This is a genomic window from Mycobacterium sp. Root135 (assembly GCF_001426545.1).
Classification (GTDB): domain Bacteria; phylum Actinomycetota; class Actinomycetes; order Mycobacteriales; family Mycobacteriaceae; genus Mycobacterium.
The window spans coordinates 628268-683450 of record NZ_LMEZ01000007.1; the positions used below are offsets into that span (position 1 = coordinate 628268).

Annotated in this window: 62 protein-coding genes (2 of these 62 cut by a window edge); 23 read left to right on the top strand and 39 right to left on the bottom strand. The window is 68.0% G+C overall.

The features are described from left to right. The 6 genes from rplM to ASD37_RS32780 all read right to left on the bottom strand — a co-directional run. On the bottom strand, nt 1-392 hold the 5' portion of the coding sequence (rplM, locus tag ASD37_RS23175; protein WP_056557059.1) for a 50S ribosomal protein L13. It extends 52 nt beyond the left edge of the window; the window shows 392 of its 444 coding nt (coding positions 1-392); the start codon lies at nt 390-392; the stop codon falls past the left edge of the window. A gap of 328 nt (nt 393-720) precedes the next feature. Further along, nucleotides 721-1017, bottom strand: coding sequence for a WXG100 family type VII secretion target (locus ASD37_RS23180; RefSeq protein ID WP_056557062.1), 297 nt, complete (start codon nt 1015-1017; stop codon nt 721-723). Between the two features lie 31 nt (nt 1018-1048). Next, nucleotides 1049-1366, bottom strand: a complete 318-nt coding sequence (locus ASD37_RS23185) for a WXG100 family type VII secretion target (RefSeq protein ID WP_056557066.1) — start codon at nt 1364-1366, stop codon at nt 1049-1051. 70 nt (nt 1367-1436) lie between these two features. Then, nucleotides 1437-2570, bottom strand: coding sequence for a type VII secretion-associated protein (locus tag ASD37_RS23190; protein WP_156721042.1), 1134 nt, complete (start codon nt 2568-2570; stop codon nt 1437-1439). Then, nucleotides 2567-5176, bottom strand: a complete 2610-nt coding sequence (gene eccCb, locus ASD37_RS23195; protein ID WP_370073088.1) for a type VII secretion protein EccCb — start codon at nt 5174-5176, stop codon at nt 2567-2569. Before eccCb ends, ASD37_RS23190 begins: the two co-directional genes overlap by 4 nt. A 2-nt stretch (nt 5177-5178) precedes the next feature. After that, on the bottom strand, nt 5179-6135 hold the full coding sequence (locus ASD37_RS32780) for a hypothetical protein (RefSeq protein ID WP_370073078.1): 957 nt from the start codon (nt 6133-6135) through the stop codon (nt 5179-5181). A gap of 97 nt (nt 6136-6232) precedes the next feature. Here ASD37_RS32780 and eccD point away from each other — a divergent pair, with 97 nt between their 5' ends. Both eccD and mycP read left to right on the top strand, forming a co-directional pair. Beyond that, entirely contained in the window at nt 6233-7486 is a 1254-nt protein-coding gene (eccD, locus tag ASD37_RS23200) for a type VII secretion integral membrane protein EccD (RefSeq protein WP_056557074.1), read from the top strand. Further along, nucleotides 7444-8841, top strand: a complete 1398-nt coding sequence (gene mycP, locus ASD37_RS23205) for a type VII secretion-associated serine protease mycosin (protein ID WP_082570349.1) — start codon at nt 7444-7446, stop codon at nt 8839-8841. Before eccD ends, mycP begins: the two co-directional genes overlap by 43 nt. Here the strand turns inward: mycP and eccB are convergent. Further along, nucleotides 8806-10191, bottom strand: a complete 1386-nt coding sequence (gene eccB, locus ASD37_RS23210; RefSeq protein WP_056557081.1) for a type VII secretion protein EccB — start codon at nt 10189-10191, stop codon at nt 8806-8808. The genes mycP and eccB overlap by 36 nt on opposite strands. Before the next feature lie 59 nt (nt 10192-10250). After that, a complete protein-coding gene (locus ASD37_RS23215; protein ID WP_056557566.1) occupies nt 10251-10811 on the bottom strand; it encodes a CGNR zinc finger domain-containing protein in 561 nt (186 codons plus the stop codon). Between the two features lie 75 nt (nt 10812-10886). Here ASD37_RS23215 and ASD37_RS23220 point away from each other — a divergent pair, with 75 nt between their 5' ends. From ASD37_RS23220 to ASD37_RS23235, 4 genes are read left to right on the top strand one after another with little or no spacing between them, the layout of a single operon-like run. Next, on the top strand, nt 10887-11867 hold the full coding sequence (locus ASD37_RS23220; RefSeq protein WP_056557084.1) for a DMT family transporter: 981 nt from the start codon (nt 10887-10889) through the stop codon (nt 11865-11867). Nucleotides 11868-11892: 25 nt separating this feature from the next. Then, complete coding sequence (locus ASD37_RS23225; protein ID WP_056557568.1) at nt 11893-12537, top strand: cutinase family protein; 645 nt, start codon at nt 11893-11895, stop codon at nt 12535-12537. A 24-nt stretch (nt 12538-12561) separates the two neighbouring features. Beyond that, a complete protein-coding gene (locus ASD37_RS23230) occupies nt 12562-13236 on the top strand; it encodes a cutinase family protein (RefSeq protein ID WP_056557087.1) in 675 nt (224 codons plus the stop codon). A gap of 56 nt (nt 13237-13292) precedes the next feature. Next, on the top strand, nt 13293-13970 hold the full coding sequence (locus ASD37_RS23235) for a cutinase family protein (protein ID WP_056557089.1): 678 nt from the start codon (nt 13293-13295) through the stop codon (nt 13968-13970). On the opposite strand, the gene truA is transcribed toward ASD37_RS23235, so the two are convergent. The 8 genes from truA to infA form a co-directional block, all read right to left on the bottom strand. Then, the gene (gene truA, locus ASD37_RS23240; RefSeq protein WP_056557092.1) at nt 13967-14884 is read right to left on the bottom strand and encodes a tRNA pseudouridine(38-40) synthase TruA; all 918 of its coding nucleotides are present in this window, start codon (nt 14882-14884) and stop codon (nt 13967-13969) included. The two genes, ASD37_RS23235 and truA, sit on opposite strands and share 4 nt — an antisense overlap. Before the next feature lie 7 nt (nt 14885-14891). Then, nucleotides 14892-15473 carry a 50S ribosomal protein L17 gene (gene rplQ, locus ASD37_RS23245; RefSeq protein WP_056557095.1) on the bottom strand — a complete coding sequence of 194 codons (582 nt, stop codon included), beginning with the start codon at nt 15471-15473 and terminating at the stop codon, nt 14892-14894. Between the two features lie 98 nt (nt 15474-15571). Continuing rightward, nucleotides 15572-16624 carry a DNA-directed RNA polymerase subunit alpha gene (locus ASD37_RS23250; RefSeq protein ID WP_056557098.1) on the bottom strand — a complete coding sequence of 351 codons (1053 nt, stop codon included), beginning with the start codon at nt 16622-16624 and terminating at the stop codon, nt 15572-15574. A 96-nt stretch (nt 16625-16720) separates the two neighbouring features. Then, a complete protein-coding gene (gene rpsD / locus ASD37_RS23255) occupies nt 16721-17326 on the bottom strand; it encodes a 30S ribosomal protein S4 (RefSeq protein ID WP_056557101.1) in 606 nt (201 codons plus the stop codon). Between the two features lie 14 nt (nt 17327-17340). Beyond that, entirely contained in the window at nt 17341-17760 is a 420-nt protein-coding gene (rpsK, locus tag ASD37_RS23260) for a 30S ribosomal protein S11 (protein WP_056557104.1), read from the bottom strand. Between the two features lie 4 nt (nt 17761-17764). Further along, nucleotides 17765-18145, bottom strand: coding sequence for a 30S ribosomal protein S13 (gene rpsM / locus ASD37_RS23265; protein WP_056557107.1), 381 nt, complete (start codon nt 18143-18145; stop codon nt 17765-17767). Nucleotides 18146-18328: 183 nt separating this feature from the next. Beyond that, nucleotides 18329-18442, bottom strand: coding sequence for a 50S ribosomal protein L36 (rpmJ, locus tag ASD37_RS31145; protein WP_079925868.1), 114 nt, complete (start codon nt 18440-18442; stop codon nt 18329-18331). 58 nt (nt 18443-18500) lie between these two features. After that, nucleotides 18501-18722, bottom strand: a complete 222-nt coding sequence (gene infA, locus ASD37_RS23270) for a translation initiation factor IF-1 (protein WP_005140011.1) — start codon at nt 18720-18722, stop codon at nt 18501-18503. A gap of 248 nt (nt 18723-18970) precedes the next feature. Here infA and ASD37_RS23275 point away from each other — a divergent pair, with 248 nt between their 5' ends. From ASD37_RS23275 to mmsB, 11 genes are all read left to right on the top strand, one after another. After that, nucleotides 18971-19477: a hypothetical protein gene (locus tag ASD37_RS23275; protein WP_056557110.1), complete on the top strand. Its 507-nt coding sequence runs from the start codon at nt 18971-18973 to the stop codon at nt 19475-19477. Nucleotides 19478-19531: 54 nt separating this feature from the next. Further along, complete coding sequence (locus tag ASD37_RS23280; protein ID WP_056557113.1) at nt 19532-21094, top strand: flotillin family protein; 1563 nt, start codon at nt 19532-19534, stop codon at nt 21092-21094. Nucleotides 21095-21189: 95 nt separating this feature from the next. Further along, nucleotides 21190-22887 carry a response regulator gene (locus tag ASD37_RS23285; protein ID WP_056557116.1) on the top strand — a complete coding sequence of 566 codons (1698 nt, stop codon included), beginning with the start codon at nt 21190-21192 and terminating at the stop codon, nt 22885-22887. Nucleotides 22888-22930: 43 nt separating this feature from the next. Beyond that, nucleotides 22931-24400, top strand: a complete 1470-nt coding sequence (locus ASD37_RS23290) for an ATP-binding protein (RefSeq protein ID WP_056557120.1) — start codon at nt 22931-22933, stop codon at nt 24398-24400. 29 nt (nt 24401-24429) lie between these two features. Further along, complete coding sequence (locus tag ASD37_RS23295) at nt 24430-25308, top strand: LLM class F420-dependent oxidoreductase (RefSeq protein WP_056557123.1); 879 nt, start codon at nt 24430-24432, stop codon at nt 25306-25308. Nucleotides 25309-25338: 30 nt separating this feature from the next. Beyond that, nucleotides 25339-26196, top strand: coding sequence for an LLM class F420-dependent oxidoreductase (locus ASD37_RS23300; protein WP_056557126.1), 858 nt, complete (start codon nt 25339-25341; stop codon nt 26194-26196). A gap of 28 nt (nt 26197-26224) precedes the next feature. Further along, the gene (gene rfbB, locus ASD37_RS23305) at nt 26225-27220 is read left to right on the top strand and encodes a dTDP-glucose 4,6-dehydratase (RefSeq protein WP_056557129.1); all 996 of its coding nucleotides are present in this window, start codon (nt 26225-26227) and stop codon (nt 27218-27220) included. Further along, nucleotides 27217-27828, top strand: coding sequence for a dTDP-4-dehydrorhamnose 3,5-epimerase (rfbC, locus tag ASD37_RS23310; RefSeq protein ID WP_056557132.1), 612 nt, complete (start codon nt 27217-27219; stop codon nt 27826-27828). The genes rfbB and rfbC overlap by 4 nt, the downstream gene beginning before the upstream one ends. 170 nt (nt 27829-27998) lie before the next feature. Next, nucleotides 27999-29519: a CoA-acylating methylmalonate-semialdehyde dehydrogenase gene (locus ASD37_RS23315; RefSeq protein ID WP_056557136.1), complete on the top strand. Its 1521-nt coding sequence runs from the start codon at nt 27999-28001 to the stop codon at nt 29517-29519. Nucleotides 29520-29528: 9 nt separating this feature from the next. Continuing rightward, on the top strand, nt 29529-30734 hold the full coding sequence (locus tag ASD37_RS23320) for an acyl-CoA dehydrogenase family protein (protein ID WP_056557139.1): 1206 nt from the start codon (nt 29529-29531) through the stop codon (nt 30732-30734). A 14-nt stretch (nt 30735-30748) separates the two neighbouring features. Then, nucleotides 30749-31624 (top strand): 3-hydroxyisobutyrate dehydrogenase, encoded by an 876-nt coding sequence (mmsB, locus tag ASD37_RS23325; RefSeq protein ID WP_056557143.1) that lies wholly within the window; start codon nt 30749-30751, stop codon nt 31622-31624. Here the strand turns inward: mmsB and ASD37_RS23330 are convergent. Continuing rightward, nucleotides 31610-32389, bottom strand: a complete 780-nt coding sequence (locus ASD37_RS23330; protein ID WP_082570352.1) for an HAD family hydrolase — start codon at nt 32387-32389, stop codon at nt 31610-31612. The two genes, mmsB and ASD37_RS23330, sit on opposite strands and share 15 nt — an antisense overlap. 104 nt (nt 32390-32493) lie before the next feature. Here ASD37_RS23330 and ASD37_RS23335 point away from each other — a divergent pair, with 104 nt between their 5' ends. Together ASD37_RS23335 and ASD37_RS23340 are read left to right on the top strand one after the other, a co-directional pair. Continuing rightward, the gene (locus ASD37_RS23335) at nt 32494-33162 is read left to right on the top strand and encodes a response regulator transcription factor (protein ID WP_056557149.1); all 669 of its coding nucleotides are present in this window, start codon (nt 32494-32496) and stop codon (nt 33160-33162) included. Further along, entirely contained in the window at nt 33159-34424 is a 1266-nt protein-coding gene (locus tag ASD37_RS23340; protein ID WP_056557152.1) for a GAF domain-containing sensor histidine kinase, read from the top strand. Before ASD37_RS23335 ends, ASD37_RS23340 begins: the two co-directional genes overlap by 4 nt. Here ASD37_RS23340 and ASD37_RS23345 read toward each other — a convergent pair. Continuing rightward, nucleotides 34421-34921: a MarR family winged helix-turn-helix transcriptional regulator gene (locus tag ASD37_RS23345; RefSeq protein ID WP_056557570.1), complete on the bottom strand. Its 501-nt coding sequence runs from the start codon at nt 34919-34921 to the stop codon at nt 34421-34423. The two genes, ASD37_RS23340 and ASD37_RS23345, sit on opposite strands and share 4 nt — an antisense overlap. Before the next feature lie 94 nt (nt 34922-35015). Between ASD37_RS23345 and ASD37_RS23350 the strand changes: the two genes are divergently transcribed. Next, the gene (locus ASD37_RS23350; protein WP_056557572.1) at nt 35016-35987 is read left to right on the top strand and encodes an NmrA/HSCARG family protein; all 972 of its coding nucleotides are present in this window, start codon (nt 35016-35018) and stop codon (nt 35985-35987) included. Nucleotide 35988: 1 nt separating this feature from the next. Here ASD37_RS23350 and ASD37_RS23355 read toward each other — a convergent pair whose 3' ends face one another. Genes ASD37_RS23355 through secY form a run of 6 tightly spaced genes read right to left on the bottom strand, consistent with a single transcriptional unit; the run spans nt 35989 to nt 40492 of the window. Beyond that, nucleotides 35989-36498 (bottom strand): MarR family transcriptional regulator, encoded by a 510-nt coding sequence (locus ASD37_RS23355; protein ID WP_156721044.1) that lies wholly within the window; start codon nt 36496-36498, stop codon nt 35989-35991. Nucleotides 36499-36522: 24 nt separating this feature from the next. Then, the gene (locus ASD37_RS23360) at nt 36523-37263 is read right to left on the bottom strand and encodes an anti-sigma factor (RefSeq protein WP_056557155.1); all 741 of its coding nucleotides are present in this window, start codon (nt 37261-37263) and stop codon (nt 36523-36525) included. Beyond that, nucleotides 37260-37775, bottom strand: a complete 516-nt coding sequence (locus tag ASD37_RS23365) for a sigma-70 family RNA polymerase sigma factor (protein ID WP_056557159.1) — start codon at nt 37773-37775, stop codon at nt 37260-37262. The genes ASD37_RS23360 and ASD37_RS23365 overlap by 4 nt, the downstream gene beginning before the upstream one ends. A 47-nt stretch (nt 37776-37822) precedes the next feature. Further along, nucleotides 37823-38620 (bottom strand): type I methionyl aminopeptidase, encoded by a 798-nt coding sequence (gene map / locus ASD37_RS23370; RefSeq protein WP_056557162.1) that lies wholly within the window; start codon nt 38618-38620, stop codon nt 37823-37825. A 4-nt stretch (nt 38621-38624) separates the two neighbouring features. After that, nucleotides 38625-39170: an adenylate kinase gene (locus ASD37_RS23375; RefSeq protein ID WP_056557165.1), complete on the bottom strand. Its 546-nt coding sequence runs from the start codon at nt 39168-39170 to the stop codon at nt 38625-38627. Then, entirely contained in the window at nt 39167-40492 is a 1326-nt protein-coding gene (gene secY / locus ASD37_RS23380; RefSeq protein ID WP_056557169.1) for a preprotein translocase subunit SecY, read from the bottom strand. Before secY ends, ASD37_RS23375 begins: the two co-directional genes overlap by 4 nt. 275 nt (nt 40493-40767) lie before the next feature. Here secY and ASD37_RS23385 point away from each other — a divergent pair, with 275 nt between their 5' ends. Genes ASD37_RS23385 through ASD37_RS23395 form a run of 3 tightly spaced genes read left to right on the top strand, consistent with a single transcriptional unit; the run spans nt 40768 to nt 43520 of the window. Beyond that, nucleotides 40768-41706 (top strand): class I SAM-dependent methyltransferase, encoded by a 939-nt coding sequence (locus ASD37_RS23385; RefSeq protein ID WP_056557171.1) that lies wholly within the window; start codon nt 40768-40770, stop codon nt 41704-41706. Further along, nucleotides 41703-42605 (top strand): class I SAM-dependent methyltransferase, encoded by a 903-nt coding sequence (locus tag ASD37_RS23390; RefSeq protein ID WP_056557174.1) that lies wholly within the window; start codon nt 41703-41705, stop codon nt 42603-42605. The genes ASD37_RS23385 and ASD37_RS23390 overlap by 4 nt, the downstream gene beginning before the upstream one ends. A 12-nt stretch (nt 42606-42617) precedes the next feature. Beyond that, nucleotides 42618-43520, top strand: a complete 903-nt coding sequence (locus tag ASD37_RS23395) for a class I SAM-dependent methyltransferase (RefSeq protein ID WP_056557177.1) — start codon at nt 42618-42620, stop codon at nt 43518-43520. A 9-nt stretch (nt 43521-43529) separates the two neighbouring features. On the opposite strand, the gene sppA is transcribed toward ASD37_RS23395, so the two are convergent. From sppA to ASD37_RS23470, 15 genes are all read right to left on the bottom strand, one after another. Beyond that, nucleotides 43530-45302: a signal peptide peptidase SppA gene (gene sppA, locus ASD37_RS23400; RefSeq protein ID WP_056557180.1), complete on the bottom strand. Its 1773-nt coding sequence runs from the start codon at nt 45300-45302 to the stop codon at nt 43530-43532. 185 nt (nt 45303-45487) lie between these two features. Next, nucleotides 45488-45928 carry a 50S ribosomal protein L15 gene (rplO, locus tag ASD37_RS23405; RefSeq protein ID WP_056557183.1) on the bottom strand — a complete coding sequence of 147 codons (441 nt, stop codon included), beginning with the start codon at nt 45926-45928 and terminating at the stop codon, nt 45488-45490. Further along, nucleotides 45928-46107, bottom strand: coding sequence for a 50S ribosomal protein L30 (rpmD, locus tag ASD37_RS23410; RefSeq protein WP_056557186.1), 180 nt, complete (start codon nt 46105-46107; stop codon nt 45928-45930). The genes rplO and rpmD overlap by 1 nt, the downstream gene beginning before the upstream one ends. Nucleotides 46108-46109: 2 nt before the next feature. Continuing rightward, entirely contained in the window at nt 46110-46805 is a 696-nt protein-coding gene (rpsE, locus tag ASD37_RS23415; protein WP_056557189.1) for a 30S ribosomal protein S5, read from the bottom strand. 28 nt (nt 46806-46833) lie between these two features. Next, on the bottom strand, nt 46834-47202 hold the full coding sequence (gene rplR / locus ASD37_RS23420; RefSeq protein ID WP_162253308.1) for a 50S ribosomal protein L18: 369 nt from the start codon (nt 47200-47202) through the stop codon (nt 46834-46836). Nucleotides 47203-47256: 54 nt separating this feature from the next. Continuing rightward, nucleotides 47257-47796 (bottom strand): 50S ribosomal protein L6, encoded by a 540-nt coding sequence (rplF, locus tag ASD37_RS23425; protein ID WP_056557196.1) that lies wholly within the window; start codon nt 47794-47796, stop codon nt 47257-47259. 11 nt (nt 47797-47807) lie between these two features. After that, on the bottom strand, nt 47808-48206 hold the full coding sequence (gene rpsH, locus ASD37_RS23430; protein ID WP_056557199.1) for a 30S ribosomal protein S8: 399 nt from the start codon (nt 48204-48206) through the stop codon (nt 47808-47810). Between the two features lie 89 nt (nt 48207-48295). Further along, entirely contained in the window at nt 48296-48481 is a 186-nt protein-coding gene (locus ASD37_RS23435; RefSeq protein WP_056557202.1) for a type Z 30S ribosomal protein S14, read from the bottom strand. 4 nt (nt 48482-48485) lie between these two features. Continuing rightward, nucleotides 48486-49058: a 50S ribosomal protein L5 gene (rplE, locus tag ASD37_RS23440; RefSeq protein WP_056557205.1), complete on the bottom strand. Its 573-nt coding sequence runs from the start codon at nt 49056-49058 to the stop codon at nt 48486-48488. A gap of 2 nt (nt 49059-49060) precedes the next feature. Beyond that, the gene (gene rplX, locus ASD37_RS23445; RefSeq protein ID WP_056557208.1) at nt 49061-49378 is read right to left on the bottom strand and encodes a 50S ribosomal protein L24; all 318 of its coding nucleotides are present in this window, start codon (nt 49376-49378) and stop codon (nt 49061-49063) included. After that, nucleotides 49379-49747 (bottom strand): 50S ribosomal protein L14, encoded by a 369-nt coding sequence (rplN, locus tag ASD37_RS23450; protein ID WP_056557578.1) that lies wholly within the window; start codon nt 49745-49747, stop codon nt 49379-49381. A gap of 197 nt (nt 49748-49944) precedes the next feature. Continuing rightward, nucleotides 49945-50637, bottom strand: coding sequence for a hypothetical protein (locus ASD37_RS23455; RefSeq protein ID WP_056557212.1), 693 nt, complete (start codon nt 50635-50637; stop codon nt 49945-49947). A gap of 18 nt (nt 50638-50655) precedes the next feature. Continuing rightward, nucleotides 50656-51612, bottom strand: coding sequence for a formylglycine-generating enzyme family protein (locus tag ASD37_RS23460; protein WP_056557215.1), 957 nt, complete (start codon nt 51610-51612; stop codon nt 50656-50658). A 22-nt stretch (nt 51613-51634) separates the two neighbouring features. Beyond that, on the bottom strand, nt 51635-53983 hold the full coding sequence (locus ASD37_RS23465; protein WP_056557218.1) for an arylsulfatase: 2349 nt from the start codon (nt 53981-53983) through the stop codon (nt 51635-51637). A gap of 139 nt (nt 53984-54122) precedes the next feature. Then, nucleotides 54123-55183, bottom strand: the 3' portion of a protein-coding gene (locus ASD37_RS23470; RefSeq protein WP_056557221.1) for a sensor domain-containing diguanylate cyclase. 607 nt of this gene lie beyond the right edge of the window; the window shows 1061 of its 1668 coding nt (coding positions 608-1668); the start codon falls outside the window, past its right edge; the stop codon is at nt 54123-54125.

Below are 55183 nucleotides of genomic sequence, written 5' to 3' on the forward strand. Positions count from 1 at the left end.
GGATGCTCGGCGCCGGCGTACACCTTGAGCTTCTTCTGAACCTGACGGCTCAGCTTGTTGTGGGGAAGCATCCCGATGATCGCGTTCTCCACGACCTTCTCGGGGTTCTTCGCCATCATTTCGCCGATGGTGCGCCTGCGCAGGCCGCCGGGGTAACCCGAGTGGCGGTAGGCGAACTTGTTGTTGAGCTTGTCGCCACTGATGGCGACCTTGTCTGCGTTGATGACGATGACGAAGTCGCCACCGTCGACATTCGGCGTGAACGTCGGCTTGTGCTTGCCGCGCAGCAGTGTTGCCACTGCGACGGCGAGCCGGCCGAGGACCACGTCGGTGGCGTCGATGACATGCCACGTGCGCGTGGTGTCACCCGCCTTCGGCGTGTACGTAGGCACAGCGCTACCTTCTCTTCTCTCGGGTTTCCCGGGGTTCCGGGTGTCGGTCGAGCGATGCGGCTGGAGTGCTCGGCGACCGACGTAGACCCGAGAACCCGCAGAGTCCTGAAGACTCACCGCGCGCCAACGGAGCAGCCTACCGGGCGTCGTCGTCGCAGGTCAAAACGCCCGTTCCGCATCCAGTGTGCGGCCAGATCGCGATTCGGCCGCCCGGGGCGATCTCACCGCACACTCGGCGGCGCCCGGACGGGGGTCCAGACGCGACTGTGCGGTCCCTCCCGGGCTCTCCTCCCGTTTGGGACCGCACAGGGTCTTCGCGCGCCGCGGTCTAGAAGCTCCAGGCCCCTGCCGCGCGCCGGTCGGTGTCGGCGACGTCGTCGGAACCGTCGCGCACCGCGTTGCCGAGGGAGACCAGGATGTCGTTCAGCGCGGCCGCCGACTGATCCCACCTCGCCTGCTCGACGCGATAGGCCTCCGCCGCCTCGCGGGTCCACACCGCCTGAAGGGGCGCTATCTGTGCGCGCAGATCGTCCAGCGCCGCGTTGAATCGCGCGGAGGTGCGGTGAATCTCCTGACGGACCGTGTACTCGATCTCGTTGAAGTCATATGACAAAACCGGTTCCATGGGTGCTCCATTCGAGTGGGTGGACGGATGCTCAGCGGACGTCGACCGACGCGATCCGGTGGGAATGCTGATCGGCCGCCTCGCGGAGGGTCCGCTCGTTGAACCGGATCGTCTCCGCGATGCGTTGCAACGACTGGTGCAAGGCAAGCAACTCGGTGTTCCACCGGTCGACGACGTCGCGGAAGCGGGCCGCCGCGGCACCGCCCCACACCGACGGTGGGACGGAGCTCATCTGCCCGATGAACGTCCGGAGCATCGCCCCGGTCTCCTCGTTGCGGCTGTCGATCTTGGCTGCCACGGTCGACATCAGACCGAAGTCGGTGTTCAGTGCGCCACTGCTCATCCACATCCCCTTTCCCTTTGCGGTCGTATACATGGTTGGACGCACCAACCGCTCATCCGGTTCCCTTGTCCGTGAATCACTTTCGGGTGACCACGTGTGCCGAGCGAATCGCCCTGTCGCACGCCGCTTCCGGCCCGGGCCCGTTGACCGGCCCCTGACAGCCGATCGCGATCCGCACTCCCCCGTCGAGCAGCACCGTCCAGTCGACGCTCCGGTCGGATCGCACCTCCCGGTAGGTGACGGCACTGCGGTTTGCGCGCTCACCGGCCGCAGTGAAGTCGACGAAGACCCCGCCTGGCTGATCGGCGAGCGCCGACGTCAACGCCTCGGCGGTCGACTCCAACGACTCGGTGTCGGACACTCGGGACTGCGTCACCTGGATCGCCTCCGTTCGACCGGCAGGCGAAATCACCTGCACGCGAGCCGAACCCGGCCCCACGGTGATCCTCTCGACGGTCCACCCGGCGGGAACCTCGACGGCGACGCGTCCTTCCACCAACCAGGCGACGTCGGCCCACTCCGCAGCGCGCCCGTCGAGGCCGATCCCCGCCACCGTCATCCCGCCAACCGTCAGGATCGCCGCGATCACCCCCGCCGTGCGTGGCGTCGGGCGCCACCTGTGCGCGGACACCGTCTCGGAACCGGGTGATCCGCGGACGGCGTCGGCAAGGGTCCGGTCGTCCTCGATCGTCACCTCGACACCCTGCAACCTAAGGGCCCGAACGAGATTGGCGCCGAGCAGCGTCGTACCCGACGGCACGTCGACGGTCACCGCAGGCAGCCCCTCGACGCACGCGACCACGGCGTCCACGACGTCGGCGGAGTGGCTCCATCGCGTGATCACGTTCCGTCGGCCGTCGGCGTGGACGACGACGAGCTCACTGCCGAGTTCGACGACCGTCGCCGCCGCCAGCACCTCGGAGCGAAGGTGCACGACGACGTCGTCGCACCAGTGCCGAGCTGCCGTCACGACGCGGGCCATGCGCGACGGGCCCCACCACGACGGACATATCAGCTCCATCCCGTCGCACGGACCGTCGACCGCGGTCTCGAGGACGTCCCGCCACAGGTCGTCGACGGACACGACGCGGTCGTCGACGAGAGCCAGCACGTCGTCGACCGACTCCAGCGCGATCGTCGCCGCGTCGGCGTCCACTGCGCGCCGGCCGACGATCGCCTTCGGCCCCACCACCACGACAACGTCGCTCACGGCGGCTCCGTCCACGACACCTGGACCAGGTGATCGGACTGTCCGCGCCGGATCAGCGTGCCGCGTCCCGGCGGCAGCGGCGCGCACCGCACGGAACCCAGCAGCACGCCTTCGTCGGGGCTGGCGCTCATCATCAGGCCCATCGCACCCAGATCCTTCGTCCGCGCCAGGATCGGGTCGAACATCGCCCGCGCGGCACCCCCGGAGCGGCGGGCGATCACCAGGTGCAGGCCCAGATCCCTGGCGTGCGGCAGCAGGTCGAGCAGTGGGAGCAGCGGGTTGCCGTTCGTGCAAGCCACCAGGTCATAGTCGTCGACGACCACGTACAGCTCCGGCCCGGACCACCACGACCGGTCTCGCAGTTGCTGCTGTGTCACGTGTTCGTCGGGCAACCTGCCGGTCAACAGATCCGTCACGGTGGCCACGTGGGCGTCGGCCGATGCCGCCGACATCGCGTAGCCGAGGAGGTGATCCGATTCGACGACCCCGAGCAGCGTCCGACGGACGTCGACGATGAGGATGCGGGCGGCGTCTGGTGGTGCGGTGCGCACGATCTCCCGGCACAGGGTCCGCAGCGCGGCGGTCTTCCCGCACTCCGTTGCGCCCAGGATCAGCAGATGCGGATGGGACGCGAAGTCGACTGTCGCAGGACGCATGTCGTCCTCCCCGAGGCCAACGGCGATCCCCCCGCCCGACGGGTCGACGACGTCGGCGTAGGCCACCCGCGACGGTAGGAGGAGGACGGCAGGCGCCGCCCGGTCAGGGAACCGCGCCGCCACCGCGGCCACGTCGGTGCCGTCGGCGCAGGGCACGGCGAGTACGAACTCCAGTCCTTCGCGGGTGAGTCCGTGCCCCGGCGGACGGGTGCCCAACAGGCGGGCCCGCTTCCTGTCCATCTCCGAATCCGCCGGGTCGCCGAGGCACAGTTCGATGCGGGTGCCGAGCTGATCCTTGAGTGCCGGCCGGATGTCTGCCCAGCGGGACGCGGTGACGACGACGTGGACCCCCAGCGAAAGACCTTGGGTGGCAATCGCGCAGACGGCTTCCTCCATGCCGTCGAACTCCTGGCGGGCCACCGCCCACCCGTCGACCACCAGGAACGCGTCGCCCTGGACTTCGTGTGTGCCTTCGCGGCGCCGCGTCTCGCGCTCTCGTACCAGTGCCTGTACGTGCCCGACAATCCTGCGGGCGAGATCGCGCTCCAGCCTGCCCGCGACTGCGCCGACGTGGGGCAGCGATCGCAGTGCGGACAACGATCCGCCACCGAAGTCGAGTCCGTAGATCTGCACCGCCTCGGGGTCGTGCGTCTGCGCCAATCCCACGACCACGGCGTGCAGCGCGGTGGTCTTGCCAGACCGTGGTCCGCCGACGATGGCCACGTTGCCCCCGGCGGACCGCAGGTCGACCGTCAACGTGTCCCGGCGCTGCGCAAAGGGATTGTCCACCAACCCGATCGGCAGCACCAGCGGCGGCTGCAGCAGCCCCATGCCGTCGAGCAATCCGCGCAGCGGCGGTGAGGTGTCCAGGGGTGGCAGCCACACCTGATGAGCCGGCTCGCCCCGATCGGCAAGGCCGCCGACCACGACGTCGAGCAATGCTTGGGACGTGCGCGTCGGGACCTCGGGAGTGGGCGGACGCTCGGCGTCACGCACCGTTAAGCGCCGAGCCGCCTGGCCGTGACGGGGCACTGACCCGGCGACCGGTCCGGACACATGGGCACTCCGGAACCGAACGAGGTCACCGGAGGCCGTCTTGAGGATCGCCGCACCCGGTGTGCCGGGGAGTTCGTAGGCGTCGGCCGTGCCGAGTACGGCGCGAGACTCACTCGCCGAGAACGTCTTCAGACAGATCCGGTACGAAAGGTGAGTCTCGAGGCCACGAAGCCGACCTTCGTCGAGTCGCTGGCTGGCCAGCAGAAGGTGCATGCCGAGGGATCGGCCGAGCCGACCGATGGCGACGAACAGCTCGGCGAAGTCGGGGTGCTGAGTGAGGAGTTCGGAGAACTCGTCGACGACGATGAACAGCGCGGGCAGCGGCGGAAGGTCGCGACCCCGGGCGCGAGCGGCGTCGTAGTCGGTGATGCCGGGGAATCCTCCGGCCGCCCGCAGCACTCGCTGCCGCCGTGTCATCTCCCCGGCAAGGGCGTCCCTCATGCGGGCGACCAAGTGGGCCTCCTCGGACAGGTTGGTCACCACGGCCGCGACGTGTCTGAGCCGCTCGAGGCCGAGAAACGTTGCCCCACCCTTGAAGTCGACGAGGACGACGTTGAGTGCCTCGGGCGGGTGGGTGGCCACCAGGCCGAGGACCAACGTACGAAGAAATTCGGACTTTCCAGAACCGGTGGCTCCCACGCACAGCCCGTGCGGGCCCATGCCGCCGCGGGCTGCCTCCTTCAGGTCGACTCGAACCGCGTCCCCCTGGTCCGTGAGGCCGATCGCGACCCGGAGGTGGTCGCTACCCACCCGCGGCCGCCAGGTGCGTCGGACGTCGAGGCGCGCCGGGTCGCCGACGCCGACCAGCTCCGACCAGTCCGCGCCGCGGTCTCGCGCGGCGGACTCTTCGGCGAATGGCGCAAGCGTTCTGGCGCAGACCACCGCCTGAGTCATCGTCAACGAGTCGGGACGTTCCACGGGTCCGGTGTCGTCCCCCAGACGCAGGCAGTCACCGGGCAATGGCCCGACCGCGATCGTCGTGGTGTCGGCGCCCGGCGTCGCCGTGGCCTGCCCGTCGACGACCACGATGTGGCGGGCCCGGCGGAAGCGTCCGAACACCCATGATGCGGAAGCCATTTCACCCAGTCCCAGTGCGCGTCCGCCGAGCTGCCGCTCACGGTCACCCGCACGACGTCCGGGCCGTGCAGGACGGCCAACTGGCAGATCAACGCCCGAATCACGCCGCGAGCCGCCTCCGGTGTCCCCAGCACGGCGATGCGCTGGTGCGCGCGGAGGTCCACCGTGACGGGGAGGTCGGGCACCGTCGACCGGTCGGCCAGCAATCGGTCGACGGCGTCGTCGACCATCGGGTCTCGCGAGTCCGACTCCGGGACCACCGGCACCACCACGGCGGTCGACAGCGGGAGCCGACCGGTGCCGACGCGCACGCGACAGAAGTCTTCGTCGTCGGGGCGGCGCTCCCACATGCGTTCGCCGCCGACCAGCGTCCACACCGCAGCGGGGTCCGGGTGACTCCAGTGCAGTGACTCGAGTTGGGCCTCTGCGGTTCTCACCAGCGACGCGTCGAGCCCGTCGAGGTAGCGGAGGTACGCGCGCCGATCGCCGTCGAGCTCCCCACCCCGGCGCGCTCCCCTGGACTGGTAGGCCACCGAGCCCAGCACCGACACCAGCATCATGACGGGCAGGAACAGGAACGCCGGGCTCCGTGACGACGCCGCTCCCGAGGTGAAGTACAGCACCGTCATCCCGCCCATGGCGAGCAACATCACCACCGGGAGCACCTTGCCGACGACGTTGGACGGCGGATCCTTCGGCACACCGGGCGGTTGCCGCATGACGAGCTCGCCGTCGTCGAACGGCGGCGGTTGCAGGCGGCGACGTGTTTGTCCCATCGTGTGAATGGACGCTGCCGAGGCCGGTTTGGTTCCATTCACGGTTAGACGAAATTGCCGCTGCGAGTGTGTCTCCGAGGCGGTTACGGTCAGTGAGGTGTCGGTGTCCAAGGTCTGCGTCCAGGCCGATCGCGATGGTAATCCGGTGGCGGTCGACCTCGTGCTGCCGTCGGGAACGCGACTGGCAGAGCTGCTCCCCACCATCGTCGGTCTGGTCGAAGCCCCCGCCCCAACGGGCGGCGTCGCCCGGCGCTGGCGACTGCAACGTGCCTCCGGTGCAAGGTTGGACGAATCGTTGTCGTTGAGTGCCAACGGTGTTCGTGACGGTGAGCTCGTCATCCTCGACTTCGATGCCACGCCGGCACTCGGACCGGTGCGGCACGCCGCGTATCAGCACGTTGCCGGAGCACCCCCGGTGACCCGGCGCGGCGACGCCTGGATACCCGGCGCGATGGGTCTGTTCGCCACGACGCTGGCCGCCCTGGTGCTCGCCAGGACCGCGGGATCGGACGGCGCGATCGTCAACGCGGTCGTCTGTGCCGCCGCTGCGGCAGCCGTCGCCGTTCTGACGGTCACCATCGGCTACCCGACGACCTCGAGCGTCGGGGTGGTGGCATTGGCCGGCGCCACGGGCTTCCTCGTCGTACCGTCCGGCCCCGCGGCGCCCAACGTCTTCCTGGCCGCGGCTGCCGCACTGTCGGCCTCGCTGCTGATGCTGCGTCTGTCGGGGCGAACGTCACCGGCTCTGGTTGCGGTCGCGGCACTTTCGCTGGTGACTGCCGTCGTCACGGTCGCGGCGCTGCCGCTGGCGGTCGTCGGTGCAGCGCTTTCGACGTCGGCTCTGGCCCTGCTCGGCATCGCCCCACGCGTGGCGATGCTGACCGCCGGACTCGGACCGGATCGTTGGCACGGTGATCTGGCGGGGTCCGCGGCGTCGGGGCACGCGATTCTCAGCGGGCTGGTCGCAGGCGCGGCTGCCGGAGCCGCGGCGGGTGCGGTGGCGGTCGCCGTCGCCGGCCACCCGGGTGCCGCCCCCTTCGCCGGGCTGGTCGCACTGGTGCTGGTGCTGCGCTGCCGAATCCATGCCGACGTCGACCGCCGAATCTCCCTCACCGCAGGCGGATTGGTCGCGTTCGTCGCCGGCGTCTGCACTCTGCTCTACACCCGACCGGGGAGCGTCGTCACGGTCGCCGCCGCACTGGTCGTCCTCGGGCTGACGGCCACGAGCCGTCCCATTGGTAGACCGGCGGTGGCACGAATGTTGGGGTACCTCGAGTACGCCGCCCTGGTCGCCGTGGTTCCCGTCGCATGCTGGGTCGGCGGCGCGTACACCGCACTCGGACTGCCGTGAGAGCGGCGGCCCGGACCGCAGCCGTGGCGGCCGTCGTCGGCACCGTGTGGGCGGCTCCCTTCGCCACTGCCGTGACCCCACCGCCGGTCGACGACGCGCAACTGCCACCGGCTCGACCGCCCGCACCACGCACACCGACCGAACAGACCGACGAGTGCCGAATCGGTGCGCCGGCAGCCGAGGCCGCGAAATCTCAGCCAAACTTCGCCGAACTTCAAGCGGTGTGGCGGCTGACGAGGGGCGCCGGCCAGACCGTTGCGGTGATCGACACCGGCGTCGCCAGGCATCGCCTGCTGCCCCACCTCCTCCCCGGCGGTGACTACGTGTCGACCGGCGACGGGACCCAGGACTGCGACGGGCACGGGACGATCGTCGCCGGCATCATCGGCGCCACACCGACCGACACCACCGCCGTGACGTTCAGCGGGGTTGCACCCGACGCGTCGATCCTCTCGATCCGGCAGTCGAGCAACGTCTTTCGCCCGAAGGACGGAGCCACCGGGCCCGGCGTCGGTGACGTCGAGACGTTGGCCGCCGCCGTTCGGCTGGCCGCGGACGCGGGTGCGACGGTGGTCAACATTTCGTCCGTCGCCTGCGCCGACACCGATCAGGCGCTCGGCGACCAGGCCCTCGGCGCCGCCCTCGCCTACGCGGTCGACGTCAAGAACGTCGTCGTCGTCACCGCCGCGGGCAACGTCGGCGGACCGGGTCAATGCCCACGGCAGAACCCACCGCCCGACCCGGCCCGGCCCGGTCAACCGAACTGGGACACCGTGGACGTCGTAGTGACCCCGGCCTGGTACGACGACTACGTGCTGACCGTCGGATCGGTCGACCGCACGGGCCGGCCGTCGGCGTTCACGCTGTCCGGGCCGTGGGTCGACGTCGCCGCGGTCGGCGAGGAGGTCGTCTCACTCAGCCCGGACGGCGACGGTGTCACCGACACCATCGTGGGTTCAACGGATGCACAGCAGATTTCGGGAACGAGCTATTCGGCGCCGGTCGTCGCAGGCATCGTCGCCTTGGTGCGATCCGTGGCGCCTCAGCTGACGGCGCGGCAGGTGATGCGCAGACTCACCGACACCGCCCACCACCCGGCCGCCGGGTGGGACCCCTGGGTGGGTCGTGGCGTCGTCGACGCATTGGCCGCGGTCACCGCCGACGGAGTCCCGCCGCGGTGGGTGCCGTCGCCTGACACAGTCACGCAGGCAGCCGATTCCACGTCTCCCCCGGACACTTCGTCCCGCCGCGTCTCACTGGTGGGCGGCGCGACCTGTGTGGCCGTGGCCACGGCGGCGCTGACCGTGTCCGCGGGGCGCCTACGACGGCGTCGGGAGGCCGTCGCGAACGACTGAGGCCGCGTCGACACCGAGCTCGGGCCCACGCGGCAGGTTCGCCAGGATGGGCCACGGCGCGATCTCCGCGACGTCGCTCAGCCCAAGGAACTTCGCGGCGTCGTCGTCGTGGACACCGAACACCACGCCCATGTCGGTGACGAGGAACCGGGCACCGCCGGCGCCGTCGTCGCCGAGGATGCGGGCCGACCGGACGTAGACGCTGGCACCGCCGGGGATCGCGACGCCGTCGACGGCAGGCCCTGCCCCGTCTGCTTGCGCGAGAACCGTGACCTGAATGCCGTTCCGATACGGTGACTCACCAACCGAGACAACGGTATTCGACGACGTCGGCCCCGAACCTCCTGGCCGCCAGCGGGCGCAGACGGCATGTCCGTCGGCGGCGCCGACGGGTGTGCCGGCATGCCGAGGGAAGGTGCCAACGGGTAGTACGTCGGCGACCGGCAGTGCCGCGACCGCGGTGGGCGCGATCGTCATCGGCGGCCGCCCGCCGGTGTCGTAGGTGTACCGGATGAGATCCGCCGCGACCTCCCCGACCCGTTGCAGCCCTTCCCGCAGCACCACGTAACGTTCGCCGCCAACCGATACGACGGCCCCGATCGTCGCCCCCGTGAGCGAGGCCGGGCCCGGCGTGCCCGCTCCGGCGATCGACGGCGGGGCGATCGCGGGAACCTCAGGCACGACGTCGAGCAATGTCCGCGAAACCGGCACGGGGACAATGCCGTCCAGGCGAAGTGCCCGTACCACGGCCACGTTCCTGAGGTCGACCGCGGACCGCTGCCCGTCGTACAGCAGGTAGGTCGTGGCGGCACCCTCACCGCGCGGGGTGACCAGGACGGGACGGCTCGAGTCGAGATGGTCGACGTCCGAGCGGCCGACGGCGACGACGGTGCGGTCGTCGTCGCACACCGTCCAGACCGGGTCGTGCAGCGGTACGCCGATCGATGTCGGGGCACCGGGAATTCCCATCAGCGGACCACGTTTCAGAGTTGCGATCGACGCCTGGTCCGCCGGAGCCGGGGCAGCCGCCGAGCGTGCGACGAGGCGGGCCGAGGCGAGATTCGGGACGGGATGCAGAGTGTCACCGACCCGCACGTAGAGCGCACCGGTCTCGCGGGCCATCACGATCGGCGCGGAGTCGGGAACGCCGGCGCCGCGTACCAGCCCGACGACGATCCCCGCGACGAGGACGAGCGCCGCGAGGACTCCACCGAGGACGAGTGAGATCGACTGCGCGCGTAGCGGATCGTCGAACATCGCGACGTCCCTGCGCACCAGCGCGTGCATCATGCGCCGCGCGAGAAGGCGCTGCCCGCTGAGCTGAAGTCGTGTTGCCGGTTGCCGAACCATGCTCCCCCCGCATTCGAGGGTAATCGCGTCGAGGTGGCCGCCGGATCACCGATTTCGGGTCAGTCGTGCTCCTCGCCGGCCCGGCGTTCCCGGTAGGCCGCCACGTGCTGACGGTTCCCGCAGTTCCCGGTGTCGCAGAACATTCGCGACCGGTTGCGCGAGAGGTCGACCAGCACCGCCTCGCAGTCCGGTGCCGCGCAAATCTTGAGCCTGCGCAGCTCGCCGGCGCGGATCAGGTCGGCCAGCGCCATCGCCATCTCGGCGCCCATCCGCTGCCACAGCGGGTCGTGGATCGACGCCAGGTGCAGATGCCACTCCGGCATTTCCTCGTGGCGGGTCAGCCACGGCGAGGCCCTGGTGTCGCTGAGCAGTGCGTTGACCTGACCGACGACGCGTTCCTCGTCGCCGGCGCAGGCCCAAATCTTGCCGACCCGCGTGCGCAGTTTGAAGACTGATTCGAGCTCAGCGTCGTCCCGGTCGCGGCGGCCCGTCCATCCGAACGCGTTCAGATATTCGTCGAGGGAGGCCATGCCGTCGAGCCGCTCGCCGTCGCCCCGATCGGTGTTGACGAGGACACATGCGGCACGGAGGGTGAGCTCTGTGTCATGACTGAAATTCAATTGACTCATGACTCCTCTCGGCGGTAGCGTCACGACCAATAGTCATTTTACTCATTACATGTCAGGAGGTGCCGCATGACTGCCGTAACCGACGTGCGACCCGCCGCCGATCATTTCCGAGTCGGCCTGCTGTTCGCCCTCTCGTCGGCCTTCGCGTTCGGTCTGTCGGGTCCCCTCGGCAAGTCCCTGATGGAAGCCGGTTGGAGTCCAACCGCCGCGGTCACCGCCCGACTGGCCGGCGGCGCCGTCGCCATGGCGGTCTTCGCCACCGTGATGAACCGGAACTGGCTGCGTGAGGCACTCGGACACTGGAAGACCGTCGTCGCCTACGGCGTCGTGCCGATCGCCGGAGCCCAACTCTGCTACTACAACGCCGTTTCGCATCTCTCCGTCGGCGTGGCACTGCTCATCGAGTACACCGCCCCCGTCCTGGTCGTGGGGTGGCTGTGGGCCACCACTCGCCGCAGGCCGACCAACCTGACGCTGGCCGGCGTGGTGCTCGCCGTCGCCGGAATCATGTTGGTGCTCGACGTCTTCTCCGACGCCCACATCAACCTGGTCGGCGTCGGATGGGCACTCGTCGCCGCCGTCTGCGCGGCCTGCTACTTCATGATGTCCGACGAAGTGAGCACCGACCCGTCCGAGGAAGGCGGCCTCAACCCCATCACGCTCGCGGCAGCAGGGTTGATCGTCGGCGCCGTCGCCGTGGCCCTGCTCGGAGCGTCGCATGTCCTGCCGATGACCTTCACCGCGAACGACACCGTGATCGCGGGCTTCACCACGTCGTGGATCGTGCCCGTCGCCGCGATGGCGTTGATCCCCACCGCGATCGCGTACACGCTGGGCATCATGGGCGTCGCCCGCCTACGTCCGCGGTTTGCCTCGCTGGTCGGACTCTCCGAAGTGATGTTTGCCGTGCTTGCCGCGTGGGTGCTGCTCGGCGAGGCCCTGGCCCCCATCCAGGTCGTCGGCGCCGCGGTGGTTCTCGCCGGGTTGGTGCTGGCCCGCCAGGGTGACCGGACCGAACGGTTGGCAGCAGCTAACCCAACTATGTGAAGATGAGCTAGTGACCTTGCTCAGGATGTCCGCCCGGCTGGCCGCGATCGCATCGGCCGTCGCCTGCACCGCGGCGACGTTGATCGTCGCCCCGCCGGCGTCGGCGGCTACCTGCCCCGACGTCCAGCTCGTCTTCGGGCGGGGCACCAGCGAATTGCCGGGTATCGGCCGCGTCGGCCAGGCCTTGGTCGACGCCCTCACACCGCAGCTCGGTGGCCGCACGATCGAGGCCTACGGCGTCAACTACCCGGCCACCTACGACTTCCTCGCGGCGGCCGACGGCGCCACCGACGCCACCAACTTCATCAGCTCGCTGGCAGCGCAATGCCCCAGCACGCGCGTAGTCCTCGGCGGATACTCCCAGGGTGCGGCCGTCATCGACATGCTCGCCGGCATCCCCCCGCTCGGGAACAAGATCGGCGAAGTCGGGTCGGCCCCGCCGCTGCCGGCCGCCCTCGACGCCAACGTGGCCGCGGTCGTCGTGTTCGGCAACCCGTCGGCGAAGTTCTCGATTCCGATCACCAACTCCATCTTCGGCGGACGCGCCCTCGACCTGTGCGCCGACGGCGACCCCATCTGTTCGGACGGCCGCAACCCGTTCGCCCACACGCACTACGAGTCGTCGGAGTTCATCCCGCAGGCCGCGAATTTCGTCGCAGGACTTGTTTAGCCGGTTTAGGCGTTACCATTCGGCGTGGCCTTCGATCTTGTTAGACGGACGACTCTCGCCGTTGCTGCGGCTTGCCTTGCCGTCATCGCTCCCGTCCTGTCGACCGTCCCCACCGCGGGTCTCGGTCTCGGTCTCGCTCCGGCGTCCGCCGAAGGCTGCCCCGACATCGAGGTCGTCTTCGCTCGCGGCACCAGCGAAGCACCCGGGCTGGGATTGCCCGGCGGATCCTTCGTCGACGCGTTGCGGTCCAAGGTCGGCGGCCGGTCCGTCGGCAGCTACGCCGTCGCCTACCCGGCCGACTACGACTTCCTCGCCGCGGCGGCGGGCGCCAACGACGCAAGCGCCCACATTCAGTACATGATGGGCGCCTGCCCCAACACCCGCCTGGTTCTCGGCGGCTACTCCCAGGGCGCAGCCGTCATCGACGTCATCGCCGCAGTGCCGTTCCCGGCCATCGGCTTCACCAATCCGTTGCCGCCCAACACCCCAGACTTCGTCGCGGCGCTCGTCGCCTTCGGCAACCCGTCGGCCAAGTTGGGCCTGCCGCTGACTTCGAGTCCGGTCTGGGGAGGCCGTTCCATCGACCTCTGCAACGCGGGTGATCCCGTGTGCACCAGCGGCGAGGACGTCGCCGCCCACCGCGCCTACGCAGGCGGCCCGGCCAACGACGCAGCGAACTTCGTCGCCGGTCTCCTGTAACCCGGTCGCCACGCGACGCCGACGGCACGTCCTCGACGTCGGCTAGCATCGCCTGGGTGACCCCACAGCTGATTCGCAGGCTCGTCGTCGCAACGTTCGTCACCGCGCTTACCGCCACCGCCCTGCTGGTGACGCCGGCCGTCACGGCGATCGGCATTCCGACCGCGTCCGCCGCCTGCCCAGCGGTTGAGGTCATCTTTGCGCGCGGCCGGTTCGAGCCCGCCGGCCCCGGCCAAATCGGCAACACCTTCGTCAGTGCGCTCCGCAAGAAGAGCGGCAAGAACGTCAACCTGTACGCGGTGCGCTACCCGGCCGACACCCAGGTCGACCTCGGCGCCAACGACATGAGCGCACGCGTGCAGAGCACGATTGCCAGCTGCCCGGACACCAAGATCGTGCTGGGCGGCTACTCCCTCGGCGCCGCGGTGACCGACGTGGCGCTGGCCGTGCCCTTCGCCTTCTTCGGCTTCGACAATCCGCTGCCGCCCGGCGCAGATCAACACATCGCGGCCGTCACCCTGTTCGGCAACGGCAGCGTGTGGGCGGGACCCATCGGGGCGATCAGCCCGCTGTACCGCGAGCGGACGATCGACTTGTGTCACGGCGCCGACCCCATCTGCAACCCGGCCGACCCGAACACGTGGGAGCAGAACTGGACCGACCACGCGGCGCGGGCGTACATCGACGCGGGCATGGTCAACGAGGCCGCCGACTTCGCCGCCGCGCGGGTCTAACCCTCGATCCGCCCCACCTCGTCGGGCGTTCGCCGGTCACGGGTCACCAGGATTCGGGCCTCGAGTTCTGCGTCGGCCGGATAGTCGACGCCGACCAGCGTCAGGCCGCGGGCCGGGGCGGTGGCGAAGTCACTCGACCGCCGCGTGGACGTCAACAGCTCAGCGCACCAACGCGGTTCGCGACGACCCTCCCCCACGGCCAGCAGCGCACCGACCAGCGAGCGCACCATCGACCAGCAGAAGGCATCCGCGGCGACGTAGCCGACGATCGAATCGCCGTCGCGCACCCAGTCAAGCCGCTGCAGATTACGAATCGTGGTCGCGCCGTCACGGGCCCGACAGAACGCCGCAAAGTCGTTGAGACCCTGCAGTTCTCGTGACGCCACCCGCATCGCGTCGACGTCGAGCGGGCGAGGCCACGGCGTCACGAACCTCGCCTCCCGCGGCGTGACGCCGAACTGCGCCGTCGTCAACCGGTACTCGTAGTGCCGCCGCAGTGCGGAAAACCTGGCGTCGAATCCGGCCGGCGCACGCACCAGGTCGAGCACCCGCACGTCCTCGGGTAGCAACCGAGACAGCCGTCGCACCAAGGGCTGGAATTCCGGCTCGTCGCGAGGAGTGCGCGGATAGGCAAGCGGAATCGACTCGGCCGGGACGTCCACGTGTGCCACCTGACCAGTGGCGTGCACACCGGTGTCGGTGCGGCCCGCCGCCCTGGTGATCACCGGTGTCCGGAACACCGTCGACAGCGCATCGTCGATCGCTCCGGCCACGGTGCGCTGATTGGTCTGCGTCGCCCAGCCGGCGAAGTCGGTGCCGTCGTAGGCGACGTCGAGGCGCAGTCGAACCTGGGCGAGCGAATCGACGGGAAATCGAACAAGCCCGCCACCGGAATCGATGGCGGGCTCGTTCACGAGTCGACTACTTGGCGTCGTCGGACTTTTCGTCCGTGGCGACCTCGTCGGCGGCCTCGGTGGTGTCGGCATCTTCAACCGCGGCGTCCTCGACCGGGGCGTCCTCGACGACCTCGTCGGTGGGGCCGACGGCGGCCTCGGGCTCGACCGCTGCCTGCGGCGCAGCGGCTGCCGCGACGGGGGCGTTGGCGGAACCACTGCGGCGGGCCCGGTTGGCCTCAGACGTGACCGTCTTCTCCTGCACCAGCTCGATGACGGCCATCGGGGCGTTGTCGCCCTTGCGTGCCTCCACCTTGATGATGCGGGTGTAGCCACCCTCGCGCTCGGCGAAGTGCGGTCCGATCTCGGCGAACAGCGTGTGCACGACGTCCTTGTCGCGGATCTTCTTCATCACCTCACGCCGGTTGTGCAGCGTGCCCTTCTTGGCATGGGTGATGAGCTTCTCCGCGTACGGGCGCAGCGCCCGCGCCTTCGGCTCGGTCGTCTTGATGCGGCCGTGCTCGAAGAGCGCCGTCGCCAGGTTGGCCAGGAGCGCCTTCTGGTGTGAGGACGACCCGCCGAGGCGAGCACCCTTAGTGGGCTTGGGCATTGCGACTATCTCCTTGTGTGGCCGGCCCCCGTATCAGGTAAGGCCGGGACGGTTCGTGCGTTGGGCGGGCAAAGCTGGGTGGGAATTAAGCCCTGCGGTTAGAGCTGTTCGGTTTCGGCGTAGTCCGTGGTGTCGTCCGCGTCGTAGCTGGCATCGCTGTTCCAGGTGCCGGTGGCGACGTCGTAACCGGCCACCTCGGACGGGTCGAACGTGGCCGGGCTGTCCTTCAGCGAGAGACCCAGCTGGTGCAGCTTGATCTTCACCTCGTCGATGGACTTCTGGCCGAAGTTGCGGATGTCCAGCAGGTCGGACTCCGTCCGCGAGACCAGCTCGCCGACGGTGTGCACGCCTTCGCGCTTGAGGCAGTTGTACGACCGGACGGTGAGTTCCAGATCGTCGATCGGCAGCGCGAACGAGGCGATGTGATCCGCCTCGGCCGGCGACGGGCCGATCTCGATGCCCTCGGCTTCGACGTTGAGTTCCCGTGCCAGACCGAACAATTCGACCAGCGTCTTACCGGCCGAGGCCAGAGCGTCACGCGGGGTGATCGAGTTCTTGGTCTCGACGTCGAGGATCAGCTTGTCGAAGTCGGTGCGCTGCTCGACGCGGGTCGCCTCGACCTTGTAGGTCACCTTGAGCACCGGCGAGTAGATCGAGTCGACCGGGATGCGGCCGATCTCGGCACCGGAGGCCTTGTTCTGCACGGCGGGAACGTAACCGCGGCCACGCTCGACGACGAGCTCGACCTCGAGCTTGCCCTTGTCGTTCAGGGTCGCGATGTGCATGTCCGGGTTCTGCACCGTGACGCCGGCGGGCGGGACGATGTCACCGGCGGTGACGGCACCCGGGCCTTGCTTGCGCAGGTACATGGTGACCGGCTCGTCCTCCTCGGACGACACGACCAGGCTCTTGAGGTTCAGGATGATGTCGGTGACGTCTTCCTTCACCCCCGGAACGGTGGTGAACTCGTGCAGCACGCCGTCGATGCGGATGCTGGTGACCGCTGCGCCCGGGATGGACGACAGCAGCGTGCGCCGAAGCGAGTTGCCTAGGGTGTAGCCGAATCCGGGCTCCAAGGGCTCGATGACGAACTTGGACCGGTTCTCGGCAAGGCTCTCTTCGGACAGGGTGGGGCGCTGAGAAATCAGCATTTTCTATCTCCTTCTCGACATCCGCTATTTGATGCCGTTTGGTGTCCCAGGCCGGATGGCCGGGCTCCGTTACATTGCGGCCTCCGGCCGCGGCGATTACTTCGAGTAGAACTCGACGATCAGCTGCTCGGTCAGCGGCACCTGAATCTGTGCGCGCTCGGGCAACTGGTGGACGAGGATGCGCTGGCGTTCGCCGACGACCTGGATCCAGCCCGGGATGGGGCGGTCACCGGCGGTCTGACGCGACAGCTCGAACGGCAGCGTGTTCAGTGACTTCTCACGGATGTCGACGATGTCGTACTGCGAGACGCGGTAGCTGGGGATGTCGACCTTCACGCCGTTGACGGTGAAGTGACCGTGGCTGACCAGCTGACGGGCCATCCGGCGCGTACGGGCGAGCCCGGCGCGGTAGATGACGTTGTCCAGCCGGCTCTCCAGGATCTGCAGCAGGTTCTCGCCGGTCTTGCCCGAGTGGCGGTTGGCCTCCTCGTAGTACCGACGGAACTGCTTCTCCATGACGCCGTAGGTGAAGCGAGCCTTCTGCTTCTCCTGCAGCTGCGTGCGGTATTCGCTCTCCTTGATCCGCGCGCGACCATGCTGGCCGGGCGGGTAGGGACGCTTCTCGAAGGACTGATCTCCACCGACGAGGTCGACGCCGAGACGACGCGACTTGCGGGTGACGGGTCCGGTATAACGAGCCATTTTCTAAATCTCCTCTAGACCCGGCGCCGCTTGGGCGGACGGCAGCCGTTGTGCGGCTGCGGCGTGACGTCGGAAATGGCGCCAACTTCGAGGCCGGCTGCCTGCAGTGAACGGATCGCGGTTTCGCGGCCCGAACCCGGGCCCTTCACGAAGACGTCGACCTTCTTGACACCGTGCTCTTGAGCCTTGCGGGCAGCGTTCTCAGCGGCCAGCTGCGCGGCGAACGGGGTCGACTTACGCGAACCCTTGAAGCCGACGTGACCCGACGATGCCCAGGCGATGACGTTGCCCTGCTGGTCGGTGATCGAGACGATCGTGTTGTTGAACGTGCTCTTGATGTGAGCGGCGCCGTGCGGAACGTTCTTCTTTTCCTTACGGCGCGTCTTCTGGCCCTTCTTGGGACCAGCCGCTCCACTCTTCTTGGCCTGTGCCATGTGCTTACCTGGCCTTCTTCTTGCCGGCGATGGTGCGCTTCGGGCCCTTGCGGGTGCGCGCGTTGGTCTTGGTTCGCTGGCCGCGCACCGGAAGACCGCGACGATGCCGCAGACCCTGGTAGCAGCCGATTTCGATCTTGCGTCGGATGTCGGCCTGCACCTCGCGGCGCAAGTCACCTTCGACCTTGATCTCGGAGTTGCTCTCGATGTAGTCGCGCAACTGCGACACCTGATCGTCGGTCAGGTCCTTGGTACGCAGATTGAAGTCGATGCCGGTGGCCGACAAGATTTCCTGCGAGCGGGTACGGCCAATGCCGTAGATGTAGGTCAGCGCGATCTCCATGCGCTTGTCACGCGGGAGATCGACGCCCAGTAGACGTGCCATCAGGCAGTGATTCCTTTTCGTTGCGGAGGTCTTGTCCCAGTCCGTTCCCCGTCTTTACGGGGTCCGGCCTCCGTGCCGGACGTGTAGTGAGCCAGCCCATCTCTAAAGATGCGAGCCGGTCACTGGTACTGGGAGTTCATCATTCAGTTGTTGCTGTACTGCCTTTGCGCAATGCGCAAATGTCTATCCCTGACGCTGCTTGTGGCGCGGGTCAGAACAAATCACCATGACCCGCCGGTGGCGACGGATCACCCTGCACTTGTCGCAGATGGGCTTGACGCTCGGGTTCACCTTCACGGCGGTCGATCCTGTCTTGGTTGTTCGGTGACGAGGGCGAGCCCCCGTCACGGTCTAGTTACTTGTAGCGGTAAACGATGCGGCCCCGGGTCAGGTCGTAGGGCGACAACTCCACCACGACGCGGTCCTCGGGCAGAATGCGGATGTAGTGCTGCCGCATCTTGCCGCTGATGTGCGCGAGCACCTTGTGTCCGTTCTCCAACTCAATGCGAAACATCGCATTGGGCAGGGGCTCGACCACGCGGCCCTCGACTTCGATGGCACCGTCTTTTTTAGCCATGTCCTCCGTTGTTCCTGTCTGGCGCCGCAAATACCGCCTCCGACTTCAAAACGTGAGCCGGATTCGTAAAATTCCAGGACAGGGCACGCAAGGAGCCGGCGCGGATACCGCACCGTTGATCGATGGTACCCGCTTCGGTGCGCTCCCCAAAATCGCCGTCACCAGCAACGGCACGAGGGTGGCAAGATCGTGTGAAGGTCCACGGCGACCGATGCGAATGACTGTACGACCGGCCTCAGGGGGAATGTGTGATCGCTGCCTACCTCGCGGCGTTCATCGTCGGTGGGATAGCAGTTCTCTCGGCACTGTTCCTCGTCGACGTCGGCCACGGGGTCGGCCATGACGGTCTGCCCTTCCTCAGCCTGACCGGAGTGTCCGCCGCGCTGCTGGGCGCGGGCGCCGGCGGCCTGATCAGCTCGTGGGCCGGTCTCGGCGGCGTCGGTGCCGGGCTCGTCGCGATCGCCGCGGCCGTCGGGTTGATGCTCGCGTTTCAGGGGCTGCTGCTGCCGTACCTGCGCAGGCAGGAGTCGAACTCGCAGAAGTCGCGGTCGTCCTACATCGGCCTGCTCGGCACCGTCACCCTCGACGTCCCCGTCGGCAGCTGGGGCGAGGTGGCGTTCGTCGACTCGGAAGGAAACCGCGTGCGGGCCAAGGCGGTCACCGAAGAGCCGGGCGTCCTGGTGAAGAACTCCAGCGTCTACATCGCCGACGTCGACGCCGACTACCTCCACGTCGTAGCCGTTCCAGACCACTAGAGCTGTTCCAGACCACTAGAGCCGTCCCCACCACCAGAACGGAAGGCACTCCCCGTGTCCACTTTCCTCATCGTCGCGATCGCGGTCATCGCCGGGCTCCTCCTGCTGGTGGTGCTCCCGCTGATCTACGTGAAGAACTACATCAAGGTGCCGCCCAACGAGGTGGCCGTGTTCACCGGCCGTGGCACGCCGAAGGTGGTCCGCGGCGGGGCCCGATTCCGGGTGCCCGGCATCGAACGCGTCGACATCATGAGCCTGGAACCGTTCAACGTCAGCATCAACCTGCAGAACGCCCTGTCCAACAACGGCGTCCCCGTCAACGTCGAGGCCGTCGGCCTGGTGCGCATCGGGTCGGCCGACGAAGCCGTCCAGACCGCGGTGCAGCGCTTCCTCACCTCCGACCTGGAGGTCTTGCAACGGCAGATCAACGAGATCCTCGCCGGAAGCCTGCGCGGCATCACCGCGACGATGACCGTCGAGGACCTCAACTCCAACCGCGACACCCTGGCTCGCAGCGTCGTCGAGGAGGCAGGCGCCGACCTGGCCCGCATCGGCATGGAGGTCGACGTCCTCAAGATCGCCGGCATCAGCGACGCCAACGACTACCTCAAATCGCTCGGCCAGCGGCGTATCGCCGAGGTGAAGCGCGACGCGACGATCGGTACGGCCGAGGCCGAGCGCGACTCGCAGATCCAGTCGGCGAAGGCCCGTCAGGCGGGCTCCGTCGCGCAGGCCGAGGCGGACACCGCAATCGCCGTCGCCAACCAGAAGCGCGACGTCGAACTGGCGCGGCTGCGCGCGCAGACCGAGGCCGAGAACGCCGAAGCCGACCAGGCCGGCCCCCTCGCGAACGCGCGGGCCCAGAAGGACGTCGGCATCGCCACCGAGCAGGCCGAGGCGGCACGCGTCCAAGCCCGCACAGAGGTGGAGCAACGGCGCGCCGAGCAAGCTCAGGCCGCGCTGCAGGCCGACGTCATCGCACCGGCCGAGGCCCAGCGGCAGGCGGACATCGCCCGCGCCGAGGGTCAACGTCGGTCGGCGATCCTGGCCGCCGAGGCAAAGGCCGAATCCGCGGTACGGGCCGGGCAGGCCGACGCCGATGCCCGCAAGGCCGCGGCCGACGCGCTGCGGGTCGAACAGCAGGCCGAGGCCGACAGCCTCAAGGCCAAGCTGGTCGCCGAGGCGGCCGGCAAGAAGGAACTCGCGGACGCGCTGCGAGTCGAACTGCAGGCAGAGGCAGCTGGCATCGAGGCCAAGCTCGTCGCCGAGGCCAACGGCAAGAAGGAGATCGCGACGGCCCTCAACGGGTACAGCGCGGAAGCCGGCCGGTTGCTGATGCTCCCCGACGTGCTGGCGTCCGTGGTCAAGGCCACCGAGGCGGCCGCCGCGCCGCTCGCCGAGATCGACCGACTGTCCATCATCGGAGGGGCGGGCGACACCCAGGACGCGATGGGCGGCCTGCTTGGGGTCAGTCCCCTGGCGGTGGCCAAGATCATCGAGGCACTGAAGACCTCCGGCATCGACGTCGCCGCGATGCTGAACCGCGTCGGCGAGGAGACCACGACGCCCGTCGCGGCCGCGTCCAATTCGCATCCGGTGGCTCCGCCGGCGTCCTGATCGACGCCCACTCGATTCCGCCCTCCGAGTAACCGGCACTTCTCAGCGGCCTCGAGGGTGATATTGGGTGGACGACCAGCGCATAATTGATCGCGATGACCGGACCCACTTCGCAGCCCCGCCATCCCGTGATCCTGACCGTGGACGACGATCCCGCCGTGTCGCGCGCCGTGGCGCGCGACCTACGCCGCCATTACGGCGAGCGGTATCGCATCGTTCGCGCGGAAAGCGGGCCGGACGCGCTGGCGACCCTCAAGGAACTCAAGCTCCGCGGCGACACCGTCGCGGTGCTCGTCGCCGACTACCGGATGCCTCAGATGAGCGGCATCGAGTTCCTCGAGAAGGCGATGGACCTGTTTCCCCTGGCCAAGCGGGTGCTGCTGACCGCCTATGCGGACACTCACGCCGCCATCGACGCCATCAACGTCGTCGACCTCGACCACTATCTGCTCAAGCCGTGGGATCCGCCGGAGGAGAAGCTCTACCCGGTGATCGACGGACTGCTCGAAGAGTGGCGCGCCGTCGGGGACCGCGCGATGCCGTACACCAAGGTCATCGGGCATCGCTGGAACCAGCGGTCGTGGGAGGTCCGCCAGTTCCTGGCGCGCAACCAGTTCCCGTTCCGCGCCTACATGGCCGATGAGCCGAAGGGCGAGCAGCTGCTCGACGCCGCGGGCCTCGACGGCCGCGACCTGCCCGTCGTGATCACCGAGAAGGGTGAGGCGATCGTCGAGCCGACCGACGGCCAGCTGGCCGAGCTGCTCGGACTGTCGACCGAACCGTCACTGCCGATGTACGACCTCGCGGTCATCGGCGGCGGCCCCGCAGGACTGGCGTCGGCGGTGTACGGCGCCTCCGAGGGCCTCGAGACCGTCCTCATCGAGCGCACCACGACCGGCGGACAAGCCGGTCGCAGCTCGCGGATCGAGAACTACCTGGGCTTCCCGATCGGCGTCTCCGGAGCCGAACTGACCAACTCCGCCCGCAGGCAGGCCGAGCGGTTCGGCGCCGAGGTCATCACCACCCGCGACGTCGTCAAACTGCACGTCGGCGAGTCCGCCCCGACCATCGAGTTCGAGGACGGCAGCACCATCGGTGCCCGCGCGGTCATCCTCGCGACCGGCGTGGAGTACCAGGAACTCAAGGTCGTCGGCTGCTGGACCGACCCGGCGGATCCGGACGGCTGCAACTACGTCGGCCGCGGCGTCTATTACGGGGCCTCGGTGTCCGACGCCGAGGAGTGTCGCGGCGAGGACGTCTACATCGTCGGCGGCGCGAACTCGGCAGGCCAGGCCGCGATGTTCATGTCCAAGACCGCCAAGTCGGTGACGCTGCTGGTGCGCGGCCCCTCGCTGGAGGCGTCGATGTCGCACTACCTGATCGAACAGATCGAGGGCAACGACAAGATCCAGGTCAGGACCTGCACGGAAGTGGTCGACACGATCGGCGAGGACGACCACCTGTCCGGGCTGGTTCTGCTCGACCGGCAGTCCGGCGAGCGCACCACGGTGCCGTCGGGACGGCTGTGCTGCTTCATCGGCGCGAGCCCGCGGACCGAATGGCTGGACGGCGTCCTCGCCCTCGACGAGCGCGGATTCGTGCTGGCCGGGCCGGACCTCAAGGACGTCTGTGGTTGGAACCGGGAACGTCCGCCGCACCACTTGGAAACAAGTGTGCCCGGTGTGTTTGTTGCAGGAGACGTGCGCTCTGAATCCGCGAAGCGAGTGGCGGCCGCCGTCGGTGAAGGGTCGATGGCCGTGATGCTGGTGCACCGCTACCTGGCCGAAGCGTGAGTGCCGGCGCCGCCGGCGAAGCCTAGAGAGAAGGACTGTCCCCATGGGCGAAACGTGTCTGCCCGACGAGCTCCGGACGCTGTTCCTGTTCGAGAAGCTGACCGACCGTCAGCTGAAGTCGCTGTGCGACCACGGGCACCTCGCGAGGTTCGAGCCGGGTCCGATCTGCATCGAGGGTGAGGCGGCGACCTGTTTCTACGTCCTCATCGAGGGTGAGCTGGCGATGTCGAAGCGCTCCGGAGGCGCGGACATCGAGACCAACCGGACCTCGCAGCGAGGCGTGTACTGCGGCGCGTGGAGTGCCTACGTCGACGGCGTACCCCAGGTCTACGAGTCGTCGGTGCGGGTGACGAAGCCGTCGAAGTTCTTCGTCCTGGACGCGACCGCGTTCGGCGAGTTCGTCAAGACCGAGCTCCCGATGGCGGTGCACCTGCTCGAGGGTCTCAAGGTCGGCGGGCTGCGCCAACGCCAGATCATCGACCAGCGGGAGAAGCTGCTTGCGCTGGGTCAGTTGTCGGCGGGCCTGACCCACCAGCTCAACAATCCGGCCGCCGCAGCCGCACGGGCGGTCTCCGACCTGCGCGAGAAGATCGCGGGCATGCGCCACAAGCTCGCGATGCTTGCCGACGGGAAGTTCAGCCCCGACGGATTGCGCGTCCTGGTCACCATCCAGGAGGAGGTGGCCGAACAGGTCGCCAAGTCCAAGGCCCTCGAGCTCACGGCGCTGGAGGCGTCTGACCGCGAGGACGCGATCGGCGACTGGCTGGAGGATCACGGCATCGTCGGGGCCTGGGACTACGCCCCGACGTTCGTCGAAGCGGGTCTGGACATCGACTGGTTGGAACGCATCTCCGCCTCCGTCGACGAGGTCGACGCGACCGCATCCCTCCAGGGCGCGATCGGATGGCTGCGGTACACCATCGACACCGAGCTGATGATGAACCAGATCGCCGAGGCCAGCAGCCGCATCTCGGCACTGCTGGCCGGCGCCAAGCAGTACTCCCAGATGGACCGCGCGCCGTATCAGAGCGCCAACGTCCACGAGCTGCTGCGCAGCACCATCATGATGTTCGGCGAGAAGCTGGGCAAGGACAAGCCGGTGAAGCTGGTCAAGGAACTCGACAAGTCGCTTCCCGAAATCCAGTGCTACCCAGGCGATCTCAACCAGGTGTGGACCAACATCATCGACAACGCGATCCAGGCGATGGGCGGACACGGCACGCTGACCCTGCGCACCTCGGCCGTCGGCGAGGACGCGATCAAGGTGGAGATCTGCGACGACGGTCCCGGCATCCCGCCCGACATCGCCGACCGCATCTTCACGCCGTTCTTCACCACCAAGGCCTTCGGCGAGGGCACCGGGCTCGGGCTGGATCTGGCCTGGCGCATCGTCGCCCAGAAGCACCACGGCAACATCCGGGTGGAGTCCAAGCCGGGTGACACGCGCTTCATCATCGTGCTGCCGTTGGTGGCTCCCAAGCCGGAAGAGGCGCCGGCCGACGTCGCGGAATAGTCGCGCCGCCGAAGGGGGTTGACCCAACCATGGCGCTGATCACACACTCTTCGGGCAAGCCCTCATCGAAACCCAACCTCGGCAAGTTCGGCGTCTTCGGTCACTACCAGCAGTGGCAGCAGGTACCCCCCGACCAGCTTCGCGAGATCGAAGCGCTCGGCTACGGCGCCATCTGGGCCGGTGGCTCACCGCCCGCCGAGCTGGACTGGGTGGACCCCATCCTCGGCGAGACCGAGAAGCTGACGTTGGCCACCGGCATCGTCAACATCTGGACCGCCGCGGCCGGCCCCACCGCCGAGTCGTTCCACCGCATCGACGCGGCGTACCCGAACCGGTTTCTGCTCGGGATCGGCGTCGGCCATCCCGAGGCGCATCAGGAGTACAAGAAGCCATACGACGCCCTCACCGACTACCTCGACGAACTCGACAAGCTCGGCGTCCCCAAGGACCGCCGCGTCGTCGCAGCCCTGGGGCCGCAGGTGCTCAAGCTCTCGACACGTCGTAGCGCGGGCGCACACCCGTACCTGACCACGCCCGAACACACCAGGCAGGCACGGGAATTGGTGGGCCCCGACGCATTCATCGCACCCGAGCACAAGGTCGTCCTCACCACGGACGCCGAGCAAGCCCGCGCCGTGGGACGCAAGGCCCTCGAGATCTACTTGAACCTCGCCAACTACCTCAACAACTGGAAGCGCCTCGGCTTCACCGACGCCGACGTCGCGAAGCCTGGCAGCGACGCGCTGGTCGACGCCGTCGTCGCCCATGGCACGGTGGACGCCGTGGCCGCGCGACTGGCCGAGCACCTCGCCGCGGGTGCAGACCATGTTCCGGTTCAAGTGCTGACGGGTACTGACAAGCTGGTGCCCGCGCTCGCCGAGTTGGCTGGCCCGCTAGGGCTGCAGTAACCAACCCCACCCGAAGGGACCGTTTCACCCATGACTGACGCCACTGACCTCAAGCCCAACCTCGGACGCTTCGGCGTCTGGACCGCCGGGCCCGTGACCGCAGAGCAGGCCAAGGAGATCGAGAAGCTGGGATACGGCGCGGTGTGGGTGGGCGGCTCCCCTGCCGCCGATCTCGCCTTCGTCGAACCCATCCTGGAGGCCACCGAAACGCTGCAGGTGGCGACCGGCATCGTCAACGTGTGGACGGCCCCCGCCGCCGAGGTCGCCGAGTCCTATCACCGCATCGAGAAGGCCCACCCCGGCCGGTTCCTGCTCGGCATCGGCATCGGACACCCCGAGCACACCGACGAGTACCGCAAGCCGTACGACGTGCTCGTCGAATACTTGGACGCCCTCGACGCCGCGAACGTACCAACCAGCCGCCGCGTACTCGCGGCGCTCGGCCCGAAGGTGCTCAAGCTCGCCGCCGCGCGCAGTGCCGGCGCCCATCCGTACCTGACCACGCCGGAGCACACGGCACAGGCGCACGGGCTGATCGGCAACGCGGTGTTCCTGGCGCCCGAGCACAAGGTCGTCATCGCCAGGGACGCGGCCCAGGCCCGCGAAATCGGTCGCCAGACCGTCGAGTTCTACCTGGACCTGAGCAACTACGTGAACAACTGGAAGCGGCTTGGCTTCACCGACGCCGACGTGCAGAAGCCCGGCAGCGACAAACTCATCGACGCGGTGGTGGCGCACGGGACACCCGAGGACATCGCCAGGCGCCTGCAGGAGCACGTCGACGCCGGCGCCGACCACGTCGCCATTCAGGTGCTGGGCGGCGAGGACGCGCTGATTCCGACGTTGGCCGAGCTGGCGGGTCCGCTGGGACTCTCGACCAGGGAGTAGATCGGGCCACCCGCTAGGGTTTGTCACCATGCGTCTGCTGGTCACCGGGGGTGCGGGTTTCATCGGCGCGAACTTCGTCCACGCCGCCGTGCGGGAGCACCCCGACGTTCGCGTGACGGTGCTGGACGCCTTGACGTACGCGGGTAGTCGCGAGTCCTTGGCGCCCGTCGCCGACGACGTCCGCATGGTGCACGGCGACATCGGCGATGCCGAACTGGTGGAGAAGCTGGTCGCCGAGTCCGACGCCGTCGTGCACTTCGCGGCCGAGACGCACGTCGACAATTCGTTGGCCGATCCCGAGGCGTTTCTTCACACCAACGTCGTCGGCACGTTCACCATGCTGGAAGCCGTTCGCAGGCACGGCATTCGGCTGCACCACGTGTCCACCGACGAGGTGTACGGCGACCTGCCGCTGGACGATCCCATCCGGTTCACCGAGGCCACCCCGTACAACCCGTCGAGCCCGTACTCGGCGACCAAGGCGGCGTCGGACATGCTGGTGCGGTCGTGGGTGCGGTCCTTTGGCGTGCGGGCGACGATCTCCAACTGCTCCAACAACTATGGGCCGTATCAGCACGTGGAGAAGTTCATTCCGCGACAGATCACCAATGTGCTGACGGGACGACGCCCGAAGCTGTACGGGCTCGGAGCCAACGTCCGGGACTGGATCCACGTCACCGACCACAACCGCGCGGTGTGGCGGATCCTGGCCGACGGCGAACTGGGGCGCACCTATCTCATCGGCGCCGACGGCGAGCGCGACAACCTCACGGTGATGCGCACCCTGCTGCGACTGATGGATCGCGACCCCGACGACTTCGACCACGTGACCGACCGGGCGGGCCACGATCTGCGGTACGCGATCGACCCGTCGGCGCTTTGCGACGAACTGGGCTGGACGCCGCAGCACGACGACTTCGAGTCCGGCCTCGCCGCGACGATCGCCTGGTATCGCGACAACGAAACATGGTGGCGCCCTCTGAAGGACGCGTCCGAGGCGATGTACGAGGGGCGCAACCAGTGACCTTCCGCGAGCTGTCGATTCCCGGCGCATGGGAGATCACCCCGACCGTGCGGCCCGACCCCCGCGGCCGGTTCTTCGAGTGGTTCACCGACGACGAGTTCACCGCGATGACCGGGCACTGCCTGGATCTGCGGCAGGCCAACGTGTCGGTGTCCGCGGCGGGCGTGCTGCGAGGCCTGCACTTCGCTCAGCTGCCGCCGAGCCAGGCCAAGTACGTGACGTGCGTACGGGGCGCGGTGTTCGACGTGGTCGTCGACGTCCGCGTGGGCTCGGCGACATTCGGTCAGTGGGACTCGGTGCTGCTCGACGACCGCGACCACCGGACCGTCTACCTCTCGGAGGGGCTGGCGCACGGATTCCTTGCGCTGCAAGACGATTCGACGGTGACCTACCTGTGCTCTGCGGGCTACTCCCCCACCCGTGAGCACACCATCTGCCCGACCGATCCCGCGATCGGCGTCGACTGGCCACTCGTCGACGGGGCGGTGCCGAACCTCTCCGAGCGAGACTCCGCCGCTCCGACCCTCGACGACGTTCTCACTGCAGGGCTGCTGCCGACCTGGGACGAGGCGCAGTCGTTCGTCGAGGACCTCCGCTCCCGCTCCTAGCCCACCGGCTTGACCGCCCGCCCCGCGCCTCTCGCCGAGTGTGCGCACAGATCGCGATCTGGCGCCTGATCGCGATCCCACAGCACACGCGATGCCGTCGACCCTTGCGGATAGGCGTCCACAATTACTAGGATGTCCTAGTAATCGAATACCGTCGAAGGGCAGCCGCCATGACCACTCAAATTCCGCACTTCGTCGACGGCCGCAGGGTCGAGGGCCAGTCCGGCCGCACCGCCGACGTCCTCAACCCCAGCACCGGCGAGGTGCAAGCCCAGGTCCCCATGGCCTCCACCGCCGAGGTAGACGCTGCCGTCGAAATCGCTGTCGCCGCCCAGCGCGAGTGGGCGGCATGGAACCCGCAGCGCCGCGCCCGCGTGATGATGAAGTTCGTCGCCCTGGTCAACGAGAACGCCAACGAGCTCGCCGAACTGCTCTCCTCCGAACACGGCAAGACCGTCGCCGACTCACTCGGCGACATCCAGCGCGGCGTCGAGGTCATCGAGTTCGCCATCGGCATTCCGCACCTGCTCAAGGGCGACTACACCGAAGGCGCCGGCGGCGGCATCGACGTCTACTCCCTGCGCCAGCCACTCGGCGTCGTCGCGGGCATCACCCCGTTCAACTTCCCGGCCATGATCCCGCTGTGGAAGGCCGGGCCCGCGCTCGCGTGCGGCAACGCCTTCATCCTCAAGCCCAGCGAGCGCGACCCGTCGGTGCCCGTCCGGCTGGCCGAGTTGTTCCTCGAAGCCGGCCTGCCCAAGGGCGTCTTCCAGGTGGTGCACGGCGACAAGGAGGCCGTCGACGCCATCCTCAACCACCCCGACATCCACGCCGTCGGATTCGTCGGCAGCTCCGACATCGCGCAGTACATCTACTCGACCGCTGCGGCCAACGGCAAGCGCGCGCAGTGCTTCGGTGGCGCCAAGAACCACATGATCGTGATGCCCGACGCCGACCTCGACCAGGCCGTCGACGCACTGATCGGCGCGGGCTACGGCAGTGCCGGCGAGCGGTGCATGGCGATCAGCGTCGCGGTGCCGGTCGGCAAGGAGACCGCGGACCGCTTGCGGGCGCGCCTCGTCGAGCGGGTCAACCAGTTGCGCGTCGGCCACAGCCTGGATCCCAAGGCCGACTACGGCCCACTGATCACCGCCGCGGCGCTCGCCCGGGTGAGGGACTACATCGGCCAGGGCGTCGAGGCAGGCGCCGAGATCGTCGTCGACGGTCGGGAACGTGCCAGCGACGACCTCACCTTCGGCGACGCGAGCCTGCAGGGCGGTTACTTCATCGGCCCGACCCTGTTCGACCACGTGACGCCCGACATGACGATCTACACCGACGAAATCTTCGGCCCGGTGCTCTGCATCGTGCGCGCCGACACCTACGAGGAGGCGCTGGCCCTGCCGTCGGAGCACGAGTACGGCAACGGCGTGGCGATCTTCACGCGCGACGGCGACACCGCCCGCGACTTCGTCTCCCGCGTTCAGGTCGGCATGGTCGGCGTCAACGTGCCGATTCCAGTTCCGGTGGCCTACCACAGCTTTGGCGGCTGGAAGCGCTCCGGATTCGGTGACCTCAACCAGCACGGACCGGCCTCGATCATCTTCTACACCAAGGTCAAGACGGTCACCCAGCGCTGGCCCTCCGGCATCAAGGATGGCGCCGAGTTCTCCATCCCCACCATGAAGTAGCGCGGGTTCATGGACTACTTCGGTCTCGACCCCGACGAGCGGGTCATCGCCGAAACGGCGGCGGAATTCGCCGACAAGCGAATCAAGCCGTACGCCTTGGATTGGGACGCCACCAAGCACTTCCCGGTCGACGTCCTCCGCGCCGCCGCCGAGTTGGGCATGGCGGCGGTCTACTGCTCGGAGGACGTTGGCGGCAGTGGCCTGCGCCGCCTCGACGGCGTGCGGATCTTCGAGCAGATGGCGACCGGCTGTCCGACGACTGCGGCGTTCATGTCCATTCACAACATGTGTACGTGGATGGTCGACACCTACGGCACGGCCGAACAACGCAAGGCCCTGGTGCCGCGGCTGGCGTCGATGGAGCTGATTGCCAGCTACTGCCTCACCGAACCCGGTGCCGGGTCGGACGCAGGAGCGTTGCGCACCAAGGCAATCCGCGACGGTGAGCACTACGTGATCGACGGGGTGAAGCAGTTCATCTCCGGCGCCGGGGTGTCCGACGTGTACGTCGTGATGGCGCGCACCGGTGGCGAGGGACCGAGCGGTATCTCGGCCTTCGTGGTCGACAAGGACACGCCCGGTGTCAGCTTCGGCGCCCCCGAAGTCAAGATGGGGTGGAACGCCCAACCCACCGCGCAGGTGGTGTTCGAGGGAGTCCGGGTACCGCTCGACGCCTTGCTCGGCGGCACCGAGGGCACTGGCTTCGGCGTCGCGATGAACGGCCTCAACGGCGGGCGCGTCAACATCGCCGCATGCTCACTCGGCGGCGCGCAGGCCGCGTTCGACAAGGCGGTGTCCTACCTGGGCAGCCGCGAGGCGTTCGGGATGACGCTGCTCGACGAGCCGACGATCCGGTTCACGCTGGCCGACATGGCGACCATGTTGGAGACTTCACGAAACCTGTTGTGGCGGGCTGCATCTGCCATCGACGACGACCATCCCGACAAGGTCGAACTGTGCGCGATGGCGAAGCGCTACGTCACCGACACCTGCTTCGACGTGGCCGATCAGGCGTTGCAGTTACACGGCGGCTACGGCTATCTGCGCGAATACGGCGTGGAGAAGATCGTCCGCGACCTGCGGGTGCATCGCATTCTCGAGGGAACCAACGAGATCATGCGCGTGGTGATCGGCCGGGCTGTCGCGGGCGGAGCCCGCAAAACGACGGAAGCGGGCGGAGCCCGCAAAACGACAGAAGCCGCCCGCGCGTCTTAGTTCAGGAGGTCTAGATGGCAACGATAGCGTTCTTGGGGCTGGGCAACATGGGTGGCCCGATGGCCGCCAACCTGGCCGCGGCGAACCACGCGGTGCGTGGTTTCGACGTGGTGCCGGCGTTGCGGGATGCCGCAGAGGCCAAGGGCGTCACCGTCTTCGACAGCGGAGCCGAGGCGGTCACCGGCGCGGACGTGGTGATCACGTCGCTGCCCAGCGGTGCCATCGTCAAGGCCTGCTACGCCGAGGCGCTGCCCGCCGCGACGCCGGGCACGCTGTTCGTCGACACGTCGACCATCTCGGTCGACGACGCCCGCGCGATCAACGCCCAAGCCGAAGAACACGGCCACGAACAGGTCGACGCCCCCGTCTCCGGTGGCGTCAAGGGAGCCACGGCTGGCACGCTGGCGTTCATGGTCGGCGGGACCGACGCCGCGGTCGAGCGGGCCAGGCCGGTGCTGGAACCGATGGCGGGCAAAGTGATTCACTGTGGCGGCTCCGGAAACGGTCAGGCGGCCAAGGTGTGCAACAACATGGTGCTCGCCGTGCAGCAGATCGCCGTCGGTGAGGCGTTCGTCCTTGCCGAGAAGCTCGGCCTCTCGGCTCAATCGCTGTTCGACGTGATCACCGGGGCGACGGGCAACTGCTGGTCGGTGCACACCAATTGCCCGGTGCCAGGGCCGGTTCCGACGTCACCGGCCAACAACGACTTCAAGCCGGGCTTCGCCACGGCACTGATGAACAAGGATCTAGGGCTGGCGATGGCCGCGGTGAACTCGACCGGCTCGGCGGCACCGCTGGGTACTCACGCCGCCGAGATCTACGCAGACTTCGCGGCCGACCACTCGGACAAGGACTTCAGCGCCGTCATCGAGCTCCTACGCGGCAGCTGACCGGTTTCCCCTTGCCCACGATTCGGCGTGGAGCCGCCGACAGTCGGCGATGCGAAGGCCGACGTAGTCGGCGCGGGCCCCGATCACCTCTGGGTCGACGAGCACCCCGGCCAGGCCGACGGACATCGCGTCACGCAAGCCGTCGGTCGAACCGGTGAACGCCAGTGAATCGTGTGCGGGGGCCCCCATCTCGGTCAGCGCCATCCGGAAGGCAGCACCAAGCGGGGCGGCTGGCGCCAGATCGTCGGCGGTGACGACCGTCTGAACCAACCCGTCGCCGACCAGTTGCCGCACCAGGGGTTCGACCCACTGTCTGCGACCGGTGCTGACGACGCCGACGGCCACCCCGGCGGTGAACCCGTCGGTGATCAGCTCAACCAGGCCGCTTCTGGCGTCCAGATCGGCACCGAGCATCACCTCGTCGAGCATCCTGGACTTGGTCGCGCAGATCTGGTCGACGAGAACCCTGAGCAGGACGTCGCACTCGGTGCAGATCCCTCGAGCCCGCAGCTCGGCGGCGACGCGCTGCCGTTCGTCGCGCAGCGCCAGCAGCTTGCGGTACCGCGCCGCGGACCACGTCACGGGCAGCCGGTGTGCCGCGAAGGCCGCGTTGAACGCCAGTCGGCTGCCTCCGCACTCGGCGTCGGTGAGCGAGTCGAGGTCGAAGATCACCGCTCGCAGCGGCTGAGGACCTGCCTCGCTGGGGCGGGACGAATCCCACCAGAACCGGCCTGCCCGCCACGCTCTGTCCGGTATCTGCGTCATGGCATCAGAGTGGTCTACGTCACACGTCGGCCGCCTCCCCCATCCGGGGGATTGAACGGGCCATCTTGGGTTGCCAGCCACGAGGCCGGTCCTATGCTCGTGCCATGCCGCCCCCCGCACACTCACCGGTGCGGCTCGTGTTGGTCGACGACCACGAGATGGTCATCGAGGGACTCAAGGCGATGTTGACGGCCTTCGGCGACCGCGTCGAGGTCGTCGGCCAGGCCGTCGGCGCCGAGCGCGCGATGAACGTGGTCGCCGAGCTGAACCCGGACATCGTCCTGTGCGACGTGCGAATGCAGGGCAGCAGCGGGCTGGATCTGTGCGCCGCCCTTCGGGAGCGGGAACCGCAGCGCAAGGTCGTCATGTTGTCGGTCTACGACGACGAGCAATACCTCTTCCAGGCGTTGCGGGTCGGGGCGTCGGGCTACCTGCTGAAGAGCATCGGCAGCGACGAGCTGGTCCGTCAGCTGGAGTTTGCACACGCCGGCGAGACGGCGATCGATCCCGGGATGGCGGCGCGGGCCGTCGACACGGCCGCCCGGCTGCAGCGCGACGAGTTCTGGCCGGGCGCCAGGCAGGGGCTGACCCAGCGCGAGAGCGAAATCCTGTCCTACGTCGTCAACGGCCTGTCCAACCGCGGCATCGCGACCAAGCTCGTGATCGGCGAGGAAACCGTGAAGACCCACCTTCGCGCCATCTACCGCAAGCTCGACGTCACCGACCGCACCGGTGCCGTCGCCACGGCGCTGCGCGAGGGGATTTACCGGTGAGGCCGGGGCGGTCGTCGAACCCGGGCGGCACCAACGCCGTCCGCGACCTCGTCGACGCCGACCGCGAGCTGGCCCTGCTGCGGGAGTTGATCCAGGCCGCCTCCAGTGGCCCCGGCGTCGAACCGTTGGCCGAGGCCGCCGCGCGGATGATCACCGCGGCGACGGGCACCGACGTGTGCTTCGTCCACGTGCTCGACGACGCCGAACAGTCCCTGACCCTGACCGGGGCGACGCCGCCGTTCGACTCCGAGGTCGGCAAGATCCGACTGCCGTTGGGCCGCGGCGTGTCCGGGTGGGTGGCGAGCCACCGCGAACCCGTGGTGATCGTCGGTGACAAGGAGTCAGACCCCAGGTATCTGCCCTTCGAGTCGTTGCGCGGCTCGGACTTCACGTCGATGGTGTCGGTGCCGATGGAGACCGATCCGGGTGGGCTGGTTGGCGTGCTGAACGTGCACACAGTCGCCCGGCGGGACTTCACCGACCGTGACGTCGAATTGCTGTTGGTGATCGGCCGGCTGATCGCGGGCGCCATGCACCAGGCCAGGCTGCACCGCCGGTTGGTGGCCCGCGAACGCGCGCACGAGAACTTCGTCGAGCAGGTCATCGAGGCCCAGGAGATGGAGCGCCGTCGGCTCGCCGGTGACATCCACGACGGCATCTCCCAGCGGCTGGTGACGCTGTCCTACCGGCTCGACGCCGCAACCAGGGCGGTGGGCGAGGACGCCGCCGCAGCCGCCGAGCAGCTGGGCATGGCCCGCGAGTTGGTCGACCTCACCCTGCAGGAGGCGCGCGCGGCGATCGGCGGCCTGCGCCCCCCGGTCCTCGACGATCTCGGCCTCGCTGGCGGGCTCGCCAGCCTGGCCAGGTCCATCCCGCAGACGGAGCTCGGCCTCTACATCGACGTCGACGTGGCCGAAACCCGGCTGCCCGATCACATCGAGATCGCGATCTACCGCATCGCGCAGGAGTGTCTGCAGAACGTGGTGAAGCACGCGCACGCCGGGCACGCCAGCCTCACGTTCTCGGTGGGTGAGGACACCGCCCGGCTCGAGATCGTCGACGACGGACGCGGATTCGACACGCTCGAGAACCCGCTGGGCGGCGACGAGATGGGCGGCTACGGGCTGCTGTCGATGGCCGAACGCGCCGAGATCGTCGGGGGCAGGCTCAACATCCGGTCCAGGCCCGGCGCCGGGACGGCGGTGACCGCCACGATTCCGTTGCCGCCCTCCCCTGAGCGAGCAGACGCAAAACTGCCCTAGTCTCCGGCGTGTTGCGCATCTTTGCGACTGCTCGCGCAGGCGTCGACGTGTTGCTCCAGCGCGGCGAGCACGTCGTCGGAGGCCGCCTTGAGGACCGCCAGCCGCTCGGGGCCGACGACGTCGATGAAGAGTTCACGCACCCGGGCGGCGTTCGCGGGCGCGGACGCGGCGATGGCCGCGCGGCCGGCGTCGGTCAGCACGACGTCCGGGTAGCGGGCGTCGGACGCCTCGCGCCGGACCAGACCACGCTTCTCCATTCGGCTCAGATGGTGCGACATCCGGCTCTTCTCCCATTGGGTGGCCCGGCCGAGCTCGAAGGCGCGGAGCCGACCGCCGGGGGCCTCGGAGAGGTTGACCAGGACCTCGAAGTCCGAGTCCGACAGCCCGAAGTCTTGTTGCATGTGCTTGACCAGATGTCTCTCGAGGTGGTGGTGCATGTCCACGAAGCTCCTCCACGCCGAGAGCTCGTCGTCGTCGAGCCCGGTCGCTTCCGTCATGGCGCCACTGTAGCCCATCGGGTTGACATATCAACCCAGAGGGTTACGGTGGAGACGGGTTGACGTATCAACCCACACCGAGATGGGAGACGACATGACGAACGAAAAGCTGATCGCAGTGGTCGGGGCAACGGGATCGCAGGGCGGCGGCCTGGTGCGGGCCATCCTCGACGACCCGAACCACGAATTCCGGGTGCGGGCCCTGACCCGCAGCGCCACCTCCGAGAAGGCCCGCGCGCTGGCCGACGCGGGAGCCGAGGTTGTGGAAGCCGACCTGGACGACGGGCCGAGCATGCGCCGCGCCTTCGAGGGTGCCGACGGCGCGTTCGTGGTCACCAACTACTGGGCCGAGCGCACACCCGAAGAGGAGGCCACCCGCACCCGCGCCGCGATGGAACTCGCCCAGGCCGACACCGCGGCGCTGGCCGCCAAGCAGGCCGGCGTCGGCCACGTTATCTGGTCGACGTTGGAGGACACCCGGGACTTCTTCGGGACCGACAAGGGCGTTCCGGACGTGGACGGTGCCTACAAGGTGCCCCACTTCGACGCCAAGGCCGAGGCCGACGCGATGTTCCGCGAGTACGACGTGCCGACGACGTTCCTGCGGACCACGTTCTTCTTCGAGGGTTTCGCCGGCGGCCTCGGCCCGGTGCGCGGCGACGACGGCACCCTGGTGCTGACCCTCCCGATGGCCGATCAGTTGATGTCGGCGATCGCCGTCGGCGACATCGGCCGGACGGCGCTGGGCGTCTTCCGGCGCGGCCAGGAGCTCGTCGGCGCCACGGTCAGCATCGCGGGCGATCACCTGACCGGCAATCAGTACGCGGCGGCCCTTGGCGACGCCCTCGGCGAAGAGGTTCGCTACCGGCCGCTCGGCTGGGACGAGTTCCGCGCGCAAGGTTTCCCCGGCGCCGTCGAGATGGGCAACATGTTCCAGTACTACGCCCAGAACTCGGCCCGCTTCGTGGGTGACCGTGACCTGTCCGCGGTGCGGGCGTTGAACCCCGGCCTGCTGTCGTTTCGTGACTGGCTTGCGTTGCCGGACAACGGCATTCGCACGCAATGAGCTAGAAGTCGCCGGCCTGTCTGCGCAGCGTCTCGATGGCCGAGGAAAGGGCGGCCGACTCCCCTTCGGAGATCCCGATGTTGGCGAACACCTCGTCGTTCAGCGTCGCCGTCGCGGCCTCGACGGTGGAGCGGCCCACCTCGGTCAGCCGGACCAGCGTGGTGCGCCGGTCGGTGGGATGCGGTGTCCGCTCCACCAGGCCGTCGCCCTCCAACCGGCGGATGGCATGCGTGACGCTGGTGACGTGGACCTGCAGCCGGTCGGATGCCTTGGTGATGGGCAGGGCGCCATTGCCGCTGAACGCCAGCAGCCGCAGCAGTTCGTACCGGGAGAAGCTCAGGTCGTAGGGGCGCAGCGCCGCCTCGACGCGGGCCAGCAGGATCTGGTGGGCCCGCATCACCGACGTGACGGCGACCATGCCGTCGGCGACCGCACCCCAGCCGGCGCGCTCCCAGTTCGTGCGGGCCAGCGCAATGGGGTCACGCTCGGCCGGCTTCGAAGACACGCTCATTCATACCGCACCGGCGGGCCGGACCTATGTCGGGCGTTCGAGCAACACCTGTCCGGAGTCGACGGAGACCAACTGCACCGACGCGATCTGCTCCTTGGGCATCGGGGTGTTGCCGCTGGGCAACGCGGTGGCACCGGGCAGGCCGAGCCACGTCGCCACCTGAGTCCGGGTGCCGTCGCGCCCGACGACCACCATGCCGAGGTTGCTCGGCGGCGCGTCCGACCCGCCCGACCATTCGCCGTAGGTGCAGGCCATGTCGACTCGGGTGCCCCACGCGAAGCTGCTCAACCCGACGGTCGCACTGAACGGCGTCGGCGCGAGCTTGTTCATCTCCAGCTGCGCGACGGCTTGGTCGGTGTCGCCGCTGCGCAGACCCATCAATTCGGGCCGGACGGCGACCACCAGTCCGACCGCCAGCAGCGCCGCCGCCATCGCGACCGACGCCGTCGTCAACCATCGGGATCGACGCCTGCGCCACCGCACCTTGTCCAGGACGGAGGTCAGCACCTCGGGCCGCAGCGGCGGTGGCTCGGGCTGGTCGCCGTCGAGGCCTCGGACCTCACCCTCACTGAGGAGCCCGAGAAGGGCAGGCATGCCGCTGAGCTCGGCGACGGCCGCCCGGCACCGGTCACACGTCTGCAGGTGCGTCTCGAACTCACGGCGCTCGGCGCTCGACAGCGAGCCGAGCACGTAGGCCGCGTCCCAAGTCGAGTAGCCGTCCCCGTCGACCGCGTCGAGACCGTGGCCACCGTTGGAGTAGGTCATCGCGTCACCCCCATTTCCTGCAAGTTGAGCCGCAGTGCGCGCACCGCATAGTGCAACCGGGACTTGACCGTGCCCTCGGCGATGTTCAGGTCCGCTGCGGTCTGCGCGACGCTCCAGCCCTGGTAGTACGCGCGTTGGATCACCGCGCGGTGGTCGTCGGAGAGCTGGCTGAGCGCGGTGCCGAGGAGCAGTTTGTCCAACGCGGTGTCGACCTCGTCGGGCCCGGCACGGTCGGCGACCGCCTCCACGTCGGCAGTTCCGGCCTCGTGCCGAAATCTGGCGCTACGCCTCTCGTCGATGATGAGATTGCGGGCGACGGTGAACAGCCAGGCTCGGGCCGAGCGCTCCACGTCGTCGGTGACCTCGGGATGACGCCAGGCCCGCAGCAGCGTCTCCTGGACGACATCCTCGGCGCGGGCTTGGTCGCCGGTGAGCCGCAGCGCATACCGCCACAGCGCGGCCGCGTGCTCGTCGTAGAGCACGCGCATCATCGCTGCCTCCGGATCATCCATGTGCAACCTCCACTACTTACACGCAGTGGACGTCCGACCGGTTCACCTCAGAGTGTGAGGATGCGGGGCCCGTCGTCGGTGGCGGCCACGGTGTGCTCCCAGTGCGCGGCGCGGGTTCCGTCGGCGGTGACGACGGTCCACTCGTCTTCCAGCACGATGGTCTTGGTGGTGCCGAGGGTCAACATCGGCTCGATGGCCAGCACGGAGCCGGCGACGAGGTGGGGTCCACGGCCGGGTGAGCCCTCGTTGGGCAGGAACGGGTCCATGTGCATGCTTCTGCCGATGGCGTGCCCGCCGTAGCCCTCGACGATGCCGTACTTGCGGTCGTGGCGCGCCGCGGCGGCGTGCGTCCCGACCTCGATGGCGTGGGAGACGTCGCTGAGCCGGTTGCCGGGGACCATGGCGGCGATTCCCGCCTCCATGGCCGAGCGGGTGGCCTCGGAGAGCGCCTCGTCGGCCGGGATGAGCGGGCCGACGCCGAAGGTGACCGCCGAGTCGCCGTGCCAGTCGTCGAGGATGGCGCCGCAGTCGATGGACACCAGGTCACCGGCGACGAGTACCTCCGTCGCCGACGGGATGCCGTGCACGACGCGGTCGTTGACCGACGAGCAGATGCTCCCGGGAAAGCCGTGGTAACCGAGGAACGACGGGATGCCGCCGCCGTCGCGGATGACCGATTCGGCGATGACGTCGAGGTCGAGGGTGGAGACGCCCGGTTGGGCGGCCTGCCGGACGGCCAGTAGCGCCTTGGCGACGAGAGCTCCCGCCGCGGCCATGGAGTCCAGTTCACCCGCAGTGCGGTGCGGTACGGCCTTGCGGCCACGCAGACTTGGCAGTCCGATCATCGGTCTACTTGCCGAGTGCGCGCAGCGCGCGGGCGAACACCTCGTCGAGATCGCCGACGGCGTCGACGGTCTTGAGTTCGTCGGAGTAGTAGTCCAGCAGTGGTGCCGTCTCGGCCCGGTAGACATTCATCCGGTTGAGGATGACCTCTTCGGTGTCGTCGGCGCGTCCCCGGCTCTTGAGCCGCTTGAGCAGCTCGTCCTCGGAGACCCGGAACTCCAGCACCGCGTCGAGCTGCAGGTTGCGCTTGGCAAGCATGTCGCGCAGCGCCTCGGCCTGCTCCACCGAGCGCGGGAAGCCGTCGAGGATGAACCCGTCGGCGACGTCGTCGTCGTCGAGCCGGTCGTCGACCAATGCGTTGGTGAGGGTGGCAGGCACCAGATCCCCGGCGTCGAGGTACTTCTTGGCCTCGAGCCCGAGTTCGGTTCCTGTCGTGATGTTGTGCCGGAAGAGGTCCCCGGTGGAGACCTGCGGGATGCCCAACTTCTCGACGAGCTTCTGGGCCTGCGTCCCCTTGCCTGCGCCGGGCGGTCCAAGCAACACGATTCTCACTTGAGGAACCCTTCGTAGTTGCGCTGCATCAGCTGGCTCTCGATCTGCTTCACGGTGTCCAGTCCGACACCGATCATGATGAGAACCGCGGTGCCGCCAAACGGCAGGTTCTGCACGCTTCCGGTGTTGCCGATCTCCAAGAACAAGTTGGGCAGAACGGCGATCACACCGAGGTAGATCGAGCCAGGCAGGGTGATTCGGCTCAGAACGTATCTCAGATAGTCCGCCGTTGGCTTGCCAGGTCGAATGCCAGGGATGAAGCCGCCGAACTTCTTCATCTCGTCGGCGCGTTCGTCGGGGTTGAACGTGATCGACACGTAGAAGTACGTGAAGAAGACGATCAGGCCGAAGTAGATCGCGATGTACACCGGACTGGCGGGGTTGGTCAGGTAGTCCGCGACGAACTTGTCCCACCACCCGGTGCCGGGGTTGGCGCTGCCGCTCTGAACCAGCTGGGTGATCAGGTGCGGGATGTAGATCAGCGACGAGGCGAAGATGACGGGGATGACGCCGGCCTGGTTGACCTTCAACGGCAGGTAGGTCGACGTGCCGCCGTACATGCGGCGTCCGACCATGCGCTTGGCGTACTGCACGGGGATGCGTCGTTGGCCCTGCTCGACGAACACGACGCCGACGATGATGATCAGGGCGGCGATGCAGACCATGGTGAAGACGGTCGGTCCGCGGCCGTCGAGGATCATCTTGCCCTCACCCGGGATGCGGGCGGCGATGCCGGCGAAGATCAGCAGCGACATGCCGTTGCCGATGCCGCGCTCGGTGACCAGCTCGCCCATCCACATGACCAGCGACGCGCCTGCGGTGAGCACCAGCACGATGACGACAAGGGTGAAGATCGACGAGTTGGGGATGATGTCGAGGCTGCAGCCCTGCAGCAGTCCGCCGTTGGCGGCCAGCGCCACGATCGAGGTGCCCTGCAGCAGCGCGAGCGCCACCGCGAGGTAGCGGGTGTACTGCGTCATCTTGGCCTGGCCGGATTGGCCTTCCTTGCGCAGTTGCTCGAACCGCGGGATGACCACGGTCAACAGCTGCACGATGATGCTGGCGGTGATGTAGGGCATCACGCCGACCGCGAATATGGACAGCTGGAGCAGCGCGCCGCCGGAGAACAGGTTGATCAGCGAATAGATCTGCGCCGAGTCACCGCCCTGGACCTGCTTGATGCACTGCTGCACGTTGGGGTAGTTCACGCCAGGAGACGGCAGCGTTGCACCGACCCGGTAGAGGATGACGATGCCGAGGGTGAAGAGAATCTTCCGTCGGAGGTCGGCCGTCCGCAGTGACGAGATGAAAGCCGAAAGCACTCTTCCTCCTGCGCAGCCGGACTGACGTCGCGGCGTGCCGATGGGGCTGGTCCAACCAGCGCGTTATGGGTAAGTCCTGTGCGATCCGTCAGCCGGTGCGCAGGCGTGCCTGCAGCCAGCGCAATCGCGCGTTGGAACAGTCTACGAGGGTAACAGTTGCCGCCGGTCGGACCCTCATCCGATCGGCGTGAACGCGGCCTGGTGGGCGCTTCAGCTTCAGAGCGTACAGTCGCCAACGTCTCGTTACATCAGCTAACTAATAGTTGGAGGCACGGATGACCCCTAGCGATTCGACGCGTTCGCAACGTTCCGACGGCGACGAGTGGGACCTCGTGTCCAGTGTCGGGGCGACGGCCACCATGGTCGCGGCCGGCCGCGCCCTGGCCTCGCGCGAAACCGACCCCCTCGTCGACGACCCCTACGCCGCTCCCCTGGTTCGCGCCGTCGGCATCGAGTTCTTCACCAAACTGGTCGACGGCACCCTGGCCCTCGACCAAGAAGCCGAGGGAGCCGGCCGGATGCTGGCGGGCGTCATGGGGGTCAGGACCCGGTTCTTCGACGACTTCTTCACGGATTCCGCCGGCACCGGGGTGCGGCAGGCGGTGATCCTGGCGTCCGGTCTCGACTCGAGGGCCTACCGACTGCCGTGGCCGGCGGGCACGACGGTGTTCGAGATCGACCAACCCGCGGTGCTTGGCGCCAAGTCCGCGGCGATGGCCGACCTCGGCGCGACCCCCGCCGCCGACCGCCGTGCCGTCGCGGTCGACTTGCGCGACGACTGGCCGTCGGCACTTGCGGCCGCCGGTTTCGACGCGACGGCGCCGACGGCGTGGAGCGCCGAGGGCCTTCTCGTCTACCTCCCACCCGACGCCCAGGACCGCCTGTTCGACGACATCACCGCGCTGTCGGCACCCGGCAGTCGCCTCGCCACCGAGTACCACCCGGACGGCGGCGCGGCGCTCGGCGGCCGGGCCGGCGCGCTGGCCGACCAGTGGCGGACCCACGGCTTCGACGTGAACATCGCCGACCTGACCTACGGCGGCGAGCGCACGCCCGTCGTCGACTACCTGACCGCGAAGGGCTGGAGTGTGTCGGCACGCCCCCGACCCGACGTGTTCGCCGACTACGGCCGGGAGTTCCCCGACTCCGAGGAGCTCGCTGCCCTACGCAATTCCCTGTCCGTCATCGCCACCCTCGAAGGAGACATTTCATGACACGCACCGCTGACGACAGCTGGGACCTGGCCTCGAGTGTCGGCGCCACCGCGACCGCGGTGGCCGCCACCCGCGCCACCGCGTCGCAGGGCCCCGACGCGCTTCTCGACGACCCGTGGGCCGAGCCGCTGGTGCGCGCCGTCGGCATGGAGATGTTCGTCAAGGTCGTCGACGGCGAGTCGCTCGCCGACGACGACGATCCGCTGCTGAACCGGCGGGCGATGAACGAACAGATGGCCGTCCGGACCCGGTTCTTCGACGACTTCTTCCTCGACGCCGCCCGAGCCGGGGTGCGGCAGGCGGTGATCCTCGCCTCCGGTCTCGACACCAGGGCCTACCGCTTGCAGTGGCCCGCGGGGACCGTCGTCTTCGAGATCGACCAGCCGGAGGTCATCGAATTCAAGACCCGCACGCTGGCCGGCCTCGGCGCCGAACCCACAGCGCAACGCCGAACCGTGGCGATCGACCTTCGCAACGACTGGGCGAAGGCCTTGAAGGAGAAGGGCTTCGATCCCACCGCCCCGACGGCGTGGAGCGCCGAGGGCCTCCTCGTCTACCTGCCGCCGGAGGCGCAGGACCGGCTGTTCGACGACATCACCGCGCTGTCGGCACCGGGGAGTCGGATCGCGACCGAGCACATGGACCTCAGCTCGATTCCCGCCGACTGGGCCGAGAAGCTCACCGAGCGCACCAAACGGCTGGGATCCGAGATCGATCTCGCCGAGTTGTTCTACACCGGCGAGCGCAACAGCGCCGCCGACTACCTTGCGGCGCAGGGGTGGTCGATCACGATCCTGCCGACCGCAGACGCGTACGCCGCCAACGGTTTCCAACTTCCCGACGACGAGCTGGCCACGCTGGGCGGCGGCTCCGGTTACCTGACGTCGACGTTGAAGTAGAGGAGAGACATCATGGCGAGAACTGACGGCGACAGCTGGGACTTGGCCTCCAGCGTCGGGGCCACCGCGACGATGGTCGCCGCACAACGCGCGCTCGGTCACCGCGAGAAGCTGATCGACGACCCCTACGCCGAACCACTGGTGCGGGCGGTCGGCGTGGACCTGTTCACCAGGATGCTCGACGGCGACGTCGACTTCACCACCCTCGACCCGGCCTTCACTCCCCGCAGGGCGGCGGAGGGCATGGCGGTTCGCACCCGATTCTTCGACGAGGTGTTCCTGGACGGGGCCGCCGCCGGGGTGCGGCAGGCCGTAATCCTCGCCGCCGGTCTCGACGCCCGTGGCTACCGACTGCCGTGGCCGGACGGCACGGTGGTCTACGAGGTCGACCGGCCGGAGGTCGTCGAGTTCAAGCAGACGACGCTGCGCGGAATCGGCGCCACGCCGACGGCCACCCACCGAACCGTGTCCGTCGACCTGCGCGAGGATTGGCCGAAGGCGTTGACCGACAGCGGTTTCGACCCCACCCAGCCGACGTCGTGGAGCGCCGAGGGGCTGCTGATCTACCTTCCCCCGCAAGCCCAGGATGCGCTGTTCGACACCATCACCGCCCTGTCGGCTCCGGGAAGCCGTCTCGCCACCGAGCACGTTCCCGACCTGACGGCGTTCACCGACGAGCGTTCCCAGCAGCTCAGGGATCGGCTGAAGCAGCTGGGTTCCGACATCGAGATGGCCGACCTCGTCTATCAGGGCAAGCGCAACAACCCCGTCGACTACCTCCGCGAACGCGGATGGGAGGTCACCGCGCTGCCCAACCGAGAGGCCTACGCGGCCAACGGCTTCGAGTTCCCCGACGACGAGATGTCCAAGATCATGGGCGATCTCAGCTATGTCAGAGCGGAGTTCACGGGCTGAGGCCGGGGGTCAGAAGCGCTGATCCCCCAACCACAGCGCGTTGACCCCGGTCAGCGATCGCTCGGCCTGCGTCAGCAGAACGGCTGCCGACCGTCCGACGAGCGCGCCGAACGCATCCGGCAACGACGCCGCTGCGGGCTGCGACGACGGCTTCGGGCGAAGCGCGTCCATCAGCGACGAGCCGGGCAGCCGGACGACCTTGACCTCGGTGTCGGCGTCGAAGCCGGCGAGCACCTTGGCGCGGTCGACGGCCGTGCGGAGCCCGCCGAGTTCGTCGACCAGGCCACGGTCCAAGGCGTCGACCCCGGTCCACACCCGTCCGCGGGCGACGGCGTCCACCTCCTCGACGGTCATGCCCCGACCGTCGGCGACGCGCTTCACGAAGTCGGTGTAGAAAAGGTCCGCTTCGGCCTCGACCTGGGCGTGCTGCTCGTCGGTGAACGGTGCGTTGACCGACCAGGCGTCGGCATTTCTGTTGGTGCGCACCGAATCCGAGCCGATGCCAAGACGGTCCTTCAGATCGCGGGCCACCAGCTTGCCGGTGACGACGCCGATCGACCCGGTGAGCGTGCCCGCGTTGGCGACGATCGCGTCTGCGGCCATCGACACGTAGTAGCCGCCCGAGGCGGCGACGGCACCCATCGACGCCACGATCGGCTTGCCTCCGTCACGCAGCCGAACCACTTCGCGCCAAATGGTTTCCGAGCCGGTGACGGACCCACCGGGACTGTCGACCCGCAGCACCACGGCGGTCACGTCGTCGTCGGCGCCTGCCTCGCGCAACGCCGCGGCAATGGTGTCGCCGCCGGCGCTCGAGGTCCCCATCGGCGACAACGTGCGACCCCCGCGGCCGCTGACGATCGGACCGGCCAGCGTCACCACGGCGATGGTCGGCTTGGACTTGCGGCCCGGCAGCGACGGCACCGAACTCGCACCGGCCGCGCGGGCATAGCGAGACAGGTATAGCCGGGCCGGGGCGTCTGGGGCGTCCGGCGAAACACTCGGCGCGCCTGCGAGTTCGGTGATTCGGGCGTACGCCTCGTCGCGAAATCCGATGCGGTCAACGAGCCGCCCGGTCACCGCGTCGTCGCGCAGCAGCGGCGCCTTGTCGGCCAGCGCGTCCAGATCGGCGACGTCGACGTGCCGGGACGCGGCCACCGCCGTGAGCACCTGGTCGTGCAGGCTTTCGATCAGCCTGCCGTCGGCTTCCCGATGGGCGTCGGTGTAGCTCTCCTGGGTGAACATGTTGGCCGCGGACTTGTATTCGCCGCGGGCGACGAATTGCGCTTGGATGCCTGCCTTTTCGAGCGCCTCGCGAAGGAAGAGCGCGTTGGTGGCGAATCCGACCAGCCCAACGGTGCCAGACGGTTGCATCCAGACCTCGCGGAACGCGGACGCCAAGTAGTAGGACATCATGCCCGGGTAGGTCTCGGCCCACGCCAGAGAGGGTTTGACGTCGCTGAATTCGACGATCGCCTCGCGCAGCTCCTGCACCGGACCCGGTGCGCCCGCGGGCAGCTGAACCCGGGCGATGAGCGCCGAGACGCGGTCGTCCTTGGCCGCGCGGCGAATGGCGGCGACCGCCTCGCGCAGCAGCAGTGGCTTGCCGTTGCCGTTGAGCATGGCGAAGGGGTCGAAGCCGCCCGTCTCCTGGGGCACGGACTGCAGATCCAGTTCCAGTACGCAGCCGCTGGGCACGCCGTGGTGGCGCGCGGTGTCGACCTTGCGGACTATCGCGCGTAGTTCGTCGGTACCTGGGACGTCTGACAGGAAGCTGAGCATGTATACGAGCCTACCGACGGCTCCCGCGCGGCAGCCCCGTCCACCCTCGTCGTCGAGTGTGCTGCCAGATCGCGATCTGGCGCGAGATCGAGATCTCACAGCACACTCGACGAGAGAAGAGTGCTGCCCCGTCAACGCAGAAGGCCCCGCACGCCGAAGCGTGCGGGGCCATCCAACGTTGCGTGCTACAGCTCGGTGACCGAGCCGCCTGCGGCGCTGATCTTCTCGCGCGCGCTGCCACTGAACTTGTGAGCGGTCACGTCGACCTTGACGGCGATCTTGCCGTCGCCGAGGATCTTCACCAGGCTGTTCTTGCGAACCGCACCGGCGGCGACCAGCTCGTCGACGCCGACAGTCCCGCCGTTGGGGAAGAGCCGGTTGACGTCACCGACGTTGATGACTTCGTACTCCGTGCGGAACCGGTTCTTGAAGCCCTTGAGCTTCGGCAGCCGCATGTGAATGGGCATCTGCCCACCCTCGAAGCGCACCGGGACATTCTTGCGGGCTCCGGTGCCCTTGGTGCCGCGGCCGGAGGTCTTACCCTTCGAGCCTTCACCGCGACCCTTGCGGGTCCGTGCCTTCTTCGACCCGGGCGCTGGGCGCAGGTCGTGCAACTTGATGGTCATTACGCCTCCTCGACGGTGACGAGGTGGTTGACGACTGCGAGCAGGCCACGCGTCTGAGCGTTGTCCTCACGGACGACGGTCTGACGGATCTTGCGAAGTCCGAGACTCCGCAGGCTCTCCTTCTGCCTCCAGCGCGCACCGACGGTGCCTCGCACCTGGGTGATCTTCAGTTCAGCCATGACTATGCCGATCCTTCACGCGCTGCCGCGGCGGCCAGCGCTTCGCTTTCACGTCGCGCCTTGAGCATGCTCGGCGGGGCGACGTCCTCGATCGAGAGGCCACGACGTGCGGCGACCTCTTCGGGGCGCTGGATCATCTTCAGCGCGGCAACGGTGGCGTGAACCACGTTGATCGCGTTGTCGCTGCCCAGCGACTTGGCCAGGATGTCGTGCACGCCTGCGCATTCCAGCACCGCGCGGCACGCGCCACCGGCGATGACGCCGGTACCTGCGCTGGCGGGACGCAGCATGACGACACCAGCGGCCGCCTCACCCTGGACGGGGTGGACGATGGTGCCACCGATCAGCGGAACGCGGAAGAAGCTCTTGCGGGCCTCTTCGACGCCCTTGGCGATCGCGGCGGGAACTTCCTTGGCCTTGCCGTAGCCGACACCGACCATGCCGTTGCCGTCACCGACGATGACCAGGGCGGTGAAGCTAAAGCGTCGACCACCCTTGACCACCTTGGAGACACGGTTGATGGCGACGACGCGCTCGAGGAAGTTGCTCTTCTCTCCGCCGTCGCGACCGCCACGGCCACCGCGGTCGTCACGACGACCGCGTCCGTCACGGTCGCCACCGCCGCCGCCGCCCCGTGGGGGTCGGCTACCGGTCGCTCCGGCGCCGGTTCCGGTTCCTGCTGTTGGCTGATCGGCCATCAGGCAGTCCTTCCGTTTCGAGTCTTCATCAGAATTTCAGTCCGCTCTCGCGGGCGGCGTCAGCCAGCGCGGCGATGCGTCCGCCGTAGGTGTAGCCGCCGCGGTCGAAGACCACGGTGTCCACCCCGGCGGCCTTGGCGCGCTCCGCGATCAGCTGTCCGACGCGGACGCTGTGGGCCTTCTTGTCACCCTCGACCGCACGCACGTCGGCTTCGATGGACGACGCGGCCGCCAGGGTGGTGCCGGACTGGTCGTCCACCAACTGCACGTGGATGTGGCGTGAGGAACGGTTGACCATCAAGCGCGGACGCTCGGGAGTGCCCGCAACCTTCTTGCGCAGCCGGGTGTGGCGACGCAGCCGGGATACCCGACGGGTCTCGGAGACGCTCTGTCCCAACGGCTTGCGCTTGGGAGCTGCGTCTTTCGTCGTGTTCACAGTGCTAGTCATGACCTACTTACCCGTCTTTCCGACCTTGCGGCGGATCTGCTCGCCTTCGTAGCGAACGCCCTTGCCCTTGTACGGGTCCGGGCGACGCAGGCGGCGAATGTTCGCCGAAATCTGGCCGACTTGCTGCTTGTCGATGCCGGTGATCGAGAACTTGGTGGGCGTCTCCACCGCGAACGTGATGCCCTCGGGCGCCTCGATGATGACCGGGTGGCTGTAACCCAGCGCGAACTCGAGGGTGTTGCCCTTGAGTGCGACGCGGTAGCCGACACCGAAGATTTCCATCTTCGTGGTGTAGCCCTCGGTCACACCGGTGACCAGGTTGGCGACCAGCGTCCGAGACAGACCGTGCAGCGAACGGCTGCGACGCTCGTCGTCGGGACGGGTGACGACGATGGCACCGTCGTCACTGCGGTCGACCGTGATCGGCTCGGAGATGTCAAGCGTCAGGGTGCCCTTGGGTCCCTTGACGGAGACGTTCCGTCCGTTGATCGTGACGTCGACCCCGGATGGAACCGGGACCGGCTGCTTTCCAATGCGTGACATGTCTTCTTCCCCTACCAGACGTAGGCGAGGACTTCGCCGCCCACGCCTTGTCGAGCTGCCTGACGGTCGGTCAGCAGACCCGAGGACGTGGAGATGATCGCCACGCCGAGGCCACCGAGAACGCGGGGCAAGTTGGTTGACTTCGCGTACACGCGCAGGCCGGGCTTGGAGACCCGCTTGAGGCCCGCAATGCTGCGTTCGCGACTGGGTCCGTACTTGAGTTGCACCACGAGCGCCTTGCCAACCCGAGCATCCTCGGTGTGGAAGTCGGTGATGTAGCCCTGCTCCTTGAGGATCTCGGCAATGTGCACCTTGATCTTCGAGTGAGGCAAAGTCACCTCGTCGTGGTACGCCGAATTGGCGTTGCGCAGACGTGTCAAGAAGTCTGCGATCGGGTCCGTCATGGTCATGACAGCCAGCTCACCTTCCTCGCGACGGTTCCCGCCGGGTTGAACACCCTTGGGGGCCTACCGCGTGCTTTCTTAGATTTGATTGGGGATTACCAGCTGGACTTCTGGACACCGGGCAATTCGCCGGCGTGCGCCATCTCCCGAAGGCAGATGCGGCACAGGCCGAACTTGCGGAAGACCGCGTGCGGACGTCCACACTTGTTGCAACGCGTGTAACCGCGCACCTTGAACTTCGGCTTCTTGTTGGCCTTGTTGACCAGCGCCTTCTTTGCCATCTGCTCAGTTCTCCTTGAACGGGAAGCCCAGCGCACGCAGCAGCGCCCGGCCTTCGTCGTCGTTGGTCGCCGACGTGACGACGGTGATGTCCATGCCGCGCGGACGATCGATGCTGTCCACGTCGATCTCGTGGAACACCGACTGCTCGGTCAGACCGAAGGTGTAGTTGCCGCTGCCGTCGAACTGCTTGGGCGACAGGCCGCGGAAGTCGCGGATACGCGGGAGGCTGATCGAGACCAGCCGGTCGAGGAACTCCCACATGCGGTCGCCGCGCAGCGTCACGCGGGCGCCAATGGGCATTCCCTCGCGAAGCTTGAACTGGGCAATGGACTTGCGGGCCTTGCGGATCTCGGGCTTCTGGCCGGTGATCAGCTGCAGGTCGGTGACCGCGCCGTTGATCAGCTTCGCGTCGCGGGCGGCGTCGCCGACACCCATGTTGACGATGACCTTGACCACGCCGGGGATCTGCATGACGTTCTCGTAGGCGAACTGCTCGTTGAGCGCGCCCTTGATTTCGTCGCGGTAGCGCTGCTTGAGACGAGGAAGGGTCTTTTCTGCGGTTTCAGTCGTAGTCATGCTCAGATGTCCTTGCCGTTCTTCTTCGACACCCGGACGTTCTTGCCGGTCTCTGCGTCACGGCGGTAGCCGATCCGGGTGGGGTTGCCGTCGGAGTCGACCACCATCACGTTGGACACGTGGATCGGGGCCTCCTGCGTGACGATGCCGCCCGAGGACGCGCCACGCTCGTTCTGCGACACCGCGGTGTGCTTCTTGATCCGGTTCACGCCTTCGACGAGAACCTTCTCGCGCGACGGGTAGGCGACGAGGACCTTGCCCTTGGCGCCCTTGTCCTTGCCAGCGACGACGAGGACGGTGTCACCCTTGTGCACCTTCATTTACAGCACCTCCGGAGCCAGCGAGACGATCTTCATGAAGCGCTTCTCGCGCAGCTCGCGGCCAACCGGCCCGAAGATGCGGGTTCCGCGCGGGTCGTTGTCGGGCTTGATGATGACGGCGGCGTTCTCGTCGAACTTGATGTAGCTGCCGTCTGCACGCCGGCGCTCCTTGACGGTGCGCACGATGACGGCCTTGACGACCTCACCCTTCTTGACGTTGCCACCGGGGATGGCGTCCTTGACGGTCGCCACGATGACATCGCCGATTCCGGCGTAACGCCTACCCGAGCCACCGAGTACGCGAATGCACAAGATCTCCTTGGCGCCCGTGTTGTCGGCGATCTTGAGCCGCGATTCCTGCTGAATCACTAGATCTCCTCGAATCGATTGCACGACGAACAGCACTAAACTGCTCGACATGCGCGGTCTTCGTTGCCGAAGGGCACGCAGGGTGTCCGCTCACTTTCGAAAGCGACCACCGAGGTCTGCCCAGGGCAACCCCTACATAGTAGGGGCGCAGGGGCAACGAACCAAATCGCAGCTCAAAACGGTTCCCGAAGCCTCCCTCAGGGAAGGGTGATCGGGAAGTCCGCGGTGAGCGTTTCAGCCGCTGCGTCGAACGCCGGAGACGCCTCCGCGGCGGCGACGTGGACGGCGATGAGGTAGTCGCCGTCGTTGGTCCAGACGTGCACGATGCGATCCTCGTAGACCTGCTTGCCCGCCGGTCCGCCGGAGAGCATGCCCTTCAGCCGCTGGCCGCTGTAACCGCAGAATTCCGCGGGGAGAACGCTGATGCTGCTGATGGGGGCCTGGTCGGAGACGTCGTCGGTGTACTTGTCGAACGCGGCGGCGGGGTCGAGCGCGGTCTTGGCGACCGTGACGGCGCCGGTCATGCCGTCGGGTCCGGTGAGGGTCAGACCGGCGGCCGACGGCGCGGCGGTCCACCCGGCGGGCATCGCGACGACGATCCTCGGGGCTGACGCGTCGTCGACCTGCGCCGTGGTCGGCGCCCCCGGCGCTGCCGTTGGCAGGCAGACCAGGGCGTTCGGCGGGACGGTGTCGGGAAGCGTCGTCGTCACGCCCATCGCCGGCATCTCTGCCTCGGTGGTGGCCGGGCTGGTGGCCGGACTGGTGATCGTGGTCATGGCGGCCTGCTGGGACGAGGTGGGTCCTGCCACCGGGTGACCAGCGCTGGTCTCGGTGCAGCCGCCCGTCACTGCGACGGTGACGACCGCGGCTGCCAACACCAGAACTCGCATCGCGACAGTATGTGCCGATCAGGCGTCGGACACGCAGCGAAATCCAATGTGGACGGTAGCGCTGTCCTGCGATTGCGACGACCGTGCCGCCGGCCGATAGCGGTGGCAGTACTCCGGTGCGCACAGGTGGGAACCACCCTTCAGCGTCTGGTTCACGCTGGGGTCCGGTTCGCGGGACGGCGTGCAGCACCCCTTCTCCGGCTCCGATGCCCGCCGGTGCTCATCCCCCGGTCGCTCCGCTCCTGCCCGCCGGTGCTCATCCCCCGGTCGCTCCGCTCCTGCCCGCCGGTGCCGCATCGTGTACCTCGTCGACGTCCACTCCCACACGTTGCCGATCATGTCGACCAGCCCGAAGCCGTTGGGCGGAAACTCCCCGACCGGCGAGGTGCCGAACCACCCGTTGGCGCCGTCGTTTCGGTACGGGAAGCGGCCCTGCCACGTGTTGGCCATCAGTTTCCCGTTCGGAGCGACGTCCGCTCCCCAGGGGTACGTCGTCGACGCGCCGCCGCGGGCCGCGTACTCCCACTCGGCCTCGGTCGGCAGCCGCCGCCCCGCCCATCGGGCGTAGGCCGCGGCGTCGGAGTAGGAGATCTGCACGACGGGGTGGTCGAGCCGGTCGTCGACCGTGCTGCCCAACCCGTCGGGGTGTCGCCACGACGCGGCAGGCGCCCAGTCCCACCACTGCCGCCAGTCCCTCAGGTTCACGGGACCGGCGGTCGGTCGGAAGATCAGCGCGCCGGGCACGAGGTCTGCTTCGGCGACCCCGGGGTAGGCCTCCGGGTCGAGTGGGCGTTCGGCGACCGTGACGTATCCGGTGTCGTCGACGAATCGGGCGTACTGCGCGTTGGTCACGGGGTGCCGTTCGACCGCCAGGGCGCCGACGGTCGCCGTGTGGGTGGGGGTCTCCTCGGGGTAGAAGGCCGTCGACCCCATCTCGAACGCTCCGCCCGGCAGCTCGATCAGCTCCGTCAGCATGCCGTTCAGGGTATGCCTGGCGTCAGTCCTTGGAGAACGCCTGCGCCAGTTCTCGTTCCACGTCCCGGTACGGCGTGCCCGTGACGTCGACGACGACCTTGGCGATGGTTCCGCCGGTGAACGGGAACGGTGCCCGGTACGCCGCCGAGACCGCCTGGCCAGGGTTGCGGCCGACGGCCACTCCCCCGCCGGCCAGGCCGAACATGCCGGGATGCGTGCGGACCGCCGCCCTGGTGGCGACCGTCTGGTCGTCGACGAACAGTGAGACGTCACCGAGGGGGGTGTGGCTGCCCTCGACCGTGCCCGACCTCTGATAGCTGACGCCAAACACGTGACTGCCCAACGGAATCGGATCAGACGAGGACACCAGTTGCTCGTCTTCGCCCATGAAGTTGTAGACGTACTGCAGGCGGCCGTCCGCGACGAACAGCACGTGACCGCCGTGGCCTGCGCCGTGTTTGAAGAGCACGCCCGCCGCATCCGCGGCGTCAACGGTGAGCTCGACGAGGGCTGAGAACGACTGGCCTCGGAGTTCGACTGCCGCGCCGATGCCGACTTCGGCGGCCCCCGGGTAGTAGGTGAAGGTCTTGCGGCCCTCGGACAGATACGGTCGCCAGCCGGTCAGCGTTTCGATGATGCCGAGGTCGGCCAACGGCAGTCCGTTGTACTTGGCGGCCTCGGCGAACCACAGCGCCTTGAGCTCCTCGAGCTTGTCGGGGTGCTCTGCCGCCAGGTCGTGACACTGGCTGCGGTCGGCCTCGATGTGGAAGAGCTCCCAGCGGTCCTTGTCGAAGTGCGACCATCCCGCCGGGCTGGCGGCGTGCACGGTGTTGGCGAACCAGCCGTCGTGCCAGATGCCCCGGGTCCCCAGCATCGTGTAGAACTGGGTGGTCTTTCCGGTGTCGGCACTCGAATCGACAAGGGCGGCTTTGAAACTCACGCCGTCGAGCGGCTTCTGCGTGATACCGCGAACCTGGTCGGGCGGGGTGATGTCCAGCAGGTCGTAGATGGTCGGGGTGACGTCGCAGACGTTGACGTAGTGGTCGCGGACCTCGCCGTGGGCGTCGATTCCGTTGGGCCAGGAGATGATTGCGGTGTCGGCGATGCCGCCCTCGTGGGAGGCGTAGCGCTTGAACAACTTGTAGGGCGTGTTGAACGCCATCGCCCACCCGATCGGGTAGTGGTTGTACGTCTCGGGGCTGCCGAGCTGGTCGTAGAACCGCAGGCTCTCCTCTGCGGTGTCGACGTAGCCGTTGAAGAACTTGACCTCGTTGACCGATCCGTTGGGCCCGCCTTCACCGCTTGCGCCGTTGTCGGAGATGACCACGATGATGGTGTTGTCGAGCTGCCCCGACTCCTCCAGGTAGTCGAGCACCCGGCCGACTTGAGCGTCGGTGTAGGACAGGAAGCCGGCGTACACCTCGGCCATCCGACTGAACAGCCGCTTCTCTTCGTCGTTCAGGGTGTCCCACGGCCGGACGGTGTCCTGGTAGGGCCAGGCTTCGCCGTTGGGGCCCTTGACGTCGAGATACGGGTTGACGGGCGACAACTCGGTTTCCGGCGGCACGATGCCAAGTCGTTTCTGATTCTCCAGGACGATGTCGCGGTAGGCCTCGTATCCCATGTCGAAGCGACCGGCGTACTCGTCGGCCCACTCCTTGAAGACGTGGTGCGGCGCGTGGCCCGCGCCGGGGCACAGGTAGCTGAACCACGGCTTGTCGGGGGCGATCACCTTGGCGTCGCGAATGAACTCGACGGTCTTGTCGGCCAGGTCCTTCGAAAGGTGGTAGCCGTCTTCGGGAGTCGCCGGCGGAGCGACGGGATGGTTGTCGTACACCAGCTCCGGGTACCACTGGTCGGTCTCGCCGCCCATGAATCCGTAGAAGCGTTCGAAGCCACGGCTCAACGGCCAATGTCGTTTGGTGGCGGCAAGATTCGACTCCTCGAGCGGGGTCAGGTGCCACTTGCCGACGCAGTAGGTGTTGTAACCCCGTTCGGCGAGCACCTCCGACAGCAGCGCGGTGTCCTCGGGGATCCGCCCGTTGCAGTTGGGGAACCCGTTGGTGAACTCCTCGACGGTCGCCATTCCGACGGTGGTGGCGTTGCGGCCGGTGAGAAGCGAGGCCCTGGTCGGCGAGCACAGTGCGGTGGTGTGGAACTGGGAGAGGCGCACGCCGCGTTCGGCGATGCGGCTCATCGCGGGCATCTCGACGAGTCCGCCGAAGCAGTCCCACGTCGCGATGCCGATGTCGTCCCACACCAGATAGAGGACGTTGGGGGCTCCCGGCGGCGCCGTGGGAGCTTGGTAGGGACCCCAGTCCGGCTCCGAGTCGCGGATGTCGAGCTCGATCTTGCCGTTGAACTCCGTCATCGCGCCCCATCAGGTCGGTGAATCGCCTGGTCTCGACGATCGCCAGGAGAGTACACCCGGTTCCGGCCACGGGGCCGACATATTGACGACAGTGCCAGTCGGACGCGTTGCCCGACAACGCCTCGCGGATGACCCGCCGTTACCGGGGACTGCCGTCGGCCGGCTTGCCGTAGCCGCGCCGCCGCTTGGCCTTGGTCGCGTACATCGACGCGTCCGCGTCGCGCAGGATCTCGATGGCGGTGCGCTCGTCCTCCGCCGCCACCATGGTGACCCCGATGCTGGCCTGTGCCCGGATGGTCGCCGCCCCGAGCTTCATCGGTTCGTCGAGATTGCGCTCCAGTCGGGCGACGTACGAGGCGAGCTCGGCGACGCTGACGTCACCTGCGACGAGGGTGACGAACTCGTCCCCGCCGAGCCGACCGACGACGTCGTTGGGTCCGACGGATGCCCGAAGGCGTCGCGCGACGCTTTGAAGCAGCTCGTCACCACAGTCGTGACCGAGTGAATCGTTGATGGCCTTGAGATTGTCGAGGTCGATGAACTGCACCGCGCCGAGCCGGTGTTCGCCTTGCGCGCGAAGCGAATCGGCGATCTGGTTGAGGATTGCGGCCCTGTTGGGCAGGCCGGTGAGAGCGTCGTGGGTGGCGCGGTAGGTGAGCCGTTCACGCGCCACCTGCTCGGCGGTGATGTCGGAGAACGACACCAGGATGGCGGTGCCGTGGCGCTCGTCGCTGTCGAGCGGTCGGCAGCTCACTCGAAGCCACGTGCGCCGGCCGTCGGGGCGGTCGATTCCGATGATCGAGCCGTGGAACGGTCGTCCGGTACGGACGGTCTGCGCGACGGGGTGGTCCTGCGGATCGATCGGCCGGCGGCTTACGTCGTACATCGGGATGCGGTGAACCGCACGTCCGTCACCCTCGACGAGCGCTGCGGCTGACACCCCGAGGATCCGCTCCGCAGCCGGATTGACCGACGTGACGCTGCCCGACCCGTCGACGACCAGGATGCCCTCGTCGAGGGAGTTGACGATTCTGCGCAGAAGGCGTTCCACGCCATGGGATTTGGTCTCGTCGGTGCACACCAGGACGTAGCCGCTGTCGAGGGCGGACACCGACACCCGGACGATGACCGGGTGACCGTCTGCCGTGCGATGGGTGGCGAGCGCTGAGCCGCCGCCTTCGAAGACGGCAGTGGGGTCGA

What these genes read in the sequence shown, in the direction of transcription:
- ASD37_RS23465 (WP_056557218.1), bottom strand. Translation starts at nt 53,983, where the DNA reads ATGACGGAGTTCAACGGCAAGATCGAGCTCGACATCCGCGACTCGGAG.
- ASD37_RS23330 (WP_082570352.1), bottom strand. Translation starts at nt 32,389, where the DNA reads ATGACGCAGATACCGGACAGAGCGTGGCGGGCAGGCCGGTTCTGGTGG.
- ASD37_RS23460 (WP_056557215.1), bottom strand. Translation starts at nt 51,612, where the DNA reads ATGCTGACGGAGCTGATCGAGCTGCCGGGCGGAGCGTTCGAGATGGGG.
- ASD37_RS23335 (WP_056557149.1), top strand. Translation starts at nt 32,494, where the DNA reads ATGCCGCCCCCCGCACACTCACCGGTGCGGCTCGTGTTGGTCGACGAC.
- ASD37_RS23315 (WP_056557136.1), top strand. Translation starts at nt 27,999, where the DNA reads ATGACCACTCAAATTCCGCACTTCGTCGACGGCCGCAGGGTCGAGGGC.
- ASD37_RS23350 (WP_056557572.1), top strand. Translation starts at nt 35,016, where the DNA reads ATGACGAACGAAAAGCTGATCGCAGTGGTCGGGGCAACGGGATCGCAG.
- ASD37_RS23180 (WP_056557062.1), bottom strand. Translation starts at nt 1,017, where the DNA reads ATGGAACCGGTTTTGTCATATGACTTCAACGAGATCGAGTACACGGTC.
- ASD37_RS23295 (WP_056557123.1), top strand. Translation starts at nt 24,430, where the DNA reads ATGGCGCTGATCACACACTCTTCGGGCAAGCCCTCATCGAAACCCAAC.
- ASD37_RS23185 (WP_056557066.1), bottom strand. Translation starts at nt 1,366, where the DNA reads ATGTGGATGAGCAGTGGCGCACTGAACACCGACTTCGGTCTGATGTCG.
- sppA (WP_056557180.1), bottom strand. Translation starts at nt 45,302, where the DNA reads ATGCTCAGCTTCCTGTCAGACGTCCCAGGTACCGACGAACTACGCGCG.
- eccB (WP_056557081.1), bottom strand. Translation starts at nt 10,191, where the DNA reads ATGGTTCGGCAACCGGCAACACGACTTCAGCTCAGCGGGCAGCGCCTT.
- ASD37_RS23390 (WP_056557174.1), top strand. Translation starts at nt 41,703, where the DNA reads ATGACACGCACCGCTGACGACAGCTGGGACCTGGCCTCGAGTGTCGGC.
- ASD37_RS23385 (WP_056557171.1), top strand. Translation starts at nt 40,768, where the DNA reads ATGACCCCTAGCGATTCGACGCGTTCGCAACGTTCCGACGGCGACGAG.
- rplE (WP_056557205.1), bottom strand. Translation starts at nt 49,058, where the DNA reads ATGACTACGACTGAAACCGCAGAAAAGACCCTTCCTCGTCTCAAGCAG.
- rplO (WP_056557183.1), bottom strand. Translation starts at nt 45,928, where the DNA reads ATGACCATCAAGTTGCACGACCTGCGCCCAGCGCCCGGGTCGAAGAAG.
- map (WP_056557162.1), bottom strand. Translation starts at nt 38,620, where the DNA reads ATGATCGGACTGCCAAGTCTGCGTGGCCGCAAGGCCGTACCGCACCGC.
- rpsD (WP_056557101.1), bottom strand. Translation starts at nt 17,326, where the DNA reads ATGGCTCGTTATACCGGACCCGTCACCCGCAAGTCGCGTCGTCTCGGC.
- ASD37_RS23395 (WP_056557177.1), top strand. Translation starts at nt 42,618, where the DNA reads ATGGCGAGAACTGACGGCGACAGCTGGGACTTGGCCTCCAGCGTCGGG.
- ASD37_RS23285 (WP_056557116.1), top strand. Translation starts at nt 21,190, where the DNA reads ATGACCGGACCCACTTCGCAGCCCCGCCATCCCGTGATCCTGACCGTG.
- infA (WP_005140011.1), bottom strand. Translation starts at nt 18,722, where the DNA reads ATGGCTAAAAAAGACGGTGCCATCGAAGTCGAGGGCCGCGTGGTCGAG.
- eccCb (WP_370073088.1), bottom strand. Translation starts at nt 5,176, where the DNA reads ATGACTCAGGCGGTGGTCTGCGCCAGAACGCTTGCGCCATTCGCCGAA.
- ASD37_RS23225 (WP_056557568.1), top strand. Translation starts at nt 11,893, where the DNA reads ATGTCCGCCCGGCTGGCCGCGATCGCATCGGCCGTCGCCTGCACCGCG.
- rpsK (WP_056557104.1), bottom strand. Translation starts at nt 17,760, where the DNA reads ATGGCACAGGCCAAGAAGAGTGGAGCGGCTGGTCCCAAGAAGGGCCAG.
- ASD37_RS23290 (WP_056557120.1), top strand. Translation starts at nt 22,931, where the DNA reads ATGGGCGAAACGTGTCTGCCCGACGAGCTCCGGACGCTGTTCCTGTTC.
- ASD37_RS23220 (WP_056557084.1), top strand. Translation starts at nt 10,887, where the DNA reads ATGACTGCCGTAACCGACGTGCGACCCGCCGCCGATCATTTCCGAGTC.
- ASD37_RS23360 (WP_056557155.1), bottom strand. Translation starts at nt 37,263, where the DNA reads ATGACCTACTCCAACGGTGGCCACGGTCTCGACGCGGTCGACGGGGAC.
- rplQ (WP_056557095.1), bottom strand. Translation starts at nt 15,473, where the DNA reads ATGCCCAAGCCCACTAAGGGTGCTCGCCTCGGCGGGTCGTCCTCACAC.
- ASD37_RS23435 (WP_056557202.1), bottom strand. Translation starts at nt 48,481, where the DNA reads ATGGCAAAGAAGGCGCTGGTCAACAAGGCCAACAAGAAGCCGAAGTTC.
- rplX (WP_056557208.1), bottom strand. Translation starts at nt 49,378, where the DNA reads ATGAAGGTGCACAAGGGTGACACCGTCCTCGTCGTCGCTGGCAAGGAC.
- ASD37_RS23345 (WP_056557570.1), bottom strand. Translation starts at nt 34,921, where the DNA reads ATGACGGAAGCGACCGGGCTCGACGACGACGAGCTCTCGGCGTGGAGG.
- rplF (WP_056557196.1), bottom strand. Translation starts at nt 47,796, where the DNA reads ATGTCACGCATTGGAAAGCAGCCGGTCCCGGTTCCATCCGGGGTCGAC.
- ASD37_RS23250 (WP_056557098.1), bottom strand. Translation starts at nt 16,624, where the DNA reads ATGCTGATTTCTCAGCGCCCCACCCTGTCCGAAGAGAGCCTTGCCGAG.
- rpsE (WP_056557189.1), bottom strand. Translation starts at nt 46,805, where the DNA reads ATGGCCGATCAGCCAACAGCAGGAACCGGAACCGGCGCCGGAGCGACC.
- ASD37_RS32780 (WP_370073078.1), bottom strand. Translation starts at nt 6,135, where the DNA reads ATGGGACAAACACGTCGCCGCCTGCAACCGCCGCCGTTCGACGACGGC.
- rpmD (WP_056557186.1), bottom strand. Translation starts at nt 46,107, where the DNA reads ATGGCTGAACTGAAGATCACCCAGGTGCGAGGCACCGTCGGTGCGCGC.
- ASD37_RS23300 (WP_056557126.1), top strand. Translation starts at nt 25,339, where the DNA reads ATGACTGACGCCACTGACCTCAAGCCCAACCTCGGACGCTTCGGCGTC.
- rpsM (WP_056557107.1), bottom strand. Translation starts at nt 18,145, where the DNA reads ATGGCACGTCTACTGGGCGTCGATCTCCCGCGTGACAAGCGCATGGAG.
- ASD37_RS23365 (WP_056557159.1), bottom strand. Translation starts at nt 37,775, where the DNA reads ATGGATGATCCGGAGGCAGCGATGATGCGCGTGCTCTACGACGAGCAC.
- rpsH (WP_056557199.1), bottom strand. Translation starts at nt 48,206, where the DNA reads ATGACCATGACGGACCCGATCGCAGACTTCTTGACACGTCTGCGCAAC.
- ASD37_RS23455 (WP_056557212.1), bottom strand. Translation starts at nt 50,637, where the DNA reads ATGCGAGTTCTGGTGTTGGCAGCCGCGGTCGTCACCGTCGCAGTGACG.
- mycP (WP_082570349.1), top strand. Translation starts at nt 7,444, where the DNA reads ATGCTGGGTCGGCGGCGCGTACACCGCACTCGGACTGCCGTGAGAGCG.
- ASD37_RS23320 (WP_056557139.1), top strand. Translation starts at nt 29,529, where the DNA reads ATGGACTACTTCGGTCTCGACCCCGACGAGCGGGTCATCGCCGAAACG.
- mmsB (WP_056557143.1), top strand. Translation starts at nt 30,749, where the DNA reads ATGGCAACGATAGCGTTCTTGGGGCTGGGCAACATGGGTGGCCCGATG.
- ASD37_RS23355 (WP_156721044.1), bottom strand. Translation starts at nt 36,498, where the DNA reads ATGAGCGTGTCTTCGAAGCCGGCCGAGCGTGACCCCATTGCGCTGGCC.
- rfbB (WP_056557129.1), top strand. Translation starts at nt 26,225, where the DNA reads ATGCGTCTGCTGGTCACCGGGGGTGCGGGTTTCATCGGCGCGAACTTC.